Origin of the sequence: Pseudomonas sp. RGM 3321 (genome assembly GCF_022836805.1) — a bacterium.
Lineage (GTDB): Bacteria > Pseudomonadota > Gammaproteobacteria > Pseudomonadales > Pseudomonadaceae > Aquipseudomonas.
Genome location: NZ_JALHBH010000118.1, coordinates 227,793 through 285,463, shown reverse-complemented (window position 1 = coordinate 285,463; position 57,671 = coordinate 227,793). Strand labels below are relative to the sequence as shown.

The following is a 57,671-nucleotide window of genomic DNA, read 5'->3' as shown; positions in this document are numbered from 1 at the left end:
CAGTTGCGGCACCCAGGCGATGCCCAACCCCTCCAGTGCCATGCTTTTCAGGCTATCGGCCATCGCCGTCTCGTAAACCGTCGTGAACCGCAGGTTGCGCTGACGCAGCAGCAGATTCACCGAGCGCCCGAGAAAGGCTCCGGCGCTGTAGGCCAGCAACGGCACACTGCCCTCGCCTTCCATATCGAATAACGGCTGCCCGTCGGCATCGGCGGCGCAGACCGGCAACATCTCGGTATGCCCCAAATGCAGCGAGGGAAAGATTTCAGCGTCCATTTGCAGCGCGGCGTCAGGATCGTAGAACGCCAGCATCAGATCACAGCCCCCTTCACGCAGCGCATGTACGGCATCGCCAACGTTGGTGGCCACCAGCCGGGTCGCAATGTTCAACCCTTCGTTGCGTAACTGGGCGATCCAGCGCGGAAAAAACCCCAACGCCAGGGAGTGTGCCGCGGCAACCTGCATCACCTCGCCCTGCCCACCTTCCAGATGATGCAGATGGCGCACGACCTCACCCAGTTGTTCGACCACCGTACGCGCGGTAACCAGAAACAGTTGCCCGGCAGCGGTCAGTTCGATCGGCGTGCGCGAGCGATTGACCAGCGTCAGCCCCAAGGCCGACTCAAGACTGCGGATACGCCGACTGAACGCTGGCTGAGTCACGAAACGACGCTCGGCCGCCTGGGAAAAGCTTCGGGTGGCCGCCAGGGCGCTGAAATCCTCCAGCCATTTGCTTTCCAGATTCATCAGGTCCTCCCGGACAATGGATGACTGCTTCGACAGGCAACTGCGCATGCCCTGCACGCAACCGGTTTCAAGCGACCCCGGTGGGACGCCCGGCAACGCGCTGCGGATACATGACCAGACGGCTCTGGCAAGGCGGCCGGAGCAGCGCCAGGGTGCGACATTTTGCCCCCTTTACGCACTGAACGGAATCCGGGTCACACCCTGATTATGCCGTTATTGCATAGGCCAGCGTTTAACAGCATTGGTCAAGACGGGGCGGCAAGCCCAATATTCGCGGCGTTCCGGCATTGTCCGTGCCTTTTTGAGACTTCTTTTATCATGTCCTCGCCTGCATCATCGCGCATCGAAAAAGACCTGCTTGGTGTTCTCGAAGTACCTGCCAACGCGTATTACGGCATCCAGACCCTGCGAGCGGTGAACAACTTTCACCTCTCGGGCGTGCCGCTTTCGCACTACCCTAAACTGGTTGTGGCCCTGGCCATGGTCAAACAGGCGGCAGCGGATGCAAACCATCAGCTCGGACACCTCAATGACGCCAAGCATGCGGCCATCAGCGAGGCCTGCGCCCGCCTGATCCGCGGCGACTTCCACGAACAGTTCGTGGTCGACATGATTCAGGGCGGTGCTGGCACCTCCACCAACATGAATGCCAACGAAGTCATCGCCAACATCGCTCTGGAAACCATGGGTTTCGAGAAAGGCGAGTACAAACACCTGCACCCCAACAACGATGTAAACATGGCGCAGTCGACCAACGACGCCTATCCCACCGCGATCCGTCTGGGTCTGCTGCTGGGTCACGACGCCCTGCTCGCCAGCCTGTCCAGCCTGATTCAGGCGTTCGCCGCCAAGGGTGAAGAGTTCAACCATGTGCTGAAGATGGGCCGCACCCAGTTGCAGGACGCCGTTCCAATGACCCTGGGTCAGGAATTCCGCGCCTTTGCCACCACCCTGACTGAAGACCTCAATCGCCTGCGCAGCCTGGCACCCGAGCTGTTGACTGAAGTGAACCTGGGCGGAACCGCCATCGGCACCGGCATCAACGCCGACCCCGGCTATCAGAAGCTGGCGGTCGATCGTCTGGCGCTCATCAGCGGCCAGCCTCTGGTGCCGGCAGCCGACCTGATCGAAGCGACCTCCGACATGGGCGCCTTCGTGCTGTTCTCGGGCATGCTCAAGCGTACTGCGGTCAAGCTGTCGAAAATCTGCAACGACCTGCGCCTGCTGTCCAGCGGCCCGCGCACCGGCATCAACGAAATCAACCTGCCGGCACGCCAGCCAGGCAGCTCGATCATGCCCGGCAAGGTCAACCCGGTGATCCCGGAAGCGGTCAATCAGGTTGCTTTCGAAATCATCGGCAACGACCTCTCGCTGACCATGGCTGCCGAAGGCGGACAACTGCAGCTCAACGTGATGGAGCCGCTGATCGCCTACAAGATCTTCGACTCGATCCGCCTGCTGCAGCGCGCCATGGACATGCTGCGCGAGCACTGCATCGTCGGCATCACCGCCAACGAACAGCGCTGCCGCGAGCTGGTCGAGCATTCGATCGGTCTGGTCACTGCCCTGAACCCCTACATCGGTTACGAAAACTCCACCCGTATCGCCCGCATCGCGCTGGAAACCGGCCGCGGCGTGCTGGAACTGGTGCGTGAGGAAGGTCTGCTCGACGACGCCATGCTCGACGACATCCTGCGCCCGGAAAACATGATCGCTCCGCGTCTGGCCCCCTTGAAGGCCTGACAGGAAATGACCTGCGCACCAAGCTCACCAGATTGAGGGCCTAGACACCCCTCAATTTTTTGAGGGTCTGGGAGTGATTCTCCAGACCCTTTTTTTTGCCCGCAGCAAAGGGCTCTGACACTGGACCCAGAGCCTTCGGCACCCCACTTTGGCGGAGTAATCCGTGGAAGTATTCATTCATCGTCGCGAATGAAGAATCAGACGTCCAAGAAAGCGACTACAGACGTAAAAACTTTGCACCGGTATAGTGCGCCCCCTCAAAAGTAGCGAGGAATAACAAAAATGCTGGAAATGATTAACGACTTTCTCTCCGGTAAGGTACTGATCGTACTTATCGTTGGCCTGGGTAGTTACTTCACGATCCGCTCGCGTTTCGTTCAGTTTCGACACTTTTTCCACATGTTCTCGGTTTTTCGCGACAGTCTGCGCAGCAGCGCAGGTCAGTTGAGTTCATTCCAGGCCCTGATGCTCAGCCTTGCGGGCCGCGTCGGAGCAGGCAACATCGCAGGCGTCGGCATTGCCGTAACGCTGGGCGGTCCGGGCGCCGTATTCTGGATGTGGGTCACCGCACTGGTCGGCATGTCCAGCAGCTTCATCGAGTGTTCACTCGCTCAGCTCTATAAACGCAAGGATTCCGAAGGGCAGTTCCGCGGCGGTCCGGCGTTTTACATCCAGCACGGTCTGGGCAAGCGCTGGCTAGGCATGGTCATGGCCGTACTGTTGCTGGTGACCTTCGGTTTTGCCTTCAACGGCCTGCAATCCCACGCCGTGACCGACTCGCTGAAAAGCGCGTTCAACATCGACACCCGTACCACCGGCATCTGTCTGGTCGTGCTGCTGGGTCTGGCCTTCGTCGGCGGCATCAAGCGTATCGCGGCAATTTCCGACCTGCTGGTTCCGGTCAAGACCCTGATCTACATCGCGGTCACCATCTACGTCATCGTTCTGCAGATCGACCACGTTCCCGGCATGCTGATGACCATCGTCAGAAGCGCCTTTGGTCTTGACCCGGTATTCGGAGGCCTGATCGGCAGCGCCATCGTGATGGGCGTCAAGCGTGGCGTGTTCGCCAACGAAGCCGGTCTGGGCAGCGCGCCCAACGTGGCCGCTGTTGCGCATGTAGAGCACCCGGTTGCACAAGGCGTGGTTCAGGCGTTCAGCGTGTTCCTCGACACCTTCGTGATCTGCACCTGCACCGCCTTGCTGATCCTGCTGTCCGGTATCTACGACATCGGTTACGACGGCAACGGCATCGTTCTGGCGCAGAACTCGCTGGCCGCAGTGGTCGGTGACTGGGGCAGAATCTTCATCAGCGTGGCGCTGGCACTGTTCGTCTTCACCTCGATTCTCTACAACTACTACCTGGGTGAAAACAGCCTGCGGTTCCTGTTTGGCGAGAAGATCCAGACCATCATCATCTACCGTATCGCGGTGCTGGTGTTGATCATGTGGGGTGCCGTCGTCGACCTGAAAGATGTACTGGCATTCGCCGACATCACCATGACCATGCTGGCGTTCGTCAACCTGATCGCACTCGCCATGCTGTTCAAAGTCGTCAAGCGCATTCTGAACGACTACGATTCGCAGCGTCGGGCTGGCATCAAGACTCCGGTGTTCGATTCCAGCCAGTTCCCTGATCTGGACCTGGATCGCAGCGCATGGCCAGCCAATCCGACCCGTCAGTCGACACAGGACGCCGAAGCGGCAGCCAAGCCTGTACCCGAAGCACGATAACCAACGCGACCTTACGCCGGAGAACAACCATGACTGATCATGCACATAAACCCGCTCAGAGCGTCATGGTTCTTTACACCGGCGGCACCATTGGCATGCAGGCCAGCGCCAACGGCCTGGCACCCGCCTCGGGTTTCGAGGCGCGGATGGCCGGGCAACTGGCCGAGCACCCGGAACTGCGGGTGCCGCAGTGGCGCTTTCGCGAGATGTCGCCGCTGATCGACAGCGCTAACATGACCCCTTCCTACTGGCTGCGCCTGCGTGAGGCGGTGATTGAGGCGGTGGAGGTCGATGGCTGCGATGCAGTTCTGGTGCTGCATGGCACCGACACCCTGGCATACAGCGCGGCGGCCATGTGCTTCCAGCTGTTGGGTTTCCATGCTCCCGTAGTGTTCACCGGCTCGATGCTGCCCGCTGGCGTTCAGGACAGCGATGCCTGGGAAAACGTCAACGGTGCCCTGCTGGCGCTGGGTTCGGGTCTGGTGTCAGGCGTTCAGCTGTATTTCCACGGGCAACTGATGACGCCTGTGCGCTGCGCGAAAATTCGCAGCTTCGGTCGTCAACCGTTCGCACCGCTGCAACGTTCGCGTGGCGGTCATGCAGTGGTTTCGCTACCCGATGCACTGAACTACCGGCAGGCGAAGACGCTGGCAGAGGTCGCTGTATTGCCACTGTTTCCCGGCGTCGGCGCAGCTCAGCTGGACGGTCTGATCAACAGCGGTATTCGGGGTCTGGTGCTTGAATGCTTCGGCAGCGGCACAGGGCCAAGTGATGATCCGCAGTTTCTGGCCAGCCTGGAAAATGCACGAGCACTTGGTATCTGCGTTGTCGCGATTACCCAGTGCCACGAAGGCGGTGTCGAGCTGGATGTCTACGAAGCGGGCAGCCGCCTGCGTGGTGCAGGCGTGCTTTCCGGTGGCGGCATGACCCGCGAGGCAGCGCTTGGCAAACTGCATGCACTGCTGGGGGCAAGCCTGACGACCGAGGAAGTCAGGCGACTGGTCGAACTGGACCTGTGTGGCGAGCTGCGTTAAGCAGCTGCAATCTTTGCGTTAACCGAGGCGTTCTGCACACGCGCAACGCCTCACCCTCTTTACGAAGCCTTGCTTTCTTCCTGCGCGCCCCTGAGCATCGAATCCAGATTGCGCTCGATGTTTTCGCACAACGCCGTCATCTGAATCTCATGTTCGCTGGCACGGAACGGGCTCTGCAGGTCGGTGCCGATCTTTTCGATGGCCAACAGCATGAAGCCCACCACGGTTGATGCCAGCGGCGTGAACCAGCCCAGGGTTTCGACCAGGCCAATCGGTACGATCAGGCAGAACAGCGTGATGAACAGGCGCGGAAAGGCCACGTACGGATAAGGCAATGGCGTGTTGGCAATACGCTCCATGCCACCCTGGCAGTTGGAGATGTCCACCATGGTCGACTCCAGACGCGCCAGACGAATGCTGTCCAGCCGCCCCGCCTGATACTCTTTGGCCAACAGCGCTGCGGAGGTATTGAGCAGGTCGTTGGGGAAATTGTTGGTGTCGTGACGGCGCTCGAATTCCTCGCGGGGAATCAGCATCTGAATCTCGTCGCCACACTTGGCGCCTTTCAGGTGCGCGGACAGGCATTTCACGTAGGCAACATGGCGACGCAACAACGTGGCCTTGACCGGGTTGATCCCGGCGTCATCCTCGACCAGGGTCAGCACCTGCCGAGCGAAACTGCGCGAACTGTTGACCAGCGCACCCCACAACGTTCGTGCTTCCCACCAGCGGTTGTAGGCGCTGGAATTACGAAAGCTGGTGAGGACCACGAGTGCCGAGCCCAGCAGGGTCAACGGCATGGAAGGCAATGTAATCTTGCGCTCCAGATACAGCATGAAGTCGACCGTGACGATCACATCCCAGATCAACAACCAGAAAAGCGACCAACCCACATAACCGATGGTCTTGCCGAGAAAACGGATTTTCGAAATGATCGTTTGCTGCAAAAGAATTACCCCATCGAAAAATAAGCGAATCGCAGGCTCACAGCTGCTGCATGGCCTTTGAATGCCAAACCGGCAGATGGTTCGCAAACGACCCGCTTTATCTCGGGGTTACAGACTTCCTCAGCAGCCAGTCAGCGCCACTTGCGGGCGTTCGCCAGCGAAGAAAATCGGCCTCAAGCGGACGCCGATCACGTTACCGGCGTAGGCTGCAACGAGCCACAGCCAGCCGTGCAGGCTGCCCGAAGCAATACCGCTGAAGTACGCACCGATGTTGCAGCCGTAGGCCAGACGCGAGCCATAACCCAGCAGCAACCCGCCGATAACCGCAGCAACCAGCGAGCGCGTGGGAATGTCCAGGCTCGGCGCAAAACGGCCGGCCAGCCCTGCCGCCAGCAAGGCACCGAGCATGATGCCGATGTCCATCACACTGGTGACGTCTTCCCACACCGGAGCCGCCAACGCCTTGGCGTTCGCCGCGCTCTGCCAGAACACCCAACTGCCGACGTCCACACCCAGACCACTGGCCACCTTCGCGCCCCACAGCGCGAACGCCGAGGTGATGCCCCACGGACGCCCCGCCAGCGCCAGTGTTGCGTAATTGAGCAGCGCCAGCGCGACAGCGCCCCAGACCAGAACCCACGGCCCGCGAAGCACCCGGCTGAGCCCACGGTGATCAGTGCTGAGCGGCGCTTCAAGCTGTCCATGACGCCGCTTTTCGAGCTTCACGGTTATGAAAGCGATCAAGGCGAACAAAGCAAGATTCACCACCAGCGCAGGCAGCACGCCGAAGGTCTTGACCACCGAAACTGCCGGGAACGAAGGCAGAGCAAACCACCAGTCAACGTGATGGGTCGCAATCAACGAACCGAGGATGAAAAACAGCAGCGTCACCAGCATGCGTGCATTGCCACCACCTGCGGTGAACAACGTACCGGACGCACAGCCACCGCCCAGTTGCATGCCGATACCGAAGATGAACGCACCAACGACGACCGAAATTCCGGCCGGAGCGACCAGTCCGGTAACGGGCTGACCGAACAACGTGCCAGCACCCAGCGCAGGAAAAAATAGCACCACGGCCACCGCCAGCATGACCATTTGCGCCCGCAAACCCGCACCGTGGCGCTCACGAATAAACACCCGCCACGCCGAGGTGAAGCCGAATGCCGCGTGATACAGCGTCACGCCCAGCGCTGCACCGACGATCCACAGCATTACCTGGCGGGTGCCGACACTAAGCAGCAGAAACTGAGCGCCCATCAGCAGCAGGAACAGCGCAGCCAGCGGCGCGCCGAACTTGCGTCCGGGTGTTGCAGTAAGAGAGTTGTTCATGGGTATCTCAGGACAAGTAACAGAAAGTGCAGATTATACGCCTGCCAGCGGGACTACTCGGACCAGGCCTTGCGCAGCCTGTTCAATGCTTCGGCAATCTCGACCTCGGGCACTGCGGCAAAGCCCAGCACCAGCCCGGCGCGGTTATCCACAGGCTCGCTGGAATCGGGCAGCCAGTAATCACTCAAGGCATTCATCTCGACGCCGACGCTGCCAGCCTTGGCAATCAGTGCCTGCTCACGCGCGACACTGTCTACCTTGACCATCACATGCAGCCCTGCAACCACCCTGGGCATTACAGCGCACCCAGCTATGTCGGCAGGCCAGTTATCCAGCAGCGCATTACGACGGCTCAGCGCCGCGCGACGCATACGACGGATGTGTCGTTGAAAGTGCCCCGACGCAATGAATTGCGCCATGACCGCCTGCACGCCAATCTCGGTATGGCGCATGTCTACCGCCTTGCGCCGGCTGAACGGGCGGACAAGTTGCTCAGGCAGAACCAGATACCCGAGGCGCAGCGCCGGAAAGGCGATTTTGCCGAACGTGCCGACATAGAGCACTCGACCGCTCTGGTCGAGCGCAGCCAACGGGGCCAATGGCGACCCGCTGTACCGATACTCACCATCGTAATCGTCCTCGACAATCCAGCCCTGGTGCCTCTCGGCCCAGGCCAGTAATTCCAGGCGCCGTGCCAGGCTCATGACTACGCCAGTCGGGTACTGATGCGAAGGGGTCACATACGCCAATCTGCAATTGGCCTGCTCAAGGTCAGCGCAACGCATGCCCTCGTTATCCACAGGCACACCGTGCAATTGCGCACCTCCCAGTGCAAACGCATGACCCGCCGCGCGATAGCCTGGATTTTCCACAGCAACGCTATCGCCTGGCGTCAAAAGCAACTGTGCACAAAGGCTGATGGCATGTTGCGCGCCACTAGTGATCACAATTTGCTCAGCGCTGCAATGTAGCCCACGCGATGAACGCAGATAGACCGCAATCAATTCGCGTAACCGCGAGTCCCCCGCAGCAGCCCCATAACCGAGCTGAGCAAGGTCTGGCTTGCGCCAAAAGGCCGCATAAAGCTTGGCCCACAAGGCAAACGGGAAAAGATCGAAGGCCGGAACCCCTACCCGAAAGGCCCGCGGTCGTCCAGTCGGCGGCTCGTGCAGATGATGCTTTTCAAGCAGCACGCGTGTCGGGTTGTGGATAACTTCATCGGAACAATTCGACGGCATTTCTGCCGCAATTGTGGACAAACCTGTGTGTAACCCTGTGGATACACCTGTGGGTAAGTTGGTGGATAGTTTTTTACGGCTAGGCCGTCGAGGCGCAGCGCTTCGTTCAGACAGCTGCGCAACATACGTACCGTCGCCAACGCGCCCTTCGATGAAACCCTCGGCATATAGCTGGTCATAGGCCCGCATGACGCTGTTACGGGAGACGCCCAGTGAATGCGCCAAATCGCGGCTGGCTGGCAGACGCATGCCGCCACTCAAGCGCCCATCCAGCACTTGCTGGCGCAAAATCTCATAGAGCTGCTTGCTCAAGCCGTGATTCGGGTCCAGCTCAATGCCGGTAAGCGTGGGTGGAAACGCGACAGGGGCGATGGGCATTAATTGGTCCCATAAAAATTATAAAAAATGGATCTTACATCAGACCAATACCTTGCCTACGATCGCTTCATCAGCCAAGGAACATCACCATGTACATACCTGCCGCCTTCAAGGAAAACGACACGCTCAGCCTGCACGAGCAGATGGATCAAACTCGTCTGGCTATTCTTGTCACACAGGGTGAAGAAGGATTGCACGCGACCCACTTGCCGCTACTGTTGCGCCGCGATGAAGGTCCGCACGGCACGCTTTATGGGCATCTGGCCAGAGCCAACCCGCAGTGGCAGCAGTTGAACTCAGGTGTCGAAGCGCTGGTGATTTTTCCCGGCGGCGATGCCTATGTGAGCCCGTCTTTCTACCCGAGCAAGGCAGAACACGGCAAGGTTGTACCTACCTGGAATTATCTGGCCGTGCATGCCTATGGGCAGGCCACGGTTTTTACCGATGCAGCGCAACTGCACCAATTGCTGGCTGACCTGACCCATCGCCATGAGTCCAGCCGCCCGCAACCCTGGTCACTCGAGGATGCACCTGCGGACTACATTGCAAAAATGCTGGGGGCGATTGCAGGGTTTGCAATTCCCGTGCAGCGGCTGCAAGGCAAACGCAAACTCAGCCAGAACCGCAGCGCTTCGGACATGGCCGGTGTACGCGACGGCCTCGCTGCAAGCGAGGATGCAAACGATCAGCAAATCGCTCGTTTGATGAGCGCAGGGAGAACGTTATGACCGATGTCCGGATTCGCGCCGTTACTGTCGACGACCATAAGGCCTGGCTGCCTCTATGGCAGGCCTATCTGCGCTTCTACAATACCGAGTTGGCCGAAAGTGTCAGCGACGTCACCTGGCAACGCCTTGTGGACCCGAACGAACCGACCCACTCGGCGCTGGCCTGGCTGGATGGCGAAGCGGTGGGCATGGTGAACTTCATCTACCATCGCTCCAACTGGAGCATCAACAATGCCTGTTACCTGCAGGACCTGATTGTCGCGCCCGAGCAACGCGGAACGGGTATTGGCAGGCAACTGATCGAGTTTGTCTATGCCACGGCCAAGGCAGACGGTTGCGACAAGGTGCACTGGCTGACCCACGAAACCAACGCCACGGCCATTCAGTTGTATGAAAGGATTGCCGAACGGCCTGGCCTCATACAATTTCGCAAAGCGCTCTGAAACAGGAAGTGATTAATGTCCGACACTCTGCTGGACTGGCAAGCCGCTGCATTGCCCACAACCAAGACTCTGACAGGCCGTTTCATTCGCTTGGAAAAACTCGACGCCACACGTCACGCAGATGATTTGTGGGCTGCACTTCAGGGGCCGAATGCCGACCCGAAACTGTGGGATTACCTGCCTTACGGACCTTTTATCGAGCGCAGTGCGTTTGATGCATGGCTGGCCGGGCATCAGGTAGCGTCCGACCCGTGGTTTTATACGGTCGTCGATCAGCAGACCGGTAAAGCCGAAGGAGTCATCAGCCTGATGTCGATCGCCGCCGCCCACGGGCGTATCGAAATAGGTCATGTCACCTTCAGCGCGGCCATGCAACGCACTCCCAAAGGCACCGAAGCCATCTACCTGTTGGCCAGAGAAGCCTTCGCGCTGGGCTATCGCCGCCTGGAATGGAAGTGCAACGCCAACAACGCCCGTTCCAAACGCGCAGCCCAACGATTTGGCTTCAGCTACGAAGGTGCCTTCCGCCAGCACATGGTGGTCAAAGGTCAGAGCAGGGATACCGCGTGGTACTCGATCCTCGACAGCGAATGGCCTGAACTGCAAAAAACCTTTGAAAGCTGGCTGGCTGTGGATAACTTCGCGGATGGGCAGCAGATCAAAGGGCTTGAGGCGTTTCGCTGATCCTGAGGACGCAGAGCGTCCAGAACGGCATTCCCACGCTGGAGCGCGTGGAACGATAGCGGTGACAACCGGGCCCGCCTGCACAGAATAAAAAAAGGGAAGCCACGAGTGCTTCCCTGAGGTAAATCGTTGAGTTATCTGTATGTGCCCGGTCAGCCTTCGATCTCGATCAACACTTCGCCCGGATTGACCCGGTCGCCCTTGGCGACGTGGATGGCGACGACCTTGCCCGCGACCGACGCCTGAACCTCGGTCTCCATCTTCATCGCTTCAGTGATCAGCAGTGCCTGACCGGCCTTGACCACATCGCCCTCCTTGACCAGCACATCGACGATGTTGCCGGGCATGGTCGTGCTGACGTCGCCCGGTGCATGGGCCTGCTTGCGTTTGCTGGCCCCGCCACCGACGAATTCGTTGAGCGGCTCGAACACCACCTCTTCCGGCATGCCATCGATGGACAGGTAGAAGTGGCGCTTGCCCTCGGCCTTGACGCCCACGCCGGTGATGTCGACCCGATAGGTTTCGCCGTGCACATCAATAACGAACTCGGTCGGCACGCCCTCGCCGCCCGCTCTGGCCACGCTTCCGGCTTCGGGAATCGGCAGCAGCACTTCCGGCGTCAGTGTTCCGGCTGCACGCTCTTCAAGAAACTTGCGGCCGATGTCCGGGAACATGGCAAAGGTCAGCACGTCCTCTTCGGACTTGGCCAACACGCCGATATCGGCCCTTAGCTTGGTCATCTCCGGCTTGAGCAGGTCGGCCGGACGAACATCGATCAGTTCTTCATTGCCGATCGCCTGGCGACGCAGCTTCTCATCCACCTGCCCCGGCGCCTTGCCGTACCCGCCCTGCAGATACAGCTTCACTTCATTGGTGATGGTTTTGTAACGCTCCCCGGCCAACACGTTGAAGAACGCCTGAGTACCGACGATCTGCGAAGTCGGAGTTACCAATGGCGGATAACCGAGGTCTTTGCGCACGCGCGGAATTTCAGCCAGTACTTCGCTCATGCGGTTGAGTGCGCCCTGCTCTTTCAACTGATTGGCCAGGTTGGAAATCATCCCGCCAGGCACCTGATTGACCTGCACGCGTGTATCAACCGCGGTGAATTCGCTCTCGAACTGGTGATACTTCTTACGCACCGCGTAGAAATACAGACCGATTTCCTGCAACAGTTCCAGGTCCAGCCCGGTGTCAAACTCGCTGCCCTTGAGCGCCGCAACCATTGACTCGGTGCCCGGATGGCTAGTGCCCCAGGCAAAGCTGGAGATCGCCGTATCGATATGGTCCGCGCCGCTTTCAATGGCCTTGAGCTGGCACATGGCAGCCAGGCCTGCGGTGTCGTGGGAGTGAATGAACACCGGCAGCGACTGTTCGGCTTTCAGCGCCTTGACCAGTTCACCCGTGGCATAGGGAGTCAACAGACCGGCCATGTCCTTGATCGCCACCGAATCGCAGCCCATCGCTTCCATCTGCCGGGCCTGCGCGACGAACGCTTCGATGGTGTGCACCGGGCTGGTGGTGTAAGCGATGGTGCCCTGCGCATGCTTGCCCGCCGCTTTCACCGCCTCGATGGCAACGCGCAGGTTACGCACATCGTTCATGGCATCGAAAATACGGAACACATCGATACCGTTCACCGCCGCCTTGGCGACGAACGCCTTGACCACGTCATCGCTGTAATGCCGATAGCCCAGCAGGTTCTGGCCCCGCAGGAGCATTTGCAAACGGGTATTGGGCAAGGCCGCGCGCAGTTGACGCAGGCGCTCCCACGGATCTTCCTTGAGAAAACGCACGCAGGCATCGAAGGTCGCGCCGCCCCAGACTTCCAGCGACCAGTAACCGACCTTGTCGAGCTTGTCGCAGATCGGCAGCATGTCCTCGGTACGCATGCGGGTCGCCAGCAATGATTGGTGAGCGTCACGCAGGATGGTGTCGGTTACAAAAATCTTTTTGGACATTTCACTATTCCTTACAGACCGGCGTGTGCGGCAATGGCGGCGGCGATGGCCAGAGCCAGCTCTTCGGGTTTGCGCTTGATCGAATAATTGGTCAGCTCGGGGTGGCTCTCGACAAAGCTGGTGTTGAATTCACCGCTGCGAAATTCCGGGTTACGCAGAATTTCCTGGTAATAGGCAGCCGTTGTCTTCACTCCTTGCAGGCGCATGTCATCCAGCGCACGCAGGCCACGGTCCATCGCCTCTTCCCAGGTCAGCGCCCAGACGATCAGCTTCAGGCACATCGAGTCGTAAAACGGCGGAATGGTGTAGCCGGTGTAAATTGCCGTATCGGTGCGCACGCCTGGTCCTCCGGGCGCGTAATAGCGGGTGATCTTGCCGAAACTGGGCAGAAAATTATTTTTTGGGTCTTCGGCGTTGATCCGGAATTGCAGGGCAAAACCGCGGTGAATGATGTCTTCCTGCTTGATCGATAGCGGCAGGCCGGAGGCGATACGGATCTGCTCGCGAACAATATCGATGCCGGTGATTTCTTCGGTGATGGTGTGCTCGACCTGCACCCGGGTGTTCATTTCCATGAAGTACACCTCGCCCTCGGCGAGCAAAAACTCCACGGTCCCGGCGTTCTCGTAACCGACAGCCTTGGCCGCACGCACCGACAGATCACCGATATAAGCACGCTGCTCGGGAGTCAGTTGCGGGCTGGGAGCGATTTCGATGAGCTTCTGATTGCGGCGCTGAATCGAGCAATCGCGCTCGAACAGGTGCACCACGTTGCCGAAGCTGTCGCCCAGAATCTGCGCTTCGATATGCTTGGGATTGACGATGCACTTCTCGAGAAACACTTCCGCCGAGCCAAAGGCCTTGGTCGCTTCGGAAATCACCCGAGGGAATGCCTGCTCGAGTTCTTCGCGGCTGTTGCAACGGCGTATGCCGCGCCCGCCGCCCCCGGAGGTGGCCTTGAGCATCACCGGGTAACCAATACGCTCGCCTTCGACCAGCGCCTCGTCGATGTCCGCCACGTTGCCTTCGGTGCCGGGCGTAACCGGCACACCGGCCTTTATCATGCTGCGCCGCGCTTGGGTCTTGTCACCCATGCGACGAATCACTTCTGCGGACGGACCGATAAACTTAATGCCACGTTCAGCACAGATGTCGGCCAGCTCGGCGTTCTCCGACAGAAAGCCATAACCGGGATGCAGCGCATCGCAGCCAGTCTCTACCGCCAGATTTACCAGCTTGCGCGGGTTCAGGTAACCGGCCAACGGTTCGGCACCAATGCTATAGGCTTCGTCAGCACGTTTGACATGCAGGGCATGCCGGTCAGCGTCGGAAAAGATCGCGACCGAGCGAATACCCATCTCGGCGCAGGCGCGCACGATCCGGACGGCAATCTCCCCGCGGTTGGCGATCAGAATTTTTGTTATCACTGGCGTTTCCCTCGACCCGTTTTTGTAACAGGGCATGTGACTGAATGCCGCAGGGACACCCTATGCCGAATCAAGGATTAACAAAAATGAGTAAAAGTTGGGAGATACATAAGTAAAAGCTTATAGTTGAACCTTCTTGCCGTCTCTGGAAGCTTTTATAAATGCGTAAGTCATTGATGCGTATGACATTGCGTCAGCTGCGTATTTTCAATGAAGTATGCGATCTGCGCTCATACAGCCGTGCAGCCGAAGAGATGTCTCTGACGCAGCCTGCCGTCAGCCTGCAGATTCGCCAGCTTGAAGAGCTGATCGGCCAGCCGCTGTTCGAATACGTCAGCAAAAAGCTCTACCTCACTGAGGCGGCGCAGGCACTGCAACTGGCCAGCCGGGATATTTTCGGACGCCTGGAAAGTCTGGACATGCAGCTTTCGGACATGCAGGGCTCGCTGCAAGGCCAGTTGAAGCTGGCGATTGAATCCAGCTGCAAGTATTTCATTCCTCACCTGTTCGCTGCGTTCAAACGCCAGCACCCGGAAGTCAGCCTGAGTCTGATGGTGGTCAATCGTGCACAGGTCATCAGGCGATTATCGGACAACCGCGATGATCTTGTAGTGATGTCAGCGGTGCCGCTGGATATGGGCCTGGAGTTTCTACCCTTTCTCAACAACCCGATTGTCGCCGTAGCACCGCCTGACCACCCGCTGAGCAGCCTTGCGACGTTGAATTTGAAAGACCTGGAGCCCTGGCCGCTACTGACCCGGGAAACGGGGTCGGGCACACGCCGGGCTTGCGAGGAGTACTTCAAAGAGAAACGCGTGTATTTCACGCAGACGCTGGAGGTGTCTTCCAGCGAGGCGCAACGCGAATGTGTGGTCGCCGGGCTGGGCCTGGCGATTCTGACGCGGCATGCGGTCTGCCAGGAACTCGCCACCGGTGCTCTCGTGGAGCTACCCGTGGCGGAGTTGCCGCTGTATCGAAGCTGGTGCGTGGCTCAGGCCAGAGACAAACGCCTGTCACCCGTGGCTCATGCCTTTCTTGCGTTCATCCGCACCGAACGTGCGCAGATCAGCCAGCTTGTCGAGCGTTTCGACGGTCGACCGCGGGCAACTTGATAGTCTGCCAGACGGCGTTATCCATGCCATCCATGTAGTCACACAGCTCCTGGTTAAGCTGACGCGCTTCGCTGTAGCTCTCGATAGCCCGACGAAACTCCATGCGGCGCTGGTCTTCCTGCTGACGGCGGGTTTTCACGGTACTGGTGGGTAAATCATCGTAATGCCGAGCCATATCCTGTCTCCCAATACGTTTTGTGGGAGCACCAGAATGGAGCGCGACGGTGACAATCAGGCGGCATGCAGATGACGAATCGATGAACTTTCGTTCAGCGCTCATTAAAAGAAATCTCAAAAATATATATGTATTGCCGCTCGTTGGCGCGCCAGACACAAACTAGCCCTGCAAGACGCAACTCACAAACCAAATAACTTATTAGCAAGGAGCTACCCCAATGACTATCAAAAGCAAAAACTGGATTGTGCGTGATGACAGGACGCCAGATGTGAATACCCTGACAGTAGCTGGCCTCGTCCCCACAACCGCCAGCAACGCGTTCCCCTTGCTGACTCTCAGCAGCCGACAGAGTGAAGCAGGCCAACTGAACCTGGACCTGACTTACAAGGCAGGAGATTTCGGTCTGCAAATTCTGAGCGAGGCACCGGTTATATACACCCAACCCAGCGATACAACCATCACCACCGTCTGCATCTATCAAGACGAAGAGTTGCTGGAAAACATTGATGAGCTGACTGTTATACAGTGATCAAAAAGTAACAGATTCAGTAAAGCTCTCGCCAGACGCCTCAGGGTTTCCGGGGGAAAGCTTTATTCGTCGCATTAGCTGACTGCTAACGTCGTCAGTCTTCGTGAGTCTTTATCGACTTCGGCGACAGACGCAAGCCACGCAGGCTGCGCTTGACGCTCTTGAGGTGATTGACCAGGCTCGGGCCGCGGGCCATTGCCACGCCCATCGCCAGCACATCAATCACCACCAGGTGCGCGATACGGGATGTCAGCGGCGTGTAGATTTCGGTGTCTTCATGTACATCGATGGCCAGATTGACCGATGACAGCTCGGCCAGCGGCGTCTGGCTTGGGCACAGGGTAATCAGCGTTGCGCCGCTCTCGCGGACCAGATTGGCGGTGATCAGCAAGTCCTTGGAGCGCCCCGACTGGGAAATGCATACCGCGACGTCTGTCGGCTTGAGCGTGACCGCCGACATCGCCTGCATGTGCGGGTCGGAATACGCCGCCGCGGTCAGCAGCAAACGAAAGAACTTGTGCTGCGCATCGGCAGCCACTGCACCGGAAGCGCCAAACCCATAGAATTCGACCCGATTGGCCCCGGCCATAGCCGTGACCGCCAGCTGCAAAGCATGTGGGTCAAGGTTTTCGCGCACTTCCATGAGCGTGTGCAGGGTAGTGTCGAAAATCTTCAGGCTGTAGTCGGCGACCGAATCGTCTTCGTGAATCGCGAACTGGCCGAAACTCGCACCCGCGGCCAGACTCTGCGCCAGTTTGAGCTTGAGGTCCTGGAACCCGGTGCACCCAATGGCGCGGCAGAAGCGCACGATGGTTGGCTCACTGATGCCGACGCTGTGCGCCAGATCCGCCATGGAACTGTGCATCACAGCCGCAGGGTCAAGCAGCACATGATCGGCAACCTTAAGCTCCGATTTGCGCAGCAAATTACGTGACTGGGCGATGTGTTGCAGCAGATTCAAGGGGCAGACTCGGCAAGGGGAAGATGGGCTGGGTTGTAGCTTTCTTGTAGTTATACTACATGACCTGCAAACCGCCCAGTTAAACGACGCTGAAACCTGTTACACGGGCCCTGAATGGGTGAATCGAAAAAAATTGTGGGAATAATCCTACATTAAGCAGAATCCTGCGCCAGGCCTGCGAATGACCAGTCTTCAAAGTCGACTGACCGCGTTCGACCCTGCACCGCACGACGACCGGTCGTCAGCACCCGGGCATTTTTATTGCCTGACGCAAAGCATGGTTTGCCCGTCATGACGCAGCACCCTAGAATGCGCGGATGCGCGATGATCTCTCTCTTCTTCTGAATTCCCTCAACGATGCCCAACGTCAGGCCGTAGCCGCCTCATTGGGTCGTCAGTTGGTCCTGGCCGGTGCTGGCTCCGGCAAAACCCGTGTGCTGGTGCATCGCATCGCATGGCTGATGCAGGTCGAGCAAGCCTCCCCTCATTCGGTCCTGTCGGTGACGTTCACCAACAAGGCTGCCGCCGAAATGCGCCACCGCATCGAGCAACTGATGGGCATCAGCCCTGCCGGCATGTGGGTGGGCACCTTCCACGGCCTGGCCCACCGCCTGCTGCGGGCGCACTGGCAGGAAGCCGGGCTGGTGCAGACCTTCCAGATTCTCGACAGCGATGACCAGCAGCGCCTTGTAAAACGCGTGATGCGCGAACTGGGCCTGGATGAACAACGCTGGCCTGCGCGTCAGGCCCAGTGGTTCATCAACGGCCAGAAAGATGAAGGCCTGCGCCCGAAACATATTCAGGCCAGCGGCGATCTGTTCCTGACCACCATGAAAAGCGTCTACGAAGCCTACGAGGTCGCCTGCCAGCGCGCTGGCGTCATCGACTTCTCCGAACTGCTGCTGCGCGCACTCGACCTGTGGCGCGATAATCCGGGTTTGCTTGCGCATTATCAGCGTCGTTTCCGCCATGTATTGGTGGATGAATTCCAGGATACCAACGCCGTGCAGTACGCGTGGCTGCGCCTGCTCGCCCAGGGTGGCGACAGCCTGATGGTGGTCGGCGACGACGATCAGTCCATTTACGGCTGGCGCGGCGCGAAGATCGAGAACATCCACCAGTATTCCTCTGACTTCCCGGACACCGAAGTCATCCGCCTTGAGCAGAACTACCGCTCCACGGCGAGCATTCTCAAGGCTGCCAACGGCTTGATCATCAATAACAGTGGTCGCCTGGGCAAGGAATTGTGGACCGACGTCGGCGATGGCGAGCTGATCAATCTGTACGCCGCGTTCAACGAGCACGATGAAGCGCGTTACGTGGTCGAGACCATCGAGAGCGCGCTGAAAACCGGTATTTCGCGCAACGACATCGCCATTCTGTACCGCTCCAACGCCCAGTCGCGAGTGCTTGAAGAAGCCCTGCTGCGTGAGCGTATTCCGTACCGCATCTACGGCGGACAGCGCTTCTTCGAGCGTGCCGAAATCAAGAACGCCATGGCCTACATGCGCTTGCTGGAAGGCCGTGGCAACGATGCGGCACTGGAGCGGGTGATCAACGTGCCGGCGCGCGGCATCGGTGAAAAGACCGTCGAAGCGATTCGCGAGCATGCGCGTCATGCCGACGTCTCCATGTGGGAAGCCATGCGCCTGCTGGTTGCCAATAAGGGCCTGACCGGACGCGCCGCCACTGCCTTGGGCGGTTTCATCGAGCTGATCGAGAACCTGTCGGCCAAGGTCATGGAGATGCCGCTGCACCTGATGACCCAGACGGTTATCGAGCAGTCCGGGCTGATCACCTATCACGAGCAGGAAAAAGGCGAGAAAGGCCAGGCGCGGGTAGAAAACCTTGAGGAGCTGGTCAGCGCTGCCCGTGCCTTCGAGAATCACGAAAGCGAAGAAGACCTGACGCCGCTGGCAGCGTTCCTCGGGCATGCCTCACTGGAGGCCGGCGACACCCAGGCGCAGGAGCATGAAGACAGCATTCAGTTGATGACCCTGCACAGCGCCAAGGGGCTGGAGTTTCCACACGTGTTCCTGGTGGGCATGGAGGAAGGGCTGTTCCCGCACAAGATGAGCCTGGAAGAGCCGGGGCGCCTGGAAGAAGAGCGACGCCTGGCTTATGTCGGCATCACCCGCGCCATGAAACAGCTGGTCATGACCTACGCTGAGACGCGCCGTCTGTATGGCAGCGAAACCTACAACAAGGTCTCGCGTTTCGTACGCGAGATCCCGCCAGCGCTGATCCAGGAAGTACGCCTGTCCAACAGCGTGAGTCGCCCGTTCGGCGGCACTCCGAAGTTTAACAGCAGCAGCCTGTTCAACGGCACCGGCATTCCGGAAACCGAGTTCACCATGGGCCAGCGCGTACAGCATGCAGTGTTCGGCGAAGGCGTGATCCTCAACTTCGAGGGCGCTGGCGCTCAGGCACGGGTGCAGGTCAACTTCGCCGAAGGCAGCAAGTGGCTGATGATGGGTTATGCGAAGCTGGTACCTTTGTAGGCCGGTCAACCATCGTCCATACGGCCTTGGCTATCGCTCCCACGCTCGAGCGTGAGGAACGATAGCCAAGGGCGCATCTTACGAAGCGCGCTGAAAAGTCCTACGCTGTTTATGTAAAAGTCCGAAACACTAACGCGCTGGTCATGTCGCCATCCGCTGTGCAACATGGCGCGCGTGCAATCACAAAACGGGAATACCCTTATGCAACGTTTTCTAAGCATCGCGATGGCGCTGTGCATCGGGCTCACCATGAGCCTGGATGTGAACGCCGCGCGCTTCGGTGGCGGCAAGAGCATGGGCTCGGCGCCTACGCATCAGACACGTCAGGCCGCGCCTTCCACACCTGCGGCAGCGCCTAACGCTGCGGGTCGCCCTGCCGCTGCGGCAAGCGGTGCTTCGCGCTGGCTGGGCCCATTGGCCGGTATCGCTGCCGGTGGCCTGCTGGCATCGATGTTCATGGGTGACGGCTTCAACGGCCTGCAACTGTTCGACATCCTGATCATGGGCCTCATCGCCTTCCTGATCTTCCGCTTCATTGCGCGTCGTCGTCAGCAGCAACAGCCGAAAATGGCCGCTGCCGGTGCGCCGTCGTACCAGCGCGAAACCAGCCAGCCTGCGCAGAACCCGATCTTCGGCAGTTCTTCCCCGGCCTCCGCTGCGCCAGTGATCAACGCACCGGCCTGGTTCAACGAACAGCGCTTCCTGGACGCTGCCCGCGGCCACTTCCAGTCGCTGCAGGAGCACTGGGACGCCAACGAGATGGACAAGATCGCCGAGTTCGTCACCCCGCAAATGCTGCAATTCCTGAAAAAGGAACGTGCAGATCTGGGCGACGGCTTCCAGTCGACCTTCATCGAAAACCTTCAGGTTCAGCTGGACGGTGTGGATGATCGTGCCGACAAGACCATTGCCACCCTGACCTTCTCGGGCGTGTCCAAGACGTCGCGTTTCGATCAGGGCGAAGTGTTCAGCGAAAGCTGGAACATGGAACGTCCGCAAGGCGATAACCAGCCTTGGCTGGTGGCAGGAATTCGCCAGAACGGTTGAACCAGAACCCGTTCTCGCGTTCAGAACCCCGGACATGTCCGGGGTTTTTGTTTATCCGTTCGGATAGTTATTTTGAGAAAGGCTTTACGCTACTGTATAACCCGCGCCATCAAGTGAGAGGATCTGTGTCGTGGAAGAAGTCATTGAACAACTGCGTGAAGCAAATGAACCGGTTCCGGTTCCGCTTGAGCTGCCTGACGAAGACCAACTGGTCGAGATCGAGGAACAGCTGTTCATCAACATTCCGTTTGTCTTCAAGGAATTTCTCCTGACAGTCAGCGATGTGGTGTACGGCAGCCTTGAACCCGTCACGGTGACCGACCCGCAGTCGCACACTTACCTGCCAGACGTGGCCGCCACGGCTTGGGATCTGGGCGTGCCACGCGAGCTGATCCCGATCTGTCAGGACGGTGACGACTATTACTGCGTCGAGGAAGACGGCACGGTGCTGCTGTGGTCCGCCGAGGAAGAACTGGTCACCGAAGACAGCTGGGAATCGGTCTGGCACTGGGCTCGGGATGTCTGGCTGGAAAGCTGAGACACCCCTGCTGCGCAGTATTCAAGAATCTCCGGGCCTCAGTGCCCGGAAGATTCCTGATGATTCCCCAGCGTCTCAAGCAACGCGATCTGCATCCGCGTATGCACGCGGATCAGCCAGCGCCACAGCAACGCGGCGACCAGGGCGGCTATCAGTCCAACCACCAGCAGCAGTTCGTTGGCCGGCAGAATGCTTGCCGACAATGCCGCCAGCATCACGAAAATCACCACCAGCGATAACAGCGGAATCACCTCGGCCACGACCTTGCGCACGCGCACGGTATGCCGGCCCGCCATCTCGGGCTTCACGCCCATCTCGGCCAGCAGCATCGACAGTGCCTTGAGCTTGCGATACGCGGCAATCAGAAACGGCAGTGACAGCAGCAGCGCCGCGCCGCATATCCAGGCTTTCTGATGGCTGATGTCGGCCACCCACTCGCTCATGTAGCCGCCAAGACGCTCGGCAAAATAGCCGCCGCTGAAGAAAATCGCCATTACCAGCGCCAGATTGACCCCGACCTGTAGCAGAATCCGCCGGATCATCCCGGCAAGCACTGCACCCTGCCCTTGCGGCTGAATGCTGCGCAGCCACTCGCCGTACATGCCGAACACCCGTGCAACGCGCCGGGGCATGATCGACGCCAGCTTGAGTGACAGCGGATCGGCACCGCGAATCAGGTAGGGCGTCAGCAAAGTAGTAATGGCTGATACCGCCACTGCCACCGGGTAGAGAAAATCGCTGGTGACCTGCAGGGTCATGCCCAGCGCCGCGATGATGAAGGAAAACTCGCCAATCTGTGACAGTCCCATGCCCACGCGCAGCGAAGTACGGCCATCGTTGCCTGCGATAAAGGCACCCAGGCCGCAGGACAGCATCTTGCCCAGCACCACGGCAACGGTAATGACCGCGATCGGCCAGGCGTATTGCAGCAGGATGCCCGGATCGATCATCAAGCCGATGGCCACGAAAAAGATGGCACTGAACATGTCACGAACCGGCTCGATCAGGCGCTCGATTTTCAGCAGTTCACGCGACTCGGCCATGATCGCGCCGATCAGGAAGGCGCCCAGCACCATGCTGTATTCCAGCTTGACCACCAGCAGACAGAAGCCGAAACACAGGCCCAGCACGGTGATCAGCAGCATCTCGTTGCTTTCGAACCTGGCGACATAGGACAACAATCGAGGCACCACGAGGATGCCGACCACCAGCGCCACGATCATGAACAGCGACAGCTTGCCGACCGTGGAGAACACTTCCCCGGAACTGACCGAGCCGCTGACGGCGATGCCGGACAACAGCGCGATGATGCCGATGCCGAGAATGTCTTCCACGATCAACACGCCGAAGATCAACTGGGCGAAGTGCTGGTTCTTCATCTTCAGGTCGTTGAGCGCCTTGACGATGATGGTGGTTGAGGAAATCGCCAGAATCGCGCCGAGAAACAGCGAGTCCATGGTTTTCCAGCCAAAGAACTGCCCGATCTCGTAGCCGATCCAGATCATCAGGGCAATTTCCAGGAAAGCCGCGATGAACGCCGTCGCACCGACCTTGAACAATTTGCGCAGGCTGAATTCCAGCCCCAGGCAGAACATCAGGAAGATCACTCCCAGCTCGGCCAGAATCTTGATGGTGTCCTCATCGTGAATCAGGCTGACCGGTGGTGTATGCGGACCGATGATGAAGCCCGCTACGATATAACCAAGCACCACTGGCTGCCTGAGGCGATGAAAGAGGATGGTTACCACGCCGGCCACCAGCATGATCACTGCCAGGTCCTGAATGAAATTGATGGCATGCATGGGGGTACGGCTCCTTGTGGGTGATGACTCCTCGAACCGCTGGCGCTGTTCTAGCAACGGCGTCGGCTGGTAATTGCGCCATCAAAATCGGATGAAAGCGTAGGAAAATTCCCGATCCACGGGTTTTTGCAGGTTAACACCGCCCCCTTCGACATAAAGCCGGTGCAATATATGGAAACAGATAGTTATGACGCGTGACGGCCGCCTGCTGGCCAGCGTCCCGATAACTGTCACAAGCCCCTTGAGCGCCAGGATAGGCGTCCCTTGAACACCTTGACCGTGTGAGTACGCTATGGAACCCGGAAACGCCCAGCTGTCGATGACTGTATTGATGACCCCGGACATGGCCAACTTCTCTGGCAACGTACACGGCGGCACGCTGCTCAAGTACTTGGACGAAGTGGCCTACGCGTGTGCCAGCCGCTACGCCGGACGCTATGTGGTAACGCTGTCGGTGGACCAGGTGATTTTTCGCGAGCCGGTGCATGTCGGCGAACTGGTGACCTTCCTTGCGTCGGTCAATTACACCGGCAACACCTCCATGGAGGTGGGCATCAAGGTGGTTACCGAAAACATCCGCGAGCGCTCGGTACGTCATTCCAACAGCTGCTTCTTCACCATGGTTGCCGTGGACGACAATCGCAAACCCGCCAGCGTACCGCCTCTGGAACCGGAAACCCCGGAAGGCAAGCGTCGTTTCATTCAGGCGCAACAACGCCGCCAGATTCGTCAGGAACTGGAAAAGCGTTATCAGGACATCAAGGAAGAAGCCTTGTAAGGGACAGGCTCAGACATGGATGCCTGAGCCCTCGGTTGCATCTGAAGGTTACAGACGCACAGCGTCGAACTTCACCCGTGGATGCGCGATGCGATCCTGGGCGCGCACCAGTTCCAGCTCGTAACTGCCGCAAGCCTGCGTTTCGAGCAGCACTTCGTGGACTGCTGCTGCGGTGAATTCGAACGCTGAAACCAGATCGTCGCCCAGTAAAATGCGTGACAGGAACAACCCGGACGTCAGATCCCCCACGCCGACCGGCTGACGCGGAAACGCCAATAGCGGGCGACGCAGGTGCCAGCTTTCCTCGGCGGTCACCAACAGCATTTCAAAGCCGTCGGCAGCCTTGCCGGGGTAATCAAGGTGTTTGACGACAACCGCTTTGGGACCCCGCGCCAGCAAGCCCCGCGCCATCGCCAGGCAGTCGGCCAGCGATTCGGGCTTGCGGCCCGAGAAGCTGTCCAGCTCCAGTTGGTTGGGACACATGAAGTCCGCCATGGCCGCAGCCTCTTCCAACAGGAAGTCACTGACTTCAGGCGCAACGATGCAGCCTTTTTCTGGATGACCCATCACCGGATCGCACAGGTACAGCGCCTTGGGATTGGCAGCCTTGATGCGCGCCACGCCGGTCAGAATCGCCCTGCCCTGCGCCGCACTGCCCAGATACCCGGACAGCACGGCATCACAGTTGCCCAGCTCGCCGATGGCGGCTATCCCGTCGATCAGTGCGGGAATCTGCTGCGGGGCCAGCACTTCGCCTGTCCACTGCTTGTATTGCGTGTGGTTGGAGAACTGAACCGTATTGAGCGGCCAGACATTGACCCCGATACGCTGCATCGGGAACACCGCCGCGCTGTTGCCGGCGTGGCCGAATACCACATGGGACTGGATAGCGAGCAAGTGAGGCGTACGTTTCATTGGGGGCGGAATCCTGAACACGATGCAAATGCAATAATGAGAAATATAAGTTGCGCAGTATGGCTGTAAATCACTCAGGGCAGTTAAGCTGATAACTCCTACGCTGGAGCACTCCGTCATGCTGACCCTGGGAAACATCTTCGTGCTGATGCTGTTCGCAAGTGCTGCGGCCTGGTGGTGGCACGCCCATGGTCTGCGAGAAAAAGCGCTGGCGCGCGTCAAGCAGCATTGTGCACGCCTTGAACTGCAATTGCTGGACGACGCCGTTGCCCTGCGCCGCCTGACCTTTGCCCTCGACGCTCAGGGTCGCAAGCGGCTGGCCCGCGTGTATGGCTTCGAGTTCACGGTGACCGGCGAGCAGCGTCACCCAGGCACGATTACCATGTTCGGCGCGCACACTGCGCAAATCGAACTGGCACCCTACCCATTTGAAATCAAGACGCCACCACCCAGCGCTGAAATTATTCAAATGAGCGAGTGGCGTCAATCGCATCAGAAATGGAAGCAGTAGCCGCGCACGCCTGTCGTTGCGGCGCTCCAGCGCTTATGCATAAATCCGACTGACTATCGTGCCAATGCTCCGCGTTGGCATGCTGTTCCGGACGCTCTGCGTCCTGCCCTCAGCTACCCACTGGCACCCGTCACGCCAGACACTCCGCCATCTGCGCCTGCAACTTACCCACATCCTGAACGGTGAAAAAGATCAATTCCAGACGTGAATCCTGACGCCACTCGCTGACTTGCCAGGCTATCGGTGCGCCATCAACAATATTCCCGGAATACCAGCCACCCTCGCTGTGGATAACCATCTTCGCCCGCCGCCACGCAAAGCTTTCCAGCCAATACAGCACGCGTTGCAAATCGAACCGCTGCGAGGGATGCCAGCGCCAGCCGATGCTCCAGCCTACAGCGCTGGCCTGACTCAGGCAGATCGGTACCTTCGGGTCGACCCATAGCGCGGGCAACTGGCCAACGCTGTTGGGCAGCATCAACTTATCCACAGCCTGTTTATCCACAACGGCATCACTGGTGAACCCCGGTACCTGGCTCGGGTGCAGCTCTCCGTATCGGGTCCAGATCAAGGCGTGCGGCAGCAATTGTTCGGCCAGAGCCCGGCGAGAGACTTCATCCAGTTGCTCGGACTTGTTCATGACCACAAGCCCTGCATCCGCCAGTGCTTCCTGCTGAGTGCTCGGCAACGGTTGTCCGGCGAGCATTGCTTGCGCATCCAGCACCACCACACCGGGCTGAACATTCAGGACGCCGCGCCAGGGCGCCTCGCGCAATTGCGCCATGAGTTGTGCAGGATGACCCAGCCCCGAAGGCTCGATCAGCAGACGATCAGGCCGGGCCTTGCGCAACAAACGCCCCAGACCGATCTGGAACGGCACGCCATTAACGCAGCACAGGCAGCCGCCAGCCACCTCGCCAAGTGCGATACCATCGGCATCCGTGCTCAGCAACGCGGCATCCAGACCAATCTGTCCGAACTCGTTTATCAACACGGCCCAGCGTTCATGGGCGGGTTTCTGCGCCAGCAGGCGTTTGATCAGGCTGGTCTTGCCGGCGCCCAGCGGGCCACCGATGACATGCGTCGGTATGTTTTGCAGCATGGGATCACTTTTGACGAATGCGTGGGTCATTGAAGAGCAAGGAAGGGTAATGATGCAAGTGATGTGGCTGCCCGCCCGCCTGGCACTGATGCTGCTGGCGGTGAGTTCGGGTACGGCGTGGGCTGAGGCGTGTCTGGTCCACAGCCAGGCCGAAAGGCTTGATGTGAAAGTCTGCCAGGAAAATATCAATATCCCGGCAGACCTGTTCCACGACAGCTTCTGCAAGCCACAACTGGCCGGGCAGAAGACCGAAACGACCTACTCGCAACAGTGTCCGGCAGGTGCCTTCGGTGTCTGCCGCAACGCGCAAGTCGCCAATCTGCCGTATCGCGAGCACATCCACTATTACGGGGTGGCCCGTGACGCGCTGTACCTCAAGCCCTTTTGTGAAGGCCAGAGCAAGGGGCAATGGGTAACCCCTGAATAAAGTTTCAGTCCAGCCAGTCCAGCGTCAGAATCAACCTGCGCTCGTTACGCAGCAGTTGCGGCGAGCGATGGATCAAACCGAACCCCTCGTTACCGTGCCAGCGTTCACCCTTGAGCAAGGCCACTTCCCCGCTGTTGATCTGCTGGATGTCGGCGGCATTGGTGGGCTCGGCATCAAGGCGACCGAGTTGTTTGCGGTCCATGACGTCTTCGGGCAGCCACTGGCTGCCCACCCCGCCATAAGTGGTGATGAGGCGCACCGGCACATGATCGACATGGAAGCGTGGACACATGGCCTTGTCGAGTACCCGCAGGCGTAGACCGACCCACTCGGCGCCCAGCAAACAGGCGTAAGCGCTGACCAGCCAGGAAACGTCGGCAATGAAACCCTGATACCCCTGTAGATCGGAATATCCCCGGGCCAGCGTGGTCAGGTCAGGCTCGACTTCACCACCCCTGACTTGCAGGGGCATGGACTCGGCAAGGGGCTCGCCCATCGACAGCAGCAAAGCACCGAAATCTTCGATGTGCGCAGGCAATTGACGCTGCCAGAGCGCAAGGTTGACGCCGTCCTGCAGAATCTCGCTCAACACATCGGGCGTATCACCCTGCGCCTGACGGACTGTGGTTTCAGGTTTAAAACGATAGGCCAGCATCAGGCAGCCACCTCTTCTTCGTACCAGTCGCCAAAAGGATCGGCCAGCGTGCGCCAGCGCTCGACACCCGCCGCCATCTCGGTATCAGTGAGCAGGCATTTGTCCAGCTCGGCTGTCAGCAGGGCAAAATCAATGTTCTGACCGATGAACACCAGTTCCTGACGGCAGTCGCCGGTTTCAACTGACCAGTTCTCCAGAATGGATTTGACGCTCGCCTTGTCCTCTGGCCAGCTGTCGCGGGTCACGAAACGCCACCAGCGGCCGGCAAAACCATGGCGCATCAAGCCGCCCGCCTGCGACCAACTGCCTGCATCCTTGTATTTGCTGGCCAGCCAGAAGAAGCCTTTGGAGCGCAGCAGCTTGCCATTGGTCCACGGGCGATTGATAAAATTGAAAAAGCGCTCCGGATGAAACGGGCGGCGAGCGCGAAAGGCGGTTGATGCGATCCCGTACTCTTCGGTTTCCGGCATGTGTTCGCCGCGCATTTCCTTTAGCCAGCCCGGTGCCTGAGAAGCTCGCTGGAAGTCAAAGCGTCCGGTATTGAGAATCGTCGCCAGCGGAACCTGACCCATCACCATAGGCACGATTTCGGCATCGGGGTTCAGGCGCGTCAGAATCGCTATCAGCTCCTCACGCTCACTGGAACTGATCAGGTCAATCTTGCTGAGCAGGATGACATCGGCAAATTCGATCTGCTCGATCAGCAGGTCGGTAATCGAGCGGTCATCATCCTCACCCAGGCTTTCACCGCGCGTGGACAAGCCGTCAGCCGCTTCGTAGTCGAGCAGAAAATTCACGCCATCTACGACGGTAACCATAGTGTCCAGACGCGCCAGGTCCATCAGGCTTTTGCCAGCCTCGTCACGAAAAGTGAAGGTCTCGGCCACTGGCAGTGGCTCGGAGATTCCAGTGGATTCGATCAATAAATAGTCAAAACGACCGTCCTGAGCGAGGCGACTGACCTCTTCGAGCAAGTCCTCGCGCAAGGTGCAGCAGATGCAGCCATTGCTCATCTCGATCAACTTTTCTTCAGCACGGTTCAGGCTGACATCGCGCTGAACTTCGCTGCCATCGATATTGATCTCACTCATATCGTTGACTATTACAGCAACCCGCAGGTTTTCACGATTGCGCAGCACATAATTGAGTAAAGTGCTTTTACCGGCCCCTAGAAAACCGGACAGAACGGTAACGGGTAGAAGATTTGCCATCAGGATTCTCCAGGCAGCTGCAAGGCTTGAACCTTGTTCATGTCGGCTGCAACGAATGCCTCAGGCAGCCGGCTCTAATCACATCGAGATGTTATAGTATAACAACACACAATAGCTACGGGCTTGGTGAAGGGATCTTCATGAGACGGGTTTCAGCAGGTCTGTTGGCGATGTTGATCAGCGCACACTTGATGGCAGCACCACCCAGGCCTTCTGCCGACCTCGCCACTTGTACGCGTAGCGCGGCGGTACTCGCCTGCAGCGATGCGCAAGGCAACCGCTACAGCGTTGCCACGGCCGGATCAACGACCTGGCTAAAAGGGTATGAGGTGCTCGACAAGCGTCGCTGGGCTCAGACCAACAGTCGCTATGGCCAGCTGACATTTTTTACCGGGCTGGCTTCCAATGGCGAAGCCTGGGTAGGCACTGTCCAGCGCGTGGGCTGGACAACAATCACGCGGGTGTCCAGCTCAAGCGGTACGCGTAGCAAGATCACCTGCAGCCGGCTGAACGGCTGCCGTTGAACTGATCAGACCTGCTGTTCCTGCTTCTGCGCTTGCAGCCAGGCCATGTGCGAATCCACTGGCGGGTTGCGCTGGAAATAGCGCTGCAGGCCATCGAACAAGCCATCTGCAACGGCCTGCTGGTGGCGCGCTGTGACCAGACGCTGACTGTCTCGACTGTTGGAGATAAACCCGGTTTCGACCAGAATCGACGGTACGTCCGGTGATTTGAGCACGGCGAAACCTGCCTGCTCCACACGCTTCTGATGCAGCGTGGTAATGCCTTCCAGACTGCCGAGGACGGTGTGGCCCAGTTGCAGGCTGGCTGCAATGGTAGCGTTCATCGACATGTCGAGAATCACCCCGGCGAGCATCGGGTCCTTGTCCTTGAGGTTGAGCAGCGACGTGGCACCCAACAGGTCGGCACCGTTTTCCCGCTGCGCCATGAAACGCGCCGTCGCAGAGGTTGCACCGCCTTCGGAAAGGGCAAACACCGAAGCACCAGAGGCTGTCAGACGAGGCGCTGCGTCAGCATGTACGGAGATGAACATGTCGGCGTTGGACTTGTGCGCGAACTCGACGCGCTTGCGCAACGGTACGAAGAAGTCATCGTTGCGCACCAGACGCACGTCGAAACCCTTCTCGCGCTTCAACCGTTTGGCCAGCAACTGCGCGATGGAAAGCACCACATCTTTTTCGCGTTCGCCCCGCGAACCTACAGCGCCCGGGTCCTTGCCGCCATGACCGGCATCGACCACCACCATGATGTCGCGCCCGGTGTGCGCCTTGTTGGTCTGGATCGGGACAGGCACCGGTGGCGGCAGCTCAGCCATTTGCACAGGCGCATGTGCCGTGGAGCTCATGTCCAGCACCAGCCGGTGCCCTTGCCCGCCTTCCGGGCCGAGCAGGAAACTGTTGAGCTGCACTGGCGCGGTCAGGTCCAGCACGATGCGCGTGTCGTCACCCTGGCCATAGTGCCCGGAGCGAATGGATTTGATAACGGTACGGTCCAGCGCCAGCTGGCTGAAGTCGCCGGTCAGCCGCGAACCGCTGACATCGATGATCAGGCGGTCGGGGGCGGTAAGCGTGAAGGTTTTATACTGCACCGGGCCGCTAAGGTCGAGAACCAGCCGCAGCTTGTCGTTGGTACGCCATAGGCGGGCGTTACGGATCTGTGTGGCATACGCACCCAACGGCAACGTCAGGGCCGCGCTGGCCAGCAGCATGTTGAGCAACACTTGGCGTCGGTGCATGGAACGTCTCAAAGAGCAAATTGAGCATCCTGGCTCACGAAGGGTTCATCCAGATCATTAGTAACAATATAACATGCAGTTACGAACGAAATATGAAGCCCTTCATGAAGATTCCGTCATCTGGCGCGCCGCCAACGCGACAAAAAATCACCGCCTTCAAACAGAATGTTCCACGTGGAACATAACTATCTGAATTTGATCAGGTACGCGGCGCGACATTGCCGCATTGCGGACCCAGCCAAACAGCGCGAGTGTCCATGCTGCCATTCTGTTGCTGACCGGTGGCGTTGAAAGTGCCCACCACGTTCGTGGTGAACTCACGATCACTTAGAAACTGAGCCTGCCCGGTGCCCTGAGCTTTCGGGCAGCTAAACTGAAAATTCCAGGTCTTGCCATTTCGCGCGGTAATTTTTTGCGTGCATCCGGAAGCCGGATCAGTCAGCGGGATGTTGTCCGACTGAACCTGAGCCTGTGTCAGGCAGGCCCTAACGCCCTTGCCGCCGAGCGACACACCCTGCTTCTTCATCATCTGTTCCATCATGGCGCGCTGCTCAGGCGGCAGGTTTTGCAATTGGCCCAGCATCAATTGCATGTCCGGCAATTGCTGTCCGTCTACCTTCATATTGCTAGAAGTCAGTTCCCACAAACCTGGTTGCAGCATCTGCGCTTGAGCCAGAGGGGTCGCCAGGCAAAACATCCAGGCCAATATGCGTTTGTTCATTTCAAGATTCCTGATGGACGATTGCAGATGTAAACGGGGCCGGAATTATCCAGCCGGAAGATAAGCCTTAGACGGTACAGACGTCGCCCAGTTGCATGGGTAATAAAATAGCGACATTCCCGGTCAGCTGTGGTCTGTTAGGCAGCAAAGACGAGGAGCATTGTTCCACATGGATTATCACGACCCGTACTTTTTCGGTTATGTCCTTGGCTTCATTCATTTGCTGGGCACAGGCGCCGCCGTTCACGCGCTGCTGACGGTGCGCACCTCTCAAGGTGCTATTGCCTGGGCGATGCCGCTGCTGTTCATTCCTTATTTCACCCTGCTGCCTTATCTGGTGTTCGGCAGAAGCTCGTTCGACGCGTATATCAAGGCCCGTCGCCAGGCCAACCAGGAAATGCGCATTGCGATCGGCAGCCTCAACTGGCGGCCTTGGATCGAGGAAGCTGTAGCGGCACGTCGCTCAGATGCCTATGCAGCGCTGCGCGCAATGCCCAAGCTGGGCAACATGCCAGCGCTGGCCAACAACAAAGTCAGGCTGCTGATCAACGGCGAAGAAACCTTCGGGGCCATTTTTCAGGCCATCCGTGAAGCGAAAAAGACCATCCTGATTCAGTTCTTCATCATTCATGACGACAAACTCGGCCGCGAGCTACAGTCGCTGCTGTTGGAAAAAGCCGCCGAAGGTGTAGCGATCTTTGTGCTTTACGATCGTATCGGCAGCCACGCATTGCCGGGCGCCTATATCGATAAACTGCGCGACGGTGGCGTGCAGATAAAAGCCTTCGCCACACGCGGCGGCTGGCTCAATCGCTTTCAGATCAACTTCCGTAATCACCGCAAAATCGTTGTCGTCGATGGCCTGAAAGGCTACATAGGCGGTCATAACGTGGGTGATGAATACATGGGGCTGAAGCCGCCGCTGGCCCCATGGCGCGACACTCATGTGCAAGTCATCGGCCCGGTGGTCGCCTGCCTGCAAGAGTCGTTCGCCGAAGACTGGTTCTGGGCCACCCGCGAGCTGCCTCCACTGAGCCTGCCTGATGAATTTCCCGAGGATGGTGTGCTCTGCCAGTTGCTGACCAGTGGCCCGGCCGATGCGCAGGAAACCTGCTCGCTGTTCTTCGTCGAAGCCATCCACGCTGCCGAAGAGCGCGTGTGGATCACCAGCCCCTACTTCATCCCTGACGAAGCCGTCACCGCCGCACTGACTCTGGCGGTGTTGCGCGGCGTGGATGTGCGCCTGCTGCTGCCGTCGCGCCCCGACCACTACGTGGTGTATGCCGCTTCAAGTCTGTACGCCTTCGATGCCGTGCGTGCCGGCGTACGGGTGTTCCGCTACGAACCGGGCTTCCTGCACCAGAAGGTCGTGCTGGTCGACAACGACATCACTGCCATAGGCAGCGCAAACCTCGACAACCGCTCGTTCCGTCTCAATTTCGAATTGATGCTGCTGACCGTCGACAGCGACTTTTCAAGCCAGGTGGAATCCATGCTCACCGCCGACTTCAACCTCGCCCGCGAAATCTCCGTGCAGGAAAGTCACGAAACGCGGCGTCTGCATCAACTGGGTATGCGCGTGGCGCGGCTGATTTCACCGATTCTGTGAGACCTCTGTGTACTACGCTGCCTGTCTTGAAGAGACGAGCGGGACTTCATCCATAAATATCCTCCCGCGTCAGCGGCAACCCGGTCTTGCCATCGGCAAAGGGTTTCACTGCGAGTATCTGGTGCAGGTTTATCCAGCCCTTGGCGAATCCATAGGCGCAGCCCGCCAGGTACAGACGCCAGATGCGCAGGGTATGTTCGGGCACGATACGGGCGGCTTCACCCAGCCTGGCTTCAAGCCGCGCGCTCCAGTGTTCCAGCGTTTTGGCGTAGTGCGGGCGCAGGCTTTCCACGTCGACTACTTCCAGCCCGGCTTCGCTGATATGGGCGCTGATCATGGCCAGGTGCGGCAGCTCGCCGTTGGGGAATACATAGCGGTCGATGAACTCCCCGGCACCACGTCCCACAGGACGCCCGTCCGTATGCCGGGCGGTGATCCCGTGATTCATGACCAGGCCGCCCTCCTTCACCGCACCGAACAGGCATTGCGCGTACAACGGCAAGTTAGCGTGCCCTACGTGCTCGAACATACCGACGCTGACCACCTTGTCGAAGCGCGCATCCTGCGGCAGGTCGCGATAGTCGAGCAGTTGCAGGTCGACCTTGTCCTGCAAGCCCTCGGCCTGCACTCGTTGACGGGCCAGCGTCAGTTGTTGCTCGCTCAGCGTGATGCCGAACACCTTCGCGCCATATTCACGGGCGGCAAACCGGGCCAGTCCGCCCCAGCCGCACCCCACATCCAGCAGATAATCACCTGGCTTGAGCCGTAACTTGCGGCACAGGTGGTGGAATTTATCCTGCTGCGCCTGCTCAAGCGATTCGTCACCGGTCTTGAAGTACGCGCAGGAGTAGACCATCTCTCTGTCGAGCCAGAGCTGGTAGAAGTCGTTGGATACGTCGTAATGGTAGGCAATCGACGCGGCGTCAGTGTCCTTGTCGTGCTGGACGCGGATCGGGTTGTCGGCGCTGTCATCATCGTCCACAAGGGCATGAGTCAGTTCATCGCAAACCCGGACAACTTCGCTGATCGAACCTTCCAGCTCCAGCCGCCCCTCTACGAAGGCACTGCCGAGCAAGCCCAGGCTGGGGTGGTTGAAATCGGAGACCAGTTGCGGGTCCTTGACCACTATCGTGACGCTGGGCGCAGGCCCCAGGTCCATCTGATGGCCGTCCCAGAGCTTCAGCCGTAACGGCAGATGAAGGTTCTGCAAGGTCGTTGGAAGTTGTGTAAGCATTCAAAATCACCCCCTTATCCAGAAACTCAAAAAGAGTAATCCAGCAAGGGCCCGCAAAGGCTATTGGCGACGGCATAACTGCAATGAATCAACTTCGGGGAACAGCCCTGTGCCCACTGATTCGAGCCGAAAGACAGCCTGAATTTGGATCACACACTGAAACACAGCGCTTAATCTGTAACAGAATTCGTCAAAGCTCAAGCCGTTTCAAAGCGCTGATCAGCGCCGCTGGCCTGAGCCTTGTCGCTTATGAAATACCTAGAGCTTTAGCAATGGCTCCTGAAAGCGCAGCAGACGTCCGGCGTTGCCCAACACCAATAAGGTGCTCAGATTGTGCAGGATAGCTGCAACCATCGCGCCGGCAGCGCCGAGCAGACCAAAGGCGGCCAGCGCAACGATGGCCAGCGTCCAGCCCAGACCGATGATCACGTTGACCTGTAAGGTCTGACGGCACTGACGGCTAAGCCGCACACAGGTACCCAGACGGCGAAGATCGCTGCCGATCAACACGATATCGGCGGAAGCCAGAGCAATATCCGCACCGCCAGCCCCCATCGCGACGCCGACCACGCCTGCCTTGAGAGCCAGCGAATCGTTGACCCCGTCGCCGACCACCATCGGCCTGAAGCCACTGGCGATCTCGCCCATGACACGGTTCAGTTTGTCCTCCGGCAATGCCTGCGCCTGAACGTCTGCTATGCCGATATCGTGTGCCAGGTTGTCGGCCACGCTTTGTCGGTCGCCGGTCAACAGCAACTGCCGCCCCATGCCCAGTTCACGTAATTCGAACAGCGCAGCCTGGGCTTCAGGCTTGACGCTGTCGGCCAGTAGCAGCCAGGCGAGAAAAACACCATCCAGCGACAACCCGGCCAGTGGGCCATCATGTGCAGGTACGCCGGGGGTGACGATGCCCAACTGCTCGAACAATTCCGGACGACCCAGCGCTGCCTCGCCCTGCCCGGTCGACGCCACCACACCCAACCCCTGACGCTCACGGGTGTCCAGCAACGGCAGCAGCCGAGTGTTATCCACAAGCCCGGCCAATGCAAGGCTGACCGGGTGACTGCTGGCCGACCCCAGGCTGGCCGCCAGTTCGAGCAATTGCGGATGCTGCGGTCCGTCAGCCTGCACCGACTGCAAGCGCAGTCGGCCATAGGTCAGGGTGCCGGTTTTATCCACAACCAGTGAGTTCAGGTCAGCCAGTTCTTCGAGAAACGCCGAACTGCGGATCAAAATACCGTGCCGCGCGGCGACTGCGATACCGGCAATGGCCGTGGCCGGAGCCGAAAGCACCAGTGCGCAGGGACAGGCAGCCACCAGCACCGCCAGCATCGCCTGGGCATCCTGTGTGATAAACCAGGTCAGCGCCGCAATCAGCAAGACCAGCACCATGTAGCTGCCTGCGTAGCGTTCCAGCAGTCGTGTGATCGGCGGCTTGGAACGCTCCGCGCTCTGCATCAGCGCGATGACCTTGCCCAGCGTGGACTCATCGCCGATGCGAGTCACTTCGATACGCAGCAGCCCGTCCAGGTTGATCGCCCCACCAAACACTTCGATGCCGATACTGGCTTCCAGCGGCACCGACTCGCCGGTAATCGATGAAGTGTCCAGACTGGCCTGCCCGGAAAGAACCCGACCATCCGCCGGGACCCGGTCACCCGCACGTACTTCAACCTGATCGCCAGCCTTGAGCGTTGCGTTGTCGACCTCACGAATATTGCCATCAGGCCCCAGCAAGCGTGCCTGGCTACGGGTCAGACGACCCAGCGCTTCGATGGCCTCCTGCGAGCCGATCACGCTGCGCTCTTCCAGCACATGGCCGAAGATCATGATGATCGGCAGCAAGGCGGCGGTCATCAGATCGCCAGTGGCCCAGGCACCGAGCATCGCCAGCGCGATCAACTGATCGGTGATGCCGTGCAGACTGGGATGCCGCAGGCTGTGCCAACCGGCGCTGATCACAGGTATCGCCACCAGCAGCGAGGCAGCGCCCAACAGCAACTGGCTGACGCCTGCCTGTTCCGGAGCAACAAAACGCCAGACCAGACCCAATGCCAACAGGCCCAGCGCCAGCATCGCGAGGGTCAGTTGCCGGGCTGCGCTACGCTGCTCTGCGTTGCTCAGCAGGCTGCCATCCGCTTGCGGTTTGATGGCGTGATGGGTGTGAACGGCTTCGCCACTCATTGCGGTGCTCCCTGAATGATCAGGCGGGAATCGTCTTTGGGATCGACGGTGGTGACCGAACCTGCCTGATGCAGAATGCCCGGCACACGTTCACGGTAAAGGCGCAGCATGAGGCCCGGATCGCTGCGGTTCTCGGCAGATTGCGCCAGGCTGACGACGGTCGCGGTGGCTGCTTGTGCCTTGGCCAGGCGCTCGGAAGCTTGTGCGTGCGCCACTTGCAGGGTCCGATCAGCGTGTTGATTGGCGGTCTGGGTCAGTTTTTCTGCATCCGTGCGTGCGTTGGCCACGGCCTGGTCGGCCTGCTGACTGGCCGTCAGCACGGCATTGAAAGCATTGACCGCCGACGTCGGCAGGCTCGACTGCACGTCCACCCGAGCGACTTCGACGCCGATGCCCATCCCGGTCACGCTGAGTTCAGCCAGGCGTTGATTGATGCCGCGCACCAGATCGCCGCGCAGCCGCTCACGACGCTCTGCCGCCTGACTGTCAGCGCCGATCAGCTCGGGGCGGGCAACCAGAATGGTGTCCAGGTCTCGCGCTGCAGTCAGCGCCACGGCGCTGCGATTGACCAGCCGGTCCAGCGCGGGCAATACATGATCGCCCTGCAATACGAAGGCGTTGGGATCAGTCACTTTGTAGAACACGGTGACGTCCAGCTGCACCACACCGGCATCACCGGTCAGCAGAAAACCGGAGCCTGCCAGAGCCTCGCTCATCGGCGCCGACAGGGTCGCGATTTCATCGGCTTTCAGTGCCGCAGGCGAACGCAGCAAGGTTTCCACCCGTCGCTCGATCACCCGATCAGCCGAGGGTAGCAGCACCACCTGCTCGAACGGCTGCGGCCAGGCGGTCAGCAATCCTGCGTTCTGCACCCGCTCGAGCGCGCCGAAGCGCATGACCACGGCACGGTTCTGCGGATCGATCTGGCGCACGTTGGACGTCGCCCAACCAAGCGCCGCCAGCAGGGTCACGCCATACAGACCGATGAACGCCAGTCGGCTCGCCTGCAACCAGGGGCTATTGGCAGGCGGTCGTTGCGTTACGGGCTCGTCGACCGGTTGGCTCATGGCTGCGTTCCGCTCTTGCCATCCAGCGTTGGCGGGCCATCCACCAGCACGCGGAATGGCGCGGCGTCGGTGCGCAGTATCAGGCGAGTACCCGGCGTCACGATGGTGCCCAGCGTGTCAAGCGAGCGCAGCAGGTTGTAGAGCTGCGGCGACCCCGCATAGGCGCGGCCATAGATCTGCGCGGCTTCAACCCGGGACTGCGCTTCGATATCGGCCGCCTTGACCGTGGCATCGGCCTCGACAATGCGCGCGTCGCGCTCGGCTGCAGAACGAATCTGCGCTGCTTCACGCTTGCCCACGGCGGTCCGCTCGGTGGCGATGGTCTCGCGTTCGGCGCGCATGCGATCCACGGTGGCGTTGAGCGTCACCGACGGCAGGGTCAGTCGTTCGACGCCTACCTGCAGAACACGAACGCCATAGGTCGCCAGCAGTTGCTGATCGATCTGCTGGCGCAGCTGATTTTCGAACGCAGTGATATTCACCTTGTTGGCGTCGGTGTTCACCAGGCTGGACAGGTCGAAACTGCTCGCGGTGGTCTCCAGCGCAGAGCCGACAAAGGTGCGGATCTGCCGCGCTGCTTCGTCGGGCTGGTTTTGTACCGCGCGCATGAAGCGCTGCACGTTGTCGGCATCGCCCTGTACCTGCCACGCCACATAGGCCTGAACGATGATGCGCAAGCCGTCGCGGGTGCCGACATCCTGCAAACCGCTGGATGTGGTACGCAGACGCAGATCCACCGGAATGGTCGCTTCGAACGGTGCGGGCCAGCGCCAGTTAAGGCCCGGGTCGAGCAGAACGCGGGAAGGATTGCCGAAGCGGGTGACGACTGTCGCTTCACCCGAGCGCACCTGCACCAGGCTCGCCGCCGCAATCGCGAAGGCGATCAGCACCGCCGCCAGGCTTGCCCGTCGCCAGGGGAACGCTGCCGGACCGGTCGCGCCATGATGATGGTGATGATGGCCGTGGCCGCCATGACCGTGACTGTCATGGCTATCGTGGTCGGCGTGATCGTGATGATGATGAAACAGACTCAAGGGACGACTCCTTACTGAACGGCTTTACGCGGCGCCGTTGGGTCTGCCGGTGGGGTGAAGGTACGCAGGTCGATGGTCGGCGCGTTGTCGCCGCCCAGACGGTGGTCGAGTATCAGCAGCTTGGCATTGCCCAGGCCTTCGGTCAGTTGCGCCAGGTATTGTTCCAGCAAAAACGCCTGCCCTGCCTTGGAATAGGCCTGGCGCTCGGCACTGAAGCGCAGGTCCGCGCCTTGCGCTGTGGCCAGAACTTCACGGGCTGCAGCGCTGGCCTGATCTCGGGCAACGCTGGCATTGAGCTGCGCCTGGTTGGCCTTGTCACTGGCCGCGCCGCGTTCGCGGGAGATCAGCGCCTGCGCGCCGATCTGCGCAGCCTGCACAGCATGATAGGCATTGGCGGCACCCGCTGGCGGGTGGATGGCTTCGACCACCGTGGCGAGCAGTTCAACGCCGCTGTCCAGACGCTGCAAGTCAGCCTGCACGGCTTTGCCGATGTCATCGGCCAGCCCGCTGCGCTGTTCGCCGAGCAGTTCGTCCAGCGTGCGCGAGGCAAAGTCATGCACCAGCACACGGCTGGCCGTGCTGCGGATCAGAGAAGGAATATCGGCGCTGTTATAGGTCGAGGCCATCGCCGCGGCATCTGTCAGGCCGATGCGGTAGACGAACCGCACATCCATATTGACGATCTGAAAGCTCTTCTTATCGCCGGCACTGCTGGCAATGACCTGGGATTTTTCGTTGATATGGCTGGCATCCCACAGTCGGTTGGCGCTGCCCGGCGGCGGCCCTTCGGCCGGGTCCAGCGTCTGCTCGGCCGCGTCGGCCGCAGAAACACTGGTCGCCAGCTCATGAACCACACCGTTTTCAACCGCCAGAACCCGACCGAACGGCCAAGGCAAACCCACATGCAGACCCGGTCCGAAGACTTCGACCGGCTTGCCGAACCGCTCATAAATACCCCGCCCCTGCATCGGAATTTCATGCACGCCGCTCAGCGCCCAGCCCAGCGCTGCAACCACGGCCAGCACCGGTAAAAAGGCGCGGCGCATGTAGGTAAAAGCCCAGATCTGGCGCAGATCAATGCCGAAGCGGTTGTGCAGCTCATGCTGCAAGGCGAGCAACGGGCGCGGCGGCCAACGCAACAGGTCAGCGATGAAACTGGCGGCCAGCAGGCGCGGTTCGAGACGCGGAGTGCGCGGGCTGAACACCGACAACACAGCCCGCAACAGAAACTCAAGCGCCACACCCAATGGCAGCAGGCCGATCAACACAGCCAGCCGTGCAGGCCAGACACGGTCAGCGCTGGAGAAGAACAGGCACAAAGCGCCGGCCAACAGAACGATAAGCGTCATGCGCACCATCTGCGCCAGCGCCCCGGCCTCTGGCGACTGGCCTTCGGGCTCGCTGCTCAATTGCCGTTCGATGACCAATAGCCCGAACGCCAACAGCAACAGGATGCTGCCCGCCAGATTGCCTGAAGTGGAAAGGTCGGAACCGGACAACGTCAGGTTCCAGAAGGCGCGGATGACGATCAACGCCAGCACTGCCCACCCGGCTAGCCACAGGGTCGAGCTGCCGATGTGCCGAACCAGCGACTCGCCCGAATCGCTCAACCGGGTAAGCAGGCGCTCATACCAGCCGGTTTCATCGAGCGCTTGCGCCGTTGCGGGAGAGTCTGCGGCAACAGGTGCAGCCAACGCGCGGGCACGCCACATCGCGACGTGCCTGGCCGACTGCAAGCCCGCAGCGAGCAGTATCAGCGCCGCCGACGCATTGCCCAGCACGGCCATCCACAATGAACCAGGGGAAAACAGATCGATGGACAGCGCCAGCAGCAGCCCGAACGCGCCCACCCCACCGCTCATATACATCAGTCGCCCGAGACGCCGAACCTGTTGCACCGCCATTTGAAAACGCGGCAGGCCTTCGAGGCCATCGTGCTCACCCAAATCAACCCGCATCACTACCCCGGCACCCGCTGATTATTGCCCTGTGGAGAACCTTGTATCGGCATCCATTAATGCAGCTGCATCATAGCGTTACGATATAACACGCAGAGTGAAACTTTCGTCAGGACTATTGCCTGAACGAATGCGATATAGCGGCAAATAATTGGGCTGGATATCGTGCCGATGCTCCGCACCAGCATGCGTTACTGAACGCTCAGCCTGCGGCAGGCTGACATTTGCTCAGTCTGCGACACGGCAAAATGTTTGCTGAATATTGCGCGCAGATTTGAGCGCTCTGCGCCAACGCACCCTATCGCCCTGACCGGCGCTGCGCACCCACCTCGCTCGCAAGCCTTACGCCAAGCGGCGCCGAGCGTATTCAACCCACCACAACAGGCCTGAAAAACGCCCATTCCTGCCATCTGGATGCCGCTTCCATTGAGCACATTCGGCGTTTTTTTTTGGCCGATTTCCGAACCGTATCTCGTCTTTGTTATCTGTTGTGGGTAGTTTGCGTTCGGCAAGGAGTCGTTGGCGCGCCATTTTTTGTGCAGGACGCACAGAATTACTCAGAGGCTTCACCCTTATGAATCGCAGAAATCTCCTGAAAGCGTCCATGGCGTTGGCCGCTTACGGCAGCGTGTCGGCCTCAGGGCTTTACGCTGCACGAGCACTGGCCGCCGCAGCCGATGGCGAGATCGAACACTTCGATTTTGCAGAGCTGCAAGCCCATGCCAAGAAGCTCGCAGGCAAAGGCTATGTGAGCAACAAGCAAGTGCTGCCACCCGTCCTGGCAAACATGACGCCGCTGCAATTCAATGCCATTCGCTACGACCCGAACCACTCACTGTGGAAAGACGTTCACGGTCAGCTCGACGTGCATTTCTTCCACGTCGGCATGGGTTTCAAGACGCCGGTGCGCATGTACAGCGTCGACCCGCAGAACAAGCAGGCGCGTGAAGTGCATTTCCGCCATGACCTGTTCAACTACGAAAGCAGCGGCATCGACAAGAATCTGGTCAAGGGCGATCTGGGCTTTGCCGGCTTCAAGTTGTTCAAGGCGCCCGAAATCGCCATCAACGACGTTGTTTCGTTCCTCGGCGCCAGCTATTTCCGGGCCGTGGACAGCAACAAGCAATACGGTTTGTCGGCCCGCGGCCTGGCCATCGACAGTTACGCCAAGCGTCAGGAAGAATTCCCCGACTTCACCAAGTTCTGGTTTGAAACGCCAGACAAGAACGCCACACGCTTTGTGGTTTACGCACTGCTCGACTCGCCCAGTGCAACCGGTGCCTACCGCTTCGACATCGACTGTCAGGCTGGCCAGGTGGTCATGGAAATCGACGCGCACATCAATGCCCGTACCGATATCCAGCAACTGGGCATTTCGCCGATGACCAGCATGTTCAGTTGCGGCACTCACGAGCGCCGCATGTGCGACACCATCCACCCACAAATTCACGATTCGGATCGCCTGTCCATGTGGCGCGGTAACGGTGAGTGGATCTGCCGTCCGCTGAACAACCCGGCCAAACCGCAGTTCAGCGCGTTCGCAGACACCGACCCGAAAGGTTTCGGGCTGGTGCAGAGCGATCACGAGTTTTCCAGCTATCAGGACACCGTAGTCTGGTACAGCCGCCGTCCGAGCCTGTGGGTCGAGCCGATCACCGCGTGGGGCGAAGGCGAGGTCAGCCTGCTGGAGCTGCCGACCACGGGCGAGACGATGGACAACATCGTGGTGTTCTGGACACCGAAAACGCCGGTCAAGGCCGGGGATTCGATGAACTATGGCTACAAGTTGTTCTGGAGCCCGCTGCCACCTGTGAGCACGCCGCTGGCGCAGGTCCACGCCACTCGTTCAGGCATGGGCGGCTTCCTCGAAGGCTGGGCACCGGGCGAGCATTACCCGAAAACCTGGGCGCGCCGCTTTGCCGTGGACTTCAACGGCGGCGGTCTGGATCGCTTGCCGGAAGGCACCGGGATCGAGCCTATCGTCACGGTCACACATGGCAAGGTGCAGGACTTCAACATCCTCGTGCTGCCGGACATCAAGGGCTACCGCGTTACCTTCGACTGGGTACCGGACAGCGACTCGGTCGAGCCGGTTGAAATGCGCATGTTCATCCGCACCGCCGACCGGACTCTGAGCGAAACGTGGATGTACCAGTACTTCCCGCCAGCACCGGACAGACGCAAGTACCCGTAATCCGCCGCTGGATGACGCAGAGCGTCACGAAAGGCATTCCCACGCCAGAGCGTGAGGAACGATCGGTGTCTGGGGGATCGCAGAGCGTAAAGTGCCCGCCAAAACACTATCGTGCCCACGCTCCAGCGTGGGCACGCCGTTCTGGACGCTCCGCGTCCAATCCCGGGCACAAAGTGCAGCGCATAGCCCTTAATCCGGACTAATTAATTGACAGTTGCCCGAACTGCGACTGATATACGTGTTGTCATGCCGTTGCGAGCGTTCGCTCCAGACCTTTCATCTCCCAGAGCCTTCCTGTGTCGACACGTGCCCGTGATCGTCGGGCGGTAGCTTTGTCTGCGCAATTCCCCTGACGCATATCCAGAAGGCAGCCAGCATGGCGTTGACTACTGCGAACAGCGCCGACGCCAGGTCGTCGGTGATGTCCTTTGATAAATCCACGGTGGTGGTGTGGGTCGCCATCAGCCTGATTCTGGTCGAGACCTTCTCTGGAGCCTTGCGCTTCTACTTCGATCAGGCAGGCATCAGCCCCCTGCTCTATCTGCCCAAAGCTGCCTGCATCCTGTTGTTCGTGCTTGAGCTATGCACCTTCAAGGCGGGACGGTTGTTCTGGGCATTCATGATGGTGTGGCTGATTTCAGGGCTGCTGGCCATGCTGCATCGCGCCAGCATCTACAACCTGGCGTTTAGTCTGTTTGCGCTGAGCCCGCTGGTGTTCGGCCTGGTGTGCAGCAAGCACCTGCTTTACCGCCGCACGCTGTTGTACCGCGCCATCGGCTTTTGCCTGCTGGCCTCCCTGCTGGGTATTGCTCTGGACAAGTACACCTCGGTGCCCTGGAAGGGCTACAGCTACAGCGTCGGTGAAACCGAATTGAGCGCCAACACCACATGGAGCGCGGACGAGGTAGACCGCATTGCCGGTTTCGCCAGGGTGTCCAACGTGCTGTCGATCATGATCGCTTTCTACACGCTGTACCTGATCATTTTCGTGCGCTCACGCATGATGATGATTTTGCTCAGCGCCGTGGCGCTTTACGCCATCGTGCTGACCACCAGCAAAGCGCCGGCCGCGGCATTCGCCCTGACCCTCATTCTGCTGTTGCTACGGCGAATGAGCTGGACCTGCCGGACGCTTTGCAGCGTGGTGGTAGGCATCGGCCTGCTGCTACCGACTCTGGGGCTGATTGTGAGCCCCGATGCTTATGCGGTGAGTAGCGGCGGCTCTCTGGCCTCGCTGTATGACCGGATGATCAATACCTGGCCCAACCTGATAAATGCCATGAGCCGCGAAGGCTGGATGATCAGCGGCGCGGGCTTCGGCATGGTCGGCAGCACGATGGGGCTGTTTCCGGTCGAAGGTGCCGGCGTATTTCTCGGCATGGACAGCTCGGCGCTGTATCTGTGGGCGATGCTGGGCGTGCTGGGGCTGTTGCTGTACGCGCTACAGATTCCGCTGTTGTTCCGACTGATCGATGATCAGACCCGCATCGGCCACATGCTGCTGGCGATCAGTTTCTGCTGGTGCCTGATCAGCTGGACCACCGACATGTTCGAGGTCGCTGTCGCCAATCTGTTTATAGGCGTGGCCATTGGTCATGTGATTGCCAGCAGACCATCCGCTGCAAGCCATGCGCTCAGGCTGCCCTCCACTGCCCACTGACGGACCGCCAGATAATTTACCGGCCGCTGCACAGCGCCACTCTCCCTCACGATCATCCACCGGATGGCTTTCTCAAATGGACTTCAGAAAAGACATCAATGGGCTGCGCGCCATCGCGGTGGCTGCGGTGCTGCTCTTTCACTTTCAACCTGCCTGGCTGCCTGGCGGTTTCGCCGGGGTGGACGTGTTTTTCGTGATCTCGGGGTATCTGATTACCGGGATCATCCTGCGCGGCTTGAGGAGCGGCAAATTCAGGCTGACGAAGTTCTACACGTCACGGGCCAGACGCATCGTCCCGGCCCTCGCGGTGCTGTGTCTAGCCTTGCTGCTGCTGGGCTGGTTCTCCTTGCTGCCGCTGGACTACAGCGCGTTGGGCACTCATGTGGCCAGCAGCCTGGGATTCGTTTCCAACGTTGTTTACTGGCGCGAGGCCGGTTATTTCACCGCCAGTGCTCATGAGAAATGGCTGCTGCACAGCTGGTCGCTGTCGGTGGAGTGGCAGTTTTACCTGCTGTACCCGATTGCACTGTTGCTCCTCAGTCGCTTTGTCGCGCTGCACAACCTGCGCTGGTGGGTGCTGGGCGCAAGTCTGGCGGGCTTTGTGCTTTGTGTGTTTGCCTCGTCCCGATGGCCGGAAGCTGCGTTTTACCTGCTGCCGACCCGTGCCTGGGAGTTGCTCGCGGGTGGCGTGGCCTGCCTGTTCCCGCTGCAACTCAGGCCCCTGCAGCAGCGAGTTCTGGAACAGGTCGGACTGGCGCTGATCGTCGCCGGTTTCTGTCTGCTGTCCGTGCAGGACACATGGCCCGGGTATCTGGTGCTGATGCCGGTGCTGGGAACTTTCGCGGTGATCGCGGCGGCCCGCAATGATTCGCTGCTGACCTGCAACCCGCTGTTTCAATGGACCGGCAAACTGTCGTACTCGTTGTACCTGTGGCACTGGCCGGTGGTGGTGTGGATGAACTACACCGGTTTGCTGGGCGAGACCCGCACGGTGCTATTGGGCATCGGCGTGGCCCTGGCACTGGGGCTGATCTCATGGCGACTGATCGAGCAGCCCGCCAGCCCACATCAACCTGGGCAGCGCCGAAAATTTGCCATGCCCGCCGCACTGGTCGTTCTGGTGTTCGCGGCTGGAGCGCTGGTAAGTGTGACGCGGGGCGTGGTATCGCCACTTCGCCCGATCAGTGTTTCCGACAAGGCGCATTTCATCCAGGAATACGTTGATCGGCAGCACAACCTGTACGAGCCCTACTGGCTGAAATGTGACGCCTTTTCCGCCCTGACACAGCGTGGCCAGTCGGGCATCGACGAGGCCTGCACGCGCAAACAGGGGCCGGGCGGAGTGTTCTTGTGGGGCGACTCTCACGCCCAGGCGTTGTCACTCGGGCTGCGTACCTTGCTGACACGCACGACCCCCTTCTATCAGGTGGCCTCGGCCAGTTGCGTTCCCGACCTGAATGACCACGAGGGACGCACGTCAGCGACCAGCAAGGCCTGCGACTACTCCAACAGGACTGCCCTGCAGAGCATCGAGAGGCTGCGTCCGGACATCGTGGTCATCGCGCAGAAGGATGGCCACGACAAGACCGACTGGAAGCGGATTGCGACCCGCCTCAAGGGCTTTGGCGTGAAACATGTAGTGCTGATCGGTCCGATGCCGTCGTGGAGCCCATCGCTGCCCAGTGTCATCGTCAACCGTCATTGGGGGCTGAGCGAGTCGTATATCCGCGATCCGGCGCTGGATCAAAGCGTCATGCGGGTGGATCAGGCAACCCGCGCGCTGGCTGTATCGGCGGGCATCCAGTTCGTGTCGCTGATCGACAAGCTGTGCATCGCCGATGCCTGTCGGGTACGCCTGGAGAACAGCCGCTCATTGCTGCAGATCGACTCGGGACACTTGAGCGCAGAGGGTTCGCTGTACGTGGTGCGCAACTACGTATTGCCGCAACTGGTGAATGAGTCGAGCACACAGCGCGGCGCAGAGTTGTGACGCGGAGCCTCACGCAAGGCAGTCACACGCTGGAGCGCAATGAACGGCAGGTGTGCGGGCGTGGGTTAATCAACGGAGCTCTTTGAGCCGCTCGGCAAACTTGACCAGGTCAGCCAGCGAGTCGGCTTCCATCTTGCGCATGACCGAGCCGCGCCGGACCTTGACGGTGATTTCACTCACGTTCAGGCGGGCTGCAATCTGTTTGTTGAGCAAGCCACTGACGACCAGTTCCATCACCTGCTGTTCGCCATGATTCAGGCTGGCGTGACGGCGCTGCAACTCGGCTTCGACGGCTGAGTTGCGACGACGGCTGCGGTCTCGCTCAAGCCCTTGCTGGAGCGCATCCAGCAAGTCCTGGTCACGGAAGGGTTTGGTCAGAAACTCCACCGCACCGGCCTTCATCGCCCGCACGGACATGGGAATGTCGCCATGCCCGGTGATGAAAATGACCGGCAGAAAAATCCCCGACCTGGCCATGTGCTCCTGAAAATCCAGGCCACTCATGCCGGGCATGCGAATGTCCAGAATCAGGCAGCCCGGCGCATCAGGACGAGGGGTGTCCAGAAACTCGCGGGTCGAGCCGAACAACATGCTGCGCAAGCCGACTGACGCCAGCAGGTCTTCCAGCGAAGAACGCACCGAGAGGTCGTCATCGATGACAAAGATGACCGGCTCTTCGGCCTGCGGTGCAGTAGCAGCTGTGTTCATCAGGTTTCCATTTTTCCAGTGGGCAGAGTGAAATGAAACGTGGCCCCGATTGACGGGTTGGGCGTCACCCAGATTCGCCCGCCATGCGCTTCGATGATAGACCGACTGATCGCCAGCCCAATTCCCATGCCTTCCTCTTTGGTGGTGTAGAACGCGTCGAAAAGCCGGTCGGCTGCTTCCGGCTGAATACCTACGCCGCTGTCGCTGACAGTGAACTCGATTTCCCCGCCTCCGCGCCACTCGGTCCGCACGTCCAGTTGCGCCTGTTCCTGTTCGACTTTCCTCATCGCGTCCATGCCGTTGAGCATCAAGTTCAGCAGCACTTGCTGGATCTGCACCCGGTCAGCCAGCAGCGGTGGCATTCCCTCCGGCACGTCAACCGACAGTGTGACGCCCTGCCCGTCTATCTCGCTGTGCGCCAGCGCAACGATCTCGGCCACCGTGTCCGCCACACTGATCCACTCTTTGTGCGTCGAAGAGCGCTTCGCCAGGGCCCGCACTCGCACGATGATATCTCCGGCGCGATTGGCATCGCCGATCATGCGCTCGACTGCCTGACGGGCCTTTTCCAGATTGACCGGCTCGGTGGCCAGCCAGCGCTGACAGGCGTTACCGCTGATGACGATCGCCGACAGCGGCTGATTCACCTCATGGGCAATGGACGCAGCAAGCTCACCCAGCTGATTGACCCGAGCGATGTGCGCCAGCTGCGAGCGCGCTTCATGAACCGTGCGGATGGCCCGCGCCATACGCAGCGCCAGCCAGGTGGTCATGGCGATGGCGGCCAGGCTGATGACGCAGTTGATCAGCCCGGACGCCTCGCTGCCTCTGGAGGTGGTCATTTCGTAACTGACCACCGTCAGCAGCATGCACACCGCCGCCACGACAATCACGCCCCTGACCGGCAAAAGCCTGACCGCCAGCAACACCACCGCGATCTGGAACACCCCCACGGCGATCTCCAGATCGGTCAGGGTATCGGCAATCGCGATGACCAGCGCCAGCGCCAGCAAGGCGACCCACCTGACGGCCATCGCGGTCCTGCTACAGGATTCTGGCTCGTACATCTGCACCATCTCGCTCTTCAAAAGGCCTGCCGAGTATGTCGTACAAACCTCAGGACGGGTTATCCAGACTGAACTGATCGGCCAGCTCATCATAAGCGAACAGCTCGGCGTAGCGCCCCCATTGCGTAACGACATTCAGGGTCTGCATGGCATCGCTTTCCGACATGAAGTCTTCCAGCTGATCGCGAAAACGCCGTGCCGGTGCCGTGTGCGTGGGACGATCGTCCAGCACCCGCCGAATGTGCGCGACCAGCGGCACGAAGCTCAGCAGGTGCTGGGCAAACAGTTGTTTGCGCTCGTCGACATCCGCCAGCGCATAGCGATTTGCGGCAGGCAGCAAGCGAATATCGCCGCCCTTGAGTTCTGCAAAACGCAGCAGTTGCAGGACCTCGGCAATCGGGAACAGCTCGTCGGCGTTGTAGTGCAGCGCGCTGGCCAGTTCCGGCAGGTCCGCCTTGAGGCTGTAGGGAGGCGCATGAATGGCTTCGATCAGCCCTGCCAGCGCATTGGTGGACACCTGCGGCAAGACCATGCCCAGCCCGGTGCCCGGAAACACGCCCTGACGTATTTCGCCTGCATCGTTGTCCTGGGTCATCAGCACGTAGATCTCCTCCACCAACGCCCGGAAGATCGGGTCCTGGCGGTTGCGCGGCTGAGGCAGATCGACCTTGATCTCGCTGATCACCCGACCCGGATTGGAGGAGAACAGCAGAATGCGATCGCACATCAGCACGGCTTCGGCAATATTGTGCGTCACCATCAGGATCGATTTGATGGGCATGCGCCCTTCGCTCCACATATCCAGCAGGTCGGTGCGCAGGGTTTCGGCAGTCAGCACATCGAGCGCGGAAAACGGCTCGTCCATCAGAAGCACATCAGGGTCGATCACCAGCGCACGTGCCATGCCCACGCGCTGGCGCATGCCGCCGGAGAGCTCTTTGGGATAAGCGCTTTCAAAGCCGTCCAGACCGATCAGGTCGATGGCTGCCAACGCGCGCTTGCGACGCACGGCGGGTGGCACACGTTGAGCTTCAAGCCCGACTTCGACATTTTCCAGCACGGTCAGCCACGGGAACAGGGCAAAGCTCTGAAAAACCATGCCTACCGACATCGCCCGCCCCTGCACGCGACGAGGAAAATTCACTTCGCCTTCGGTGGGCACCACCAACCCCGCGATGGAGCGCAACAGGGTGGATTTGCCCGAGCCGGAGCGGCCCAGCAGGCCCACAATTTCGTTCTCATTGAGCGTCAGTGTCACGTCATCCAGCACCAGGCGCTCTTTGCTGCCTTTGCCGTACACATGTCGGACTTTCTGAACATCTACCAGACAACGCGTTTCGACAGCCATCATGATGGCGCCCTCCTCAATCAAAATCACACAAGACTCAGACGTCGCTCGGCAAACCCGTACAGCGGACGCCACAGCAACCGGTTGAACGCGATGACGAAGACCGACATGACAACAATGCCCAACGCAACGCGTGGGAAGTCCCCCGCCTGGGTCGCGTTGGCGATGTAAGAACCCAGCCCTGCCGCTTCCAGATGCTGATCACCCCAGGACACCGCTTCAGCGACGATGCTGGCGTTCCACGACCCACCCGATGCGGTCAGCGCCCCGGTGACGTAGTAGGGGAACACCCCCGGCAAGGCCACACGCCGCCACCACTGCCAGCCGCGCATGTTGAATATCGTGGCCGCTTCGCGCAGGTCGGTCGGCAAGGCGCTGGCCCCCGCGATCACGTTGAACAGGATGTACCACTGGGTACCGAGCACCATCAGCGGCGAAAGCCAGATGTTCGGGTTCAGGTGCAGGCCGACAATCGCAATCACTGCAAAAGGGAACAGTACGTTGGCTGGAAAAGCCGCCATGAACTGCGCTATCGGCTGCAAGCGTTCAGCCCAGACCGGGCGCAAGCCGATCCATACACCGACAGGCACCCAGATCAGGCTGGCGATGACGATCAGGACAATCACCCGCACCATTGTTGCCAGCCCCAGTCCAAACGCGGTGACCATGTCGCTCATGCCCAGCGAGGTCTCGATGAACCTGAACAGGTAAACACTGCCGGTCAGGCAAGCGGCCATCACCAGGGCCAGCCACAGATAGTCGAGCAACCGGACAACGCCAGGCGTGAGCTTTACGCCCCACAGCCGGGATACCACACGCCAGTCGATCAGCATCAGGCATTTGCACGGCGCAGCGAGGATCGAGCCCAGCATCGGTGCCACCCGCGAGCGACCCAGCAGGCTGTACATCCAGGAACGCGGACGCTTTGACGACGCGGTTTGCTCGAAACGAAACTTGTCCGCCCATGCCACGATCGGCCTGAACAACAACTGGTCATAGGCCAGGATCACCAGCGCCATTGCGCCCACCGCCCAGGCAATCGCAGCGAGGTTTTTCTGCTCGATGGCCAGTGCCAGCCACGAGCCGATGCCGGGCAGATTGACCGTGGTGTCACCAACCGAAATGGCCTCGCAGGCGACCACAAAAAACCAGCCGCCGGACATCGACATCATCATGTTCCACACCAGCCCCGGTACGGCGAACGGCAGCTCCAGGCGGGTAAAACGCAGCAGTGGAGACAGTCCGAACTGCCGGGTGACCTCATTCAGGTCGCTCGGCACGGTACGCAGTGACTGATAGAAACTGAACGCAAGATTCCATGCCTGGCTGGTGAAGATGGCAAAAATCGCCGCGCATTCGACACCCATTTGCCGACCGGGGAACAGGCCCATGAAGAAGGTCACTGTGAACGTCAGAAACCCCAGTACCGGAACCGACTGAAGAATATCCAGCGCCGGGATAATTACTTGCTCGGCCTTACGACTTTTGGCCGCCAGCGTGGCCACGACAAACGTGAAGACCAGCGAAGCCGCCAGCGCAATGAACATGCGCAGCGTGGTGCGCAATGCATATTCGGGCAGGCGCGCAGGGTCGAGGCTCATCGGGCTTGAGTTCAGCGCGGCAAGTGGCTGCATCATCTGACCCACGCCATACAGCACCAGCGCAATAAACACGACAATGATGACCAGGCACATACCATCGGCCCAATAAGGAGTGCGCGCACCGGGTTTTACAAAACGGGGCGTGCGCAGGCTTTTACCGAATTCAAATATCGAATGCATTGTTCACCTCGAATCGGCTGTGCAGGCGCGTACCCGCCAGCGTGATAAGCAAACAGGCGGTCGGCGATAACAGAGAAAGGCCGTGAGTTATTAGTTGCCGGACAGTGAGTAAAGCTTATCGAGTTTTGAACAACTGTTAAAACCTGCAAAAGTAGGTCATGTTTATCTGTGAGTATGAGCGATATATACCAACGTATATTTACAGGACTAACGGGTATGCCGCTTAGATTATTCTGCGCCCGATCTTGAACAATCAGCGCTGCGTAGATTTGTGACGCAGAGCATCACCCACGGCATTCCCACTCTGGAGAACGCTATCAACTATCGTGCGACGCTCTGCGTCGCATGCCGTTCTGGACGCTCCGCGTCCTCTTTATCACTTCTGCGCTGGAGCGCAGGAAACGACAGGTGTCCGAAAGAACACCTCTCGCGCCCCGCTCCGCTCGGGCATAAAAGTCCCTTGGGTTAGACGCGAAAGTGGCTGACCATCGCTTGCAACTGGCCTCCCAGACGCGCCAGTTCGACGCTGGAGGCTGCGGTTTCTTCGCTGGCTTCAGCGGTCTGTTCGGACACGTCGCGAACGTTGACGATGCTGCGGCTGATCTCGTCAGCCACCGAGCTTTGCTGCTCGGCGGCGGCTGCGATCTGCTGGTTCATCGCCTGAATGTTCGACACGGTCCGGGTGATGCTTTCCAGTGACGTACCGGCCCTGCGCGTCAACTCGACACTGCTGTCTGTCAGCGTGCGGCTGCCGAGCATGATGCCCGACACCTGACGAGTGCCGTTCTGCAGTGCAGCAACCAGGCCCTCGATTTCTTCGGTGGACTGCTGGGTTCGTTGTGCCAGGCCACGAACCTCATCGGCCACCACGGCAAAACCGCGACCGGCTTCCCCGGCACGCGCAGCCTCGATAGCTGCGTTGAGTGCCAGCAGGTTGGTCTGCTCGGCGACGGCCTTGATCACATCCATGACTTTGCCGATCTTGTCGCTTTCCTGCTCCAGCACGTTCATCGCGTCAGATGAGCGCACCACCTCGGCGGCCAGTCGCTCGATCTGCTGGATGGCTTCGCCGACGACCTTGTCACCCTCACGAGCCTGCTTGTCGGCATCGGAGGCAGCAACGGACGCCTGCTCGGCATTGCGTGCCACTTCGTGCACGGTGGCCGACATTTCATGCATGGCGGTCGCCACCTGATCGGTCTCGACCTTCTGGCTGTTAACCCCGGCGCTGGTCTGCTCAGTAACCGCCGACAGCTCTTCGGCAGCGCTGGCAATCTGCGTAACGCCGTCGCGAATACCGGAAATCAGCTCGCGCAAGGTTGCGCCCATGCGCTGGATGCCCTGCTGCAATACGCCCAGTTCGTCACGTCGGGTGACTACTTCCGTATGAGTCAGGTCGCCAGCAGCGATGCGCTCGACAATCGCCAGCGTATCGCGCAGCGGCCGGGTGATCTGACGGGTAATGACAATGGCCGCAAGAATGCCCAGCAACATGACCAACAGCACGCAACCGATCTGCAGATTACGCGCCTGAGCGGTGTCATCCTTACCCATCTGCATCTGAATGCGATACAGCTCTTCGCCCAGTTTGACGATGGCAGCTCCTTGGGAAGTCAGGTCCTTGCGCACGCTCGCAGCAGTCTGAGTAGTGGCCTTGAAAGCGTCGACCGAGCTGCGGTAGCTGTGAAGAGCGCTTTCAAACTGGGCAATCTGTTCGCGATTGGCAGCGCCAAAAGTGGTTTTGAGCCTGTCCAGATGACTGATCGCGGTATCCAGTTGCTGAAAAGCTGCTTTCTCGGTCTTGTCATTGGGATTGCCGGTATAACCACGTACTTCGTAGCGAACCAGAATCAGGTCTTGCCTGGCGGTAGTCGCCAGTTGGACCTGATCGAAACGCGCCGGGTCCGCAGGATCGATCTGCATGACGGCATCGTTCAACGAGTCGACAGCCCGCATGGCAACCATGGCGTTGGCGGTCATGTCATTACGCACTTTGGCACCAGCCTGAAACGCAGCGCGCATGCTGTTCAACGAGGCTTCATAGTCACGGGTGACATCGGCCAGTTCGCGCAGAGGCTTGAGGTTGAGCGGGTTGTTGAAGCTGATGAGCAGTGATTGCTGCTGCGCCTTGAAGACATCCAGCTTGCTCTGCATGTTTTGTGCGGCGGTTTCATCGCCATCAGTCAGCATATATTGCAGGCGCGCGACACGCAGATTGGTCAGGTTATCACTCAGCTCCGTGATATCGCCGATTCTGTCAGTACGATTGATGAGTTTATCGAGGCTGGTCCAGCCGACGAGTGCGAGGATGGCAGTGAAGAAGAGAACGATCCCAAAGCCCAATGCCAACTTCATGTTGACGCTGATGTTCGCAAAACTGCTGTTCATAAAATCTCCTGAATATGCTTTTTGTGCGCAACGAAAGAGCTGAAGATTTGTTTTTATGGACAGCAAACCCGCGCGCCAGAGCTATCGGCCGCAGAAGAGCAAAACTTGATCAAGAAAAGGCAATCAGCGCCCGGGCGCTGACTGAGGCAGGGTGAACCGGGAGGCTGCAAGCCCCCCGATCCGGTCAGGCAACCAGCTTGAAACGCGCTACGACATTGCGCATGTCGGTAGCGACCCGTGCCAACTCTTCGGCAGTGACCGCGTTGTTGTCGATGCCCAGCATCAACGTCCCGGAGCTGTTGCGAATCTCCATGACATTCCGGTTGATGTCCTCGGACACCGCATGCTGTTGCACCGCAGCGCTGGCAATCTGAGTGTTCATCTCGACGATACGCTCGACGCCCTGGCTGATGCTCGACAGGCTACCAGAGGCATCGCTGGCGGCACTGATGCACGCTTGAGCCTTTTGCTGGCCGGCCTGCATTTGCTGCACGGCAGCATCGGTAGCACTTTGCAGTTGCTGAATGATGTTGCGGATTTCTTCGGTCGACGCTTGAGTGCGCGAAGCCAGCGTGCGCACTTCATCAGCGACCACAGCAAACCCGCGTCCCTGCTCGCCAGCCCGAGCCGCTTCAATGGCAGCATTCAGGGCCAGCAAGTTGGTCTGATCGGCAATCGTACTGATGACCTGAATAACGCCACCAATCGACTGACTGTGCAGAGCCAGCGCCTGGACTTTCTGGGCGCTGACTTCCACTTCTTCAGCCAGAGCCTGAATGGTCGAGTGGGCCTGATGCATGATGCGTAGCCCGTTACGCGAGGCGGTGTTCGCTTCATCAGCAGCCAGCGCAGCACCTTCGGTGTTCTGTGCTACGTCGGCCACGCTTGTGGTCATCTCATTGATGGCCGCCGCCACTTGCTCGGTTTCAGCTTGTTGCGCGTTCATCGACTGCTTGGCCAGACCGATAGAGGTGCCCAAGCGGGCAGCTACATCAGACAGCTCGTATGACGTGCGGTCCATGTGCGAAATGGAGCTGGCGAATGCTCCGGCCATCAGGTTCAGACCGTTGGCGATGTCAGCCACTTCGTCCTTGCTGCTCACCTGTACACGGGCGCTCAGATCACCGTCGGCCAGACGACGGGTGACGCCCAGCAGGCCATCGATGGTCCGGCGCAGAGCGCGGTAGATGCTGAAGAACGCATAGAGCAGCAGCAAGCCCATGATTACGCACATGGCAATCACGACTTCGCGTTGCAGCAGCAGCGCACTGTAGCGCGTATCCAGTTCACCCTGAAGCGCACTCTGAATTTCGTCCTGGGCCTTATAAAGCCCGGTGACCACAGCGTTACCGCGCGCGCTCAGCGCCTGCCCCTGCGGCACCGAGAATTCCGTACCTTTGACGTACGCTTGCAGGTCATTGCGAAAGCCGTCCATCGTCGAGGTGGCCGAGGCGATAGGGTCACCAATGCGCAAGGCAAGCTGTGGAGCACGACGCTTGAGCAGTCGAATGCTTTGCTCCAGCTCCGCACGAAATTGCAGCTCGATCTTCAACAGGCCCTCAAGCGAGCCGCGCATCAGTACGCTTAGCCCCTGACCGGTACTCAAACCGGCTGTGATACCCCGGATCTGACCGGCCACGTTGATTTCTCTGGGCATACGAATGGTGCTCAGGTCGATCAGAAACAGCGAGGCATAATCTTCGTCAAGTACCATGCCCGAGGTAGCCGAGATGTAATAGATAAAGTTGAGTGTCTGGGCCAGTTGCTCATTCCACTGTGCAAACACTTCGTCTTGCGAAAGACCGGGCTTGATACTGTCCATCAGGGAACGCGCACTTTCACGAAGACGCTGCACGCGACTCTCGGTCTCCAGCAGACTTCCCTGGCGGGCATCCATGTCGGCGAGGTTATTAAATGCTGTTTCAAGCTGAGTGCGGTTGCTGGCCAGATCCTGAGCAGCGGAGGCGTCACCGGCGAGCAAACGGTTGGTTGCTGCACGCTGCAGCATGGAGAGTCGCAGAACGGGCGTCACGACATGCAAATACTCACGACCGATGCGTTCCTGGGCAACGGTGTCGATGCTCGCATTCAGACTGTTGAAAACCCGAAGACCGAGAACGATCAGCGGGATGACGATAATGATGGCTAAAACGGCAAACTTGGCAGGGAACCGCAGGCGATTGGTAAGGTAAATACCAGGCGAAAGGATGTTCATAGTTGTCTCTATTTTAATTAGGGTGGCCGATCCGGCTGAAAAAGCTCCTTTATTTCTTTGCATCACGGCAGGTGCAAGGTCAGTGGTGCCACTTCGAAGGGAATCACCCATTCAGATAGAGGCATAGTGACATCACCTCAGAGCTGTACCCCATCGGGAAGTTCAATGGGGGCCATCATCTGATAACGGGCTATCGGCAAGGCCACGTAGAATGTGAGGTTGCGGGGATTTACGGCGGGTGAGCGGGAGCGGGGCCTGGTGTGTGGAGCTTGCGGTGAACGCTGATCCAAATGAGGTGGATTCAGTTCAGCACGGCGGGAAACGGGTGTCCATCTGGCAGGTCTGTCGACCACAGATCTTTCAGCGCGTACACCGTCGTGCGGCATCGTGACGCACGACGGTGAGCGTCATCGCGTTTTGAACGAGGGCCTTTCAAGCCCTCGTCCACTCCACGTTCGACAACCCCAGCTTTTCAGCTTGAGGCTTGCTCAGCTTTGGTACCGGGTCGGAACGGTACTTGGGGATCGCACCGAATCCTGCATCAACCGACGCCCAGTGCCAGGCTTCTTTATTGTCCATGACAACCGCTCTGATATAGAACGTCTTGTAACTGCCATGCAGCAGGTAATCGATACGGTAGTGTTTTTCATCAGCCATTGTGTTGCTCCTGCTTTGTCGACTCGCAAAACAGATCGCAGGGTTTTCGAAAAATTCAAAATATTAATGCCATAATGTAAACGATATCATATAGCCACCCTCGTTCGCACCCATAGGGGTGGTCGCAAGGCTGTGACAACTAATAGACTTTGTTTATAACCCCTCTTTTTTGGATTTTTCGCCAGCACAGACGGCTTACGCCCTGAGCTTTGCCTGCGGGGCCTCTGAACTAAGAGTGTGTTGTTTTTCAAAGATTCAGCGAATAAGAAAATTCTATTGAACCCGGATTTTCAGGCCGTTCATCCCACTCACTAAAGTTATACGCAACGTATACATGCCCGCTTTCTCATATCCAGTGACTGCGTTGAATCAAACCCATCCAAGTGGGTTGACGCTTCCCAAAAGATCACGCCTGAGGATACGACATGTTTATTCATAACAAGCGGCTTCAATATACCGTGCGGGTAGCTAGACCAAACCCTGGACTGGCCAATCTTCTGCTGGAACAGTTCGGCGGTGCCCAAGGCGAGCTGGCAGCAGCCGGACGTTATTTCACTCAAGGATTGAGTGAGGAGGATCCCGGCCGTAAAGATTTGCTGATGGACATCGCCACTGAAGAGTTGAGCCACCTGGAAATAGTCGGCTCCATTATTGTCATGCTCAATAAAGGCGCCAAAGGTCAATTGGCTGAAGGCATCGAAAAAGAAGGCGAGCTTTACCGCTCCATCAACGGCAATGGCAACGACTCCCATATCACCAGCCTGCTGTACGGGGCCGGTGCGCCGTTGACCAACTCTGCCGGTGTGCCTTTTACGGCGGCTTACATCGATACCATTGGCGAGCCAACAGCTGACTTCCGCTCCAACATCGCTGCGGAATCCAGAGCGAAGATTGTCTACGAGCGTTTGATGAACGTGACAGATGACCCGGGGGTAAAAGAGGCGCTGGGCTTTCTGATGACACGTGAAATCGCTCATCAGTTATCTTTCGAAAAAGCCCTGCACGCCATCCAGCCCAACTTTCCGCAGGGCAAACTGCCGGGCATGCCGGAATTTACCAACAAGTACTTCAACATGTCCGGTGAATCCAATGTACGCGGCCCGTGGAACCAGGGCGATAACTGGGAGTATGTGGAATCGCCAAAACCGGCTGTCGATGGCGGCGATGGCACTGCTTCCGTCAAGCTGAATGCCAAGGATACAGACGTGCTGGAAATGATGAAGAAGCGGACCCAGTCCGACCCGACTGCTAACCCTATTACGGGTGCGGATCTGGGTTCTGGTTTTGTACAGGGCAAAAATGTTTGAAACGGGTTTAAGCCTGTTTTGTTCAGGAGAACGGAATCATGAAAAAGCTTCGCTCCCGTACACCTCTCCCGTCTCAGGGCGAGTTGGATACTGCGTTGACCGACGCGGTGTTTGTAAAAGGGCTTCGTGC

General features: G+C 59.3%; 48 protein-coding genes (2 of these 48 cut by a window edge). 21 read left to right on the top strand and 27 right to left on the bottom strand.

Going from position 1 to position 57,671, the window contains the following annotated elements; translation table 11 throughout:
- Positions 1 to 747: the 5' portion of a LysR substrate-binding domain-containing protein gene (locus RGM3321_RS22730; protein ID WP_058402533.1), read on the bottom strand. Its footprint begins 159 nt before the window's first position; 747 of the gene's 906 nt are visible here — the first part of the coding sequence; the start codon lies at positions 745 to 747; the stop codon falls past the left edge of the window.
- Between the two features lie 318 nt (positions 748 to 1,065).
- Between RGM3321_RS22730 and aspA the strand changes: the two genes are divergently transcribed.
- The 3 genes from aspA (at position 1,066) to RGM3321_RS22715 (ending at position 5,258) form a co-directional block, all read left to right on the top strand.
- Complete coding sequence (gene aspA / locus RGM3321_RS22725; RefSeq protein ID WP_244394922.1) at positions 1,066 to 2,490, top strand: aspartate ammonia-lyase; 1,425 nt, start codon at positions 1,066 to 1,068, stop codon at positions 2,488 to 2,490.
- 282 nt (positions 2,491 to 2,772) lie between these two features.
- Positions 2,773 to 4,224: an alanine/glycine:cation symporter family protein gene (locus RGM3321_RS22720; RefSeq protein ID WP_244394921.1), complete on the top strand. Its 1,452-nt coding sequence runs from the start codon at positions 2,773 to 2,775 to the stop codon at positions 4,222 to 4,224.
- A gap of 29 nt (positions 4,225 to 4,253) precedes the next feature.
- Positions 4,254 to 5,258: an asparaginase gene (locus RGM3321_RS22715; RefSeq protein ID WP_054077390.1), complete on the top strand. Its 1,005-nt coding sequence runs from the start codon at positions 4,254 to 4,256 to the stop codon at positions 5,256 to 5,258.
- Positions 5,259 to 5,317: 59 nt separating this feature from the next.
- Here the strand turns inward: RGM3321_RS22715 and RGM3321_RS22710 are convergent, their stop codons facing one another.
- The 3 genes from RGM3321_RS22710 to RGM3321_RS22700 form a co-directional block, all read right to left on the bottom strand.
- Positions 5,318 to 6,205 carry a bestrophin family ion channel gene (locus tag RGM3321_RS22710; RefSeq protein ID WP_244394920.1) on the bottom strand — a complete coding sequence of 296 codons (888 nt, stop codon included), beginning with the start codon at positions 6,203 to 6,205 and terminating at the stop codon, positions 5,318 to 5,320.
- 120 nt (positions 6,206 to 6,325) lie between these two features.
- Entirely contained in the window at positions 6,326 to 7,537 is a 1,212-nt protein-coding gene (locus RGM3321_RS22705; RefSeq protein WP_244394919.1) for a YeeE/YedE family protein, read from the bottom strand.
- Positions 7,538 to 7,590: 53 nt separating this feature from the next.
- A complete protein-coding gene (locus tag RGM3321_RS22700) occupies positions 7,591 to 9,153 on the bottom strand; it encodes a PLP-dependent aminotransferase family protein (protein WP_244394918.1) in 1,563 nt (520 codons plus the stop codon).
- Positions 9,154 to 9,242: 89 nt separating this feature from the next.
- Here RGM3321_RS22700 and RGM3321_RS22695 point away from each other — a divergent pair, with 89 nt between their 5' ends.
- Genes RGM3321_RS22695 through RGM3321_RS22685 form a run of 3 tightly spaced genes read left to right on the top strand, consistent with a single transcriptional unit; the run spans position 9,243 to position 11,008 of the window.
- Complete coding sequence (locus tag RGM3321_RS22695; protein WP_244394917.1) at positions 9,243 to 9,881, top strand: FMN-binding negative transcriptional regulator; 639 nt, start codon at positions 9,243 to 9,245, stop codon at positions 9,879 to 9,881.
- Positions 9,878 to 10,324: a GNAT family N-acetyltransferase gene (locus RGM3321_RS22690; protein ID WP_122259292.1), complete on the top strand. Its 447-nt coding sequence runs from the start codon at positions 9,878 to 9,880 to the stop codon at positions 10,322 to 10,324. The genes RGM3321_RS22695 and RGM3321_RS22690 overlap by 4 nt, the downstream gene beginning before the upstream one ends.
- A 15-nt stretch (positions 10,325 to 10,339) precedes the next feature.
- Positions 10,340 to 11,008 (top strand): GNAT family protein, encoded by a 669-nt coding sequence (locus RGM3321_RS22685; protein ID WP_244394916.1) that lies wholly within the window; start codon positions 10,340 to 10,342, stop codon positions 11,006 to 11,008.
- Positions 11,009 to 11,160: 152 nt separating this feature from the next.
- Here RGM3321_RS22685 and oadA read toward each other — a convergent pair whose 3' ends face one another.
- Both oadA and RGM3321_RS22675 read right to left on the bottom strand, forming a co-directional pair.
- Complete coding sequence (gene oadA / locus RGM3321_RS22680; RefSeq protein ID WP_244394915.1) at positions 11,161 to 12,969, bottom strand: sodium-extruding oxaloacetate decarboxylase subunit alpha; 1,809 nt, start codon at positions 12,967 to 12,969, stop codon at positions 11,161 to 11,163.
- A gap of 11 nt (positions 12,970 to 12,980) precedes the next feature.
- Entirely contained in the window at positions 12,981 to 14,396 is a 1,416-nt protein-coding gene (locus RGM3321_RS22675; protein WP_244394914.1) for an acetyl-CoA carboxylase biotin carboxylase subunit, read from the bottom strand.
- A gap of 161 nt (positions 14,397 to 14,557) precedes the next feature.
- Here RGM3321_RS22675 and RGM3321_RS22670 point away from each other — a divergent pair, with 161 nt between their 5' ends.
- A complete protein-coding gene (locus tag RGM3321_RS22670; protein ID WP_244394913.1) occupies positions 14,558 to 15,508 on the top strand; it encodes a LysR family transcriptional regulator in 951 nt (316 codons plus the stop codon).
- Here RGM3321_RS22670 and RGM3321_RS22665 read toward each other — a convergent pair.
- Positions 15,462 to 15,647, bottom strand: a complete 186-nt coding sequence (locus tag RGM3321_RS22665) for a hypothetical protein (RefSeq protein ID WP_003316061.1) — start codon at positions 15,645 to 15,647, stop codon at positions 15,462 to 15,464. The two genes, RGM3321_RS22670 and RGM3321_RS22665, sit on opposite strands and share 47 nt — an antisense overlap.
- A 256-nt stretch (positions 15,648 to 15,903) precedes the next feature.
- On the opposite strand from RGM3321_RS22665, the gene RGM3321_RS22660 reads away from it, so the two are divergent.
- On the top strand, positions 15,904 to 16,215 hold the full coding sequence (locus RGM3321_RS22660; RefSeq protein WP_244394912.1) for a hypothetical protein: 312 nt from the start codon (positions 15,904 to 15,906) through the stop codon (positions 16,213 to 16,215).
- 94 nt (positions 16,216 to 16,309) lie between these two features.
- Here RGM3321_RS22660 and hexR read toward each other — a convergent pair whose 3' ends face one another.
- Entirely contained in the window at positions 16,310 to 17,176 is an 867-nt protein-coding gene (hexR, locus tag RGM3321_RS22655) for a transcriptional regulator HexR (protein WP_244394911.1), read from the bottom strand.
- Positions 17,177 to 17,493: 317 nt separating this feature from the next.
- On the opposite strand from hexR, the gene uvrD reads away from it, so the two are divergent.
- From uvrD to RGM3321_RS22640, 3 genes are all read left to right on the top strand, one after another.
- Complete coding sequence (uvrD, locus tag RGM3321_RS22650) at positions 17,494 to 19,677, top strand: DNA helicase II (protein ID WP_244394910.1); 2,184 nt, start codon at positions 17,494 to 17,496, stop codon at positions 19,675 to 19,677.
- Between the two features lie 201 nt (positions 19,678 to 19,878).
- Positions 19,879 to 20,724 carry a Tim44 domain-containing protein gene (locus RGM3321_RS22645; RefSeq protein ID WP_244394909.1) on the top strand — a complete coding sequence of 282 codons (846 nt, stop codon included), beginning with the start codon at positions 19,879 to 19,881 and terminating at the stop codon, positions 20,722 to 20,724.
- A gap of 130 nt (positions 20,725 to 20,854) precedes the next feature.
- Positions 20,855 to 21,262 carry an SMI1/KNR4 family protein gene (locus RGM3321_RS22640; protein WP_003316056.1) on the top strand — a complete coding sequence of 136 codons (408 nt, stop codon included), beginning with the start codon at positions 20,855 to 20,857 and terminating at the stop codon, positions 21,260 to 21,262.
- A gap of 38 nt (positions 21,263 to 21,300) precedes the next feature.
- On the opposite strand, the gene RGM3321_RS22635 is transcribed toward RGM3321_RS22640, so the two are convergent.
- Positions 21,301 to 23,064 (bottom strand): cation:proton antiporter, encoded by a 1,764-nt coding sequence (locus RGM3321_RS22635; RefSeq protein ID WP_244394908.1) that lies wholly within the window; start codon positions 23,062 to 23,064, stop codon positions 21,301 to 21,303.
- Positions 23,065 to 23,356: 292 nt separating this feature from the next.
- Between RGM3321_RS22635 and RGM3321_RS22630 the strand changes: the two genes are divergently transcribed.
- Positions 23,357 to 23,842, top strand: a complete 486-nt coding sequence (locus RGM3321_RS22630; RefSeq protein ID WP_002555921.1) for an acyl-CoA thioesterase — start codon at positions 23,357 to 23,359, stop codon at positions 23,840 to 23,842.
- A 48-nt stretch (positions 23,843 to 23,890) separates the two neighbouring features.
- On the opposite strand, the gene pdxY is transcribed toward RGM3321_RS22630, so the two are convergent.
- Positions 23,891 to 24,757 (bottom strand): pyridoxal kinase PdxY, encoded by an 867-nt coding sequence (gene pdxY, locus RGM3321_RS22625; RefSeq protein WP_244394907.1) that lies wholly within the window; start codon positions 24,755 to 24,757, stop codon positions 23,891 to 23,893.
- Between the two features lie 118 nt (positions 24,758 to 24,875).
- Here pdxY and RGM3321_RS22620 point away from each other — a divergent pair, with 118 nt between their 5' ends.
- Entirely contained in the window at positions 24,876 to 25,268 is a 393-nt protein-coding gene (locus RGM3321_RS22620; RefSeq protein ID WP_004659125.1) for a DUF3301 domain-containing protein, read from the top strand.
- Between the two features lie 130 nt (positions 25,269 to 25,398).
- On the opposite strand, the gene RGM3321_RS22615 is transcribed toward RGM3321_RS22620, so the two are convergent.
- Positions 25,399 to 26,370: a CobW family GTP-binding protein gene (locus tag RGM3321_RS22615; protein WP_244394906.1), complete on the bottom strand. Its 972-nt coding sequence runs from the start codon at positions 26,368 to 26,370 to the stop codon at positions 25,399 to 25,401.
- A gap of 52 nt (positions 26,371 to 26,422) precedes the next feature.
- On the opposite strand from RGM3321_RS22615, the gene RGM3321_RS22610 reads away from it, so the two are divergent.
- Positions 26,423 to 26,797 (top strand): NADH:ubiquinone oxidoreductase, encoded by a 375-nt coding sequence (locus RGM3321_RS22610; protein WP_244394927.1) that lies wholly within the window; start codon positions 26,423 to 26,425, stop codon positions 26,795 to 26,797.
- Positions 26,798 to 26,801: 4 nt separating this feature from the next.
- On the opposite strand, the gene RGM3321_RS22605 is transcribed toward RGM3321_RS22610, so the two are convergent.
- Positions 26,802 to 27,452 carry a DUF1826 domain-containing protein gene (locus tag RGM3321_RS22605; protein WP_244394905.1) on the bottom strand — a complete coding sequence of 217 codons (651 nt, stop codon included), beginning with the start codon at positions 27,450 to 27,452 and terminating at the stop codon, positions 26,802 to 26,804.
- Positions 27,452 to 28,663: a zinc metallochaperone GTPase ZigA gene (gene zigA, locus RGM3321_RS22600; protein ID WP_244394904.1), complete on the bottom strand. Its 1,212-nt coding sequence runs from the start codon at positions 28,661 to 28,663 to the stop codon at positions 27,452 to 27,454. The genes RGM3321_RS22605 and zigA overlap by 1 nt, the downstream gene beginning before the upstream one ends.
- A gap of 140 nt (positions 28,664 to 28,803) precedes the next feature.
- Between zigA and RGM3321_RS22595 the strand changes: the two genes are divergently transcribed.
- Positions 28,804 to 29,187 (top strand): glutamine synthetase, encoded by a 384-nt coding sequence (locus tag RGM3321_RS22595; RefSeq protein ID WP_244394903.1) that lies wholly within the window; start codon positions 28,804 to 28,806, stop codon positions 29,185 to 29,187.
- Between the two features lie 5 nt (positions 29,188 to 29,192).
- On the opposite strand, the gene RGM3321_RS22590 is transcribed toward RGM3321_RS22595, so the two are convergent.
- Positions 29,193 to 30,419 (bottom strand): N-acetylmuramoyl-L-alanine amidase, encoded by a 1,227-nt coding sequence (locus RGM3321_RS22590; RefSeq protein WP_244394902.1) that lies wholly within the window; start codon positions 30,417 to 30,419, stop codon positions 29,193 to 29,195.
- A 199-nt stretch (positions 30,420 to 30,618) separates the two neighbouring features.
- Complete coding sequence (locus tag RGM3321_RS22585) at positions 30,619 to 31,140, bottom strand: DUF3617 domain-containing protein (protein ID WP_002555930.1); 522 nt, start codon at positions 31,138 to 31,140, stop codon at positions 30,619 to 30,621.
- Positions 31,141 to 31,309: 169 nt separating this feature from the next.
- Here RGM3321_RS22585 and cls point away from each other — a divergent pair, with 169 nt between their 5' ends.
- Positions 31,310 to 32,749 (top strand): cardiolipin synthase, encoded by a 1,440-nt coding sequence (gene cls, locus RGM3321_RS22580; RefSeq protein ID WP_244394901.1) that lies wholly within the window; start codon positions 31,310 to 31,312, stop codon positions 32,747 to 32,749.
- Positions 32,750 to 32,795: 46 nt separating this feature from the next.
- Here cls and cfaB read toward each other — a convergent pair whose 3' ends face one another.
- The 5 genes from cfaB to RGM3321_RS22555 all read right to left on the bottom strand — a co-directional run bounded on the left by cfaB (position 32,796) and on the right by RGM3321_RS22555 (position 40,226).
- A complete protein-coding gene (gene cfaB, locus RGM3321_RS22575; protein WP_244394900.1) occupies positions 32,796 to 33,983 on the bottom strand; it encodes a C17 cyclopropane fatty acid synthase CfaB in 1,188 nt (395 codons plus the stop codon).
- Positions 33,984 to 34,241: 258 nt separating this feature from the next.
- Positions 34,242 to 36,167 carry a cation-translocating P-type ATPase gene (locus RGM3321_RS22570; protein WP_244394899.1) on the bottom strand — a complete coding sequence of 642 codons (1,926 nt, stop codon included), beginning with the start codon at positions 36,165 to 36,167 and terminating at the stop codon, positions 34,242 to 34,244.
- Positions 36,164 to 37,234, bottom strand: coding sequence for a protease modulator HflK (locus RGM3321_RS22565; RefSeq protein WP_244394898.1), 1,071 nt, complete (start codon positions 37,232 to 37,234; stop codon positions 36,164 to 36,166). The genes RGM3321_RS22570 and RGM3321_RS22565 overlap by 4 nt, the downstream gene beginning before the upstream one ends.
- Positions 37,231 to 38,268 carry a protease modulator HflC gene (locus RGM3321_RS22560; RefSeq protein WP_002555935.1) on the bottom strand — a complete coding sequence of 346 codons (1,038 nt, stop codon included), beginning with the start codon at positions 38,266 to 38,268 and terminating at the stop codon, positions 37,231 to 37,233. The genes RGM3321_RS22565 and RGM3321_RS22560 overlap by 4 nt, the downstream gene beginning before the upstream one ends.
- A gap of 11 nt (positions 38,269 to 38,279) precedes the next feature.
- The gene (locus RGM3321_RS22555) at positions 38,280 to 40,226 is read right to left on the bottom strand and encodes a protease modulator HflK (protein ID WP_244394897.1); all 1,947 of its coding nucleotides are present in this window, start codon (positions 40,224 to 40,226) and stop codon (positions 38,280 to 38,282) included.
- A 574-nt stretch (positions 40,227 to 40,800) separates the two neighbouring features.
- Between RGM3321_RS22555 and RGM3321_RS22550 the strand changes: the two genes are divergently transcribed.
- The 3 genes from RGM3321_RS22550 (at position 40,801) to RGM3321_RS22540 (ending at position 46,070) form a co-directional block, all read left to right on the top strand.
- Positions 40,801 to 42,420 carry a glucan biosynthesis protein D gene (locus tag RGM3321_RS22550; protein ID WP_230017182.1) on the top strand — a complete coding sequence of 540 codons (1,620 nt, stop codon included), beginning with the start codon at positions 40,801 to 40,803 and terminating at the stop codon, positions 42,418 to 42,420.
- 376 nt (positions 42,421 to 42,796) lie between these two features.
- A complete protein-coding gene (locus RGM3321_RS22545) occupies positions 42,797 to 44,080 on the top strand; it encodes a hypothetical protein (protein WP_244394896.1) in 1,284 nt (427 codons plus the stop codon).
- Between the two features lie 76 nt (positions 44,081 to 44,156).
- Positions 44,157 to 46,070: an acyltransferase family protein gene (locus RGM3321_RS22540; RefSeq protein ID WP_244394895.1), complete on the top strand. Its 1,914-nt coding sequence runs from the start codon at positions 44,157 to 44,159 to the stop codon at positions 46,068 to 46,070.
- Between the two features lie 69 nt (positions 46,071 to 46,139).
- Here RGM3321_RS22540 and RGM3321_RS22535 read toward each other — a convergent pair whose 3' ends face one another.
- The 7 genes from RGM3321_RS22535 to RGM3321_RS22505 form a co-directional block, all read right to left on the bottom strand.
- Positions 46,140 to 46,778: a response regulator transcription factor gene (locus RGM3321_RS22535; protein WP_005744911.1), complete on the bottom strand. Its 639-nt coding sequence runs from the start codon at positions 46,776 to 46,778 to the stop codon at positions 46,140 to 46,142.
- Positions 46,778 to 47,845 (bottom strand): ATP-binding protein, encoded by a 1,068-nt coding sequence (locus tag RGM3321_RS22530; protein ID WP_244394894.1) that lies wholly within the window; start codon positions 47,843 to 47,845, stop codon positions 46,778 to 46,780. The genes RGM3321_RS22535 and RGM3321_RS22530 overlap by 1 nt, the downstream gene beginning before the upstream one ends.
- Before the next feature lie 49 nt (positions 47,846 to 47,894).
- Positions 47,895 to 49,199: a nitrate/sulfonate/bicarbonate ABC transporter ATP-binding protein gene (locus tag RGM3321_RS22525; RefSeq protein ID WP_029241027.1), complete on the bottom strand. Its 1,305-nt coding sequence runs from the start codon at positions 49,197 to 49,199 to the stop codon at positions 47,895 to 47,897.
- Between the two features lie 20 nt (positions 49,200 to 49,219).
- The gene (locus RGM3321_RS22520) at positions 49,220 to 50,974 is read right to left on the bottom strand and encodes an ABC transporter permease subunit (RefSeq protein ID WP_244394893.1); all 1,755 of its coding nucleotides are present in this window, start codon (positions 50,972 to 50,974) and stop codon (positions 49,220 to 49,222) included.
- 465 nt (positions 50,975 to 51,439) lie between these two features.
- Complete coding sequence (locus RGM3321_RS22515) at positions 51,440 to 53,362, bottom strand: methyl-accepting chemotaxis protein (RefSeq protein ID WP_244394892.1); 1,923 nt, start codon at positions 53,360 to 53,362, stop codon at positions 51,440 to 51,442.
- A 184-nt stretch (positions 53,363 to 53,546) separates the two neighbouring features.
- Positions 53,547 to 55,577, bottom strand: coding sequence for a methyl-accepting chemotaxis protein (locus tag RGM3321_RS22510; RefSeq protein ID WP_244394891.1), 2,031 nt, complete (start codon positions 55,575 to 55,577; stop codon positions 53,547 to 53,549).
- A 432-nt stretch (positions 55,578 to 56,009) separates the two neighbouring features.
- A complete protein-coding gene (locus RGM3321_RS22505; protein ID WP_002555969.1) occupies positions 56,010 to 56,234 on the bottom strand; it encodes a DUF6555 family protein in 225 nt (74 codons plus the stop codon).
- Between the two features lie 425 nt (positions 56,235 to 56,659).
- On the opposite strand from RGM3321_RS22505, the gene RGM3321_RS22500 reads away from it, so the two are divergent.
- Entirely contained in the window at positions 56,660 to 57,541 is an 882-nt protein-coding gene (locus tag RGM3321_RS22500; protein ID WP_244394890.1) for a manganese catalase family protein, read from the top strand.
- A gap of 38 nt (positions 57,542 to 57,579) precedes the next feature.
- Positions 57,580 to 57,671: the beginning of a hypothetical protein gene (locus RGM3321_RS22495; RefSeq protein WP_244394889.1), read on the top strand. 106 nt of this gene lie beyond the right edge of the window; the window shows 92 of its 198 coding nt (coding positions 1-92); the start codon lies at positions 57,580 to 57,582; the stop codon falls past the right edge of the window.

What these genes read in the sequence shown, in the direction of transcription:
- aspA (WP_244394922.1), top strand. Translation starts at nt 1,066, where the DNA reads ATGTCCTCGCCTGCATCATCGCGCATCGAAAAAGACCTGCTTGGTGTT.
- RGM3321_RS22720 (WP_244394921.1), top strand. Translation starts at nt 2,773, where the DNA reads ATGCTGGAAATGATTAACGACTTTCTCTCCGGTAAGGTACTGATCGTA.
- RGM3321_RS22715 (WP_054077390.1), top strand. Translation starts at nt 4,254, where the DNA reads ATGACTGATCATGCACATAAACCCGCTCAGAGCGTCATGGTTCTTTAC.
- RGM3321_RS22705 (WP_244394919.1), bottom strand. Translation starts at nt 7,537, where the DNA reads ATGAACAACTCTCTTACTGCAACACCCGGACGCAAGTTCGGCGCGCCG.
- RGM3321_RS22700 (WP_244394918.1), bottom strand. Translation starts at nt 9,153, where the DNA reads ATGCCCATCGCCCCTGTCGCGTTTCCACCCACGCTTACCGGCATTGAG.
- RGM3321_RS22695 (WP_244394917.1), top strand. Translation starts at nt 9,243, where the DNA reads ATGTACATACCTGCCGCCTTCAAGGAAAACGACACGCTCAGCCTGCAC.
- RGM3321_RS22690 (WP_122259292.1), top strand. Translation starts at nt 9,878, where the DNA reads ATGACCGATGTCCGGATTCGCGCCGTTACTGTCGACGACCATAAGGCC.
- RGM3321_RS22685 (WP_244394916.1), top strand. Translation starts at nt 10,340, where the DNA reads ATGTCCGACACTCTGCTGGACTGGCAAGCCGCTGCATTGCCCACAACC.
- oadA (WP_244394915.1), bottom strand. Translation starts at nt 12,969, where the DNA reads ATGTCCAAAAAGATTTTTGTAACCGACACCATCCTGCGTGACGCTCAC.
- RGM3321_RS22670 (WP_244394913.1), top strand. Translation starts at nt 14,558, where the DNA reads ATGCGTAAGTCATTGATGCGTATGACATTGCGTCAGCTGCGTATTTTC.
- RGM3321_RS22660 (WP_244394912.1), top strand. Translation starts at nt 15,904, where the DNA reads ATGACTATCAAAAGCAAAAACTGGATTGTGCGTGATGACAGGACGCCA.
- uvrD (WP_244394910.1), top strand. Translation starts at nt 17,494, where the DNA reads ATGCGCGATGATCTCTCTCTTCTTCTGAATTCCCTCAACGATGCCCAA.
- RGM3321_RS22645 (WP_244394909.1), top strand. Translation starts at nt 19,879, where the DNA reads ATGCAACGTTTTCTAAGCATCGCGATGGCGCTGTGCATCGGGCTCACC.
- RGM3321_RS22635 (WP_244394908.1), bottom strand. Translation starts at nt 23,064, where the DNA reads ATGCATGCCATCAATTTCATTCAGGACCTGGCAGTGATCATGCTGGTG.
- RGM3321_RS22630 (WP_002555921.1), top strand. Translation starts at nt 23,357, where the DNA reads ATGGAACCCGGAAACGCCCAGCTGTCGATGACTGTATTGATGACCCCG.
- pdxY (WP_244394907.1), bottom strand. Translation starts at nt 24,757, where the DNA reads ATGAAACGTACGCCTCACTTGCTCGCTATCCAGTCCCATGTGGTATTC.
- RGM3321_RS22620 (WP_004659125.1), top strand. Translation starts at nt 24,876, where the DNA reads ATGCTGACCCTGGGAAACATCTTCGTGCTGATGCTGTTCGCAAGTGCT.
- RGM3321_RS22615 (WP_244394906.1), bottom strand. Translation starts at nt 26,370, where the DNA reads ATGCTGCAAAACATACCGACGCATGTCATCGGTGGCCCGCTGGGCGCC.
- RGM3321_RS22610 (WP_244394927.1), top strand. Translation starts at nt 26,423, where the DNA reads ATGCAAGTGATGTGGCTGCCCGCCCGCCTGGCACTGATGCTGCTGGCG.
- RGM3321_RS22605 (WP_244394905.1), bottom strand. Translation starts at nt 27,452, where the DNA reads ATGCTGGCCTATCGTTTTAAACCTGAAACCACAGTCCGTCAGGCGCAG.
- zigA (WP_244394904.1), bottom strand. Translation starts at nt 28,663, where the DNA reads ATGGCAAATCTTCTACCCGTTACCGTTCTGTCCGGTTTTCTAGGGGCC.
- RGM3321_RS22595 (WP_244394903.1), top strand. Translation starts at nt 28,804, where the DNA reads ATGAGACGGGTTTCAGCAGGTCTGTTGGCGATGTTGATCAGCGCACAC.
- RGM3321_RS22590 (WP_244394902.1), bottom strand. Translation starts at nt 30,419, where the DNA reads ATGCACCGACGCCAAGTGTTGCTCAACATGCTGCTGGCCAGCGCGGCC.
- RGM3321_RS22585 (WP_002555930.1), bottom strand. Translation starts at nt 31,140, where the DNA reads ATGAACAAACGCATATTGGCCTGGATGTTTTGCCTGGCGACCCCTCTG.
- cls (WP_244394901.1), top strand. Translation starts at nt 31,310, where the DNA reads ATGGATTATCACGACCCGTACTTTTTCGGTTATGTCCTTGGCTTCATT.
- cfaB (WP_244394900.1), bottom strand. Translation starts at nt 33,983, where the DNA reads ATGCTTACACAACTTCCAACGACCTTGCAGAACCTTCATCTGCCGTTA.
- RGM3321_RS22570 (WP_244394899.1), bottom strand. Translation starts at nt 36,167, where the DNA reads ATGAGTGGCGAAGCCGTTCACACCCATCACGCCATCAAACCGCAAGCG.
- RGM3321_RS22565 (WP_244394898.1), bottom strand. Translation starts at nt 37,234, where the DNA reads ATGAGCCAACCGGTCGACGAGCCCGTAACGCAACGACCGCCTGCCAAT.
- RGM3321_RS22555 (WP_244394897.1), bottom strand. Translation starts at nt 40,226, where the DNA reads ATGCGGGTTGATTTGGGTGAGCACGATGGCCTCGAAGGCCTGCCGCGT.
- RGM3321_RS22550 (WP_230017182.1), top strand. Translation starts at nt 40,801, where the DNA reads ATGAATCGCAGAAATCTCCTGAAAGCGTCCATGGCGTTGGCCGCTTAC.
- RGM3321_RS22545 (WP_244394896.1), top strand. Translation starts at nt 42,797, where the DNA reads ATGGCGTTGACTACTGCGAACAGCGCCGACGCCAGGTCGTCGGTGATG.
- RGM3321_RS22540 (WP_244394895.1), top strand. Translation starts at nt 44,157, where the DNA reads ATGGACTTCAGAAAAGACATCAATGGGCTGCGCGCCATCGCGGTGGCT.
- RGM3321_RS22535 (WP_005744911.1), bottom strand. Translation starts at nt 46,778, where the DNA reads ATGAACACAGCTGCTACTGCACCGCAGGCCGAAGAGCCGGTCATCTTT.
- RGM3321_RS22530 (WP_244394894.1), bottom strand. Translation starts at nt 47,845, where the DNA reads ATGTACGAGCCAGAATCCTGTAGCAGGACCGCGATGGCCGTCAGGTGG.
- RGM3321_RS22520 (WP_244394893.1), bottom strand. Translation starts at nt 50,974, where the DNA reads ATGCATTCGATATTTGAATTCGGTAAAAGCCTGCGCACGCCCCGTTTT.
- RGM3321_RS22515 (WP_244394892.1), bottom strand. Translation starts at nt 53,362, where the DNA reads ATGAACAGCAGTTTTGCGAACATCAGCGTCAACATGAAGTTGGCATTG.
- RGM3321_RS22510 (WP_244394891.1), bottom strand. Translation starts at nt 55,577, where the DNA reads ATGAACATCCTTTCGCCTGGTATTTACCTTACCAATCGCCTGCGGTTC.
- RGM3321_RS22505 (WP_002555969.1), bottom strand. Translation starts at nt 56,234, where the DNA reads ATGGCTGATGAAAAACACTACCGTATCGATTACCTGCTGCATGGCAGT.
- RGM3321_RS22500 (WP_244394890.1), top strand. Translation starts at nt 56,660, where the DNA reads ATGTTTATTCATAACAAGCGGCTTCAATATACCGTGCGGGTAGCTAGA.